A 57671-nucleotide genomic window follows, 5' to 3' on the forward strand; every position below is an offset into this window, starting at 1 on the left:
ACAAATTTTTCTGAGGTTGCTTCCTTAAATAAATTTGAATCTGCTATTTCTTTTAATAGTTCAGTTATTTTTCCATTATATAGTGCGTTTCGTATCTCTTGTTTATTTAGTTGTGTCCCCGCTCTATTTACTCTATCAAAAATATGAAATTTTACAGCTTCGTCTGTTGGTGGTATTATCACATAAGCCTGAATTTGATAATCCTCAATTCTCGACTGAAGTAAATTATCCAGTTGACTAAATGTAAAATTATTATATTTATGCAAAATTTTAAGTCCAGTTAGCGGAAACTCATCATTTAGGAATTTAATAAAAGATGTCAATCTTTGTCTTCCATCAACTACTAAAAGTTCTCCATTCGGATCTTCATTAAAATAAAAAACTGGTATAGGTAATCCCATTAATACACTCTCAATTAGTTCAGATCTCTGTTTATTGTTCCAAACATCAAGTCGTTGAAAATCACTTGCTAAATCAATCGATTTTTTTTTATATTTCCTATTCATTTCAAATACTGAATACTGATTATTATCTATTCTAATACTATTTTGAGATTGATATTCAATTTTTTCTTGACTGGTATTATCATTATTTATAGCTAAATCATCTGCTATATCAATAAAATAGTCATTATCTCCAACATCATGCCTATTCTGCAGAGATAACCTAGGTATTTCAAAAATTTTCTCAAAATTCTCGTTACCAACTATCTCAATAATACGATCTTTACAGTCATCAAAAATATTATTAATCGCACCGAAAATTGAAATACATGCTTCTTTAGAAACTTTACCTATCGCTTGATTTGGTGTTCCATTTAGTGAAGGACCAATATTTGGAGCGTTTTTTACATCTGGATAGCTATAAAAATCATTAGGTGTCATTTCTGCGGGTAATTTCCACTGTATTTCGACATCAATTTCATAATTTTTTGAACTAGCAGTTAAATAATCTATGTAAGACACTTTCCCAACCGCTACTAATCCGTTCTTCCACGGTTTTCTGTCCCCACCTAAAACTAAAAAAATAATGTCATTAACTTTTATTTCATTTTTGTACCAATTTAGATTTGTAATTCTAACCGAATTTATAAGTGTATCATTTTCATATTCTAAAATAGCTTGAGCAGTCGAATCTTTTTTTGTTTTTATGCTGTAAATTCCATATTCAAACTCACCATTACGTATCATGTTATCAATCATTCTTTAACTTCTTTCTATAGATCAATTATTAATTATTATATCAAAAAAAAATAAATTTCCTGCTTTTATTTCTTAGATACTATTAGTTTACTTATTTTCTATCACTTTAATTTATTTACTTTTAAATTAGAGATTCGATAATTATTCATAAGTTAATACGAAACTTTAGGCGAAACCGAAAGTTTCGTAAATAAACTATTTAATTTTGAATATTCTCTTTTATAATCTGATTATATATTTAAAAAAAACTGATTTTTTATTTTTCTAAAAAAGTGAATCTTCCGCTACTTCAATAATTAAAGAATTTAAGCAAAATCGAAATTTGATACGTCTATATCTGTAAATGCCAATTTATAAATTCTATCAAAAACAAGTGTTAGAAAACAGTGCCCTAATTGAGTGAGCATAACAACATTTAAACCATAAAACAATTTATGGTTTAAATGAGTTTATCTACTCAAAAGAAATGTCTTATTAATTATTAGAGATCTAGAAAAAATTAATCGAAAGTAAAGTAGCGTAATCTTTATTCATAATTTTTTCTAGTGACTACACCATAAACAGCAAATCACGACTAAAAAAGATCTAAATTTAACTGAAATTGTTTTTTATATCAAAATTTGATGTTAAAAATATTTCAATGATCTGACACATATTTTCTTTTTAATATATTAAAAAGATGGAAATTAACTGGAATTACACTAGAAAAAAGTAACTAATAATTACCTCAATATTTAATAATTATATTATCCTATGAATAAAGATCTTCTGCAAGGGGAAATTCTCTAAAGTTTTTTGAATAACACCATTCATTCTTAAATATTATAAAAAATAAGATATTTGTTGAAAACGCTTTACTTTTTAGGGAAAAGTGCTATGATTTAATTAAACCGGTTTACTATTTTTAAAAGGAGTTTTTTATGAAGAAAAATCATCGTCTCTATGGTTATCTTTTGTTTTCTAGTCTGATCTTGGGATCGACTCTTTTGACACCTACTATTTCTGTTCAAGCTGACGAAATAAGTAATTCTTCCGATACTTTCATCTCCACATTAAACACTTCTATTAGCGAAGATACAAGTCATGGTATAGCTTCTCAGGAAAGAGAGGATATCGGTGTTACTATGCCTACAGCTGAAGGAATGGCATCAATGCAAGTAAACAACTTGGTAAACTCATCTCAACAGGAACAAAATCACCCTGAGGTAGAAAACGATTCAACACCCCCTCTCCTTAATACTAAATTCAATAGTAGTATGGCTCCTTTGGAATCTAACCAAATAGTTGCTGAGACTAACAGTGACCAAACCAATAAGGTATCAAATGGTGATTTTAGCCAAGTCAAACCCACATCTTCTACTACTAGTAAGTGGACTAATAAAGAAGAAGCCACTAGTTGGTCTGTTTATATTGATGATAAGCAGACAAAAGAGATCGCTCCTATCATCCAAGTGAACGCTAATAAACAGCTCGTTATAAGTAGCAATTCCGATTTTCGTGGAGCTGTGACGCAAAAAGTCAAAATCGATCCTAGCAAACAATACAGAATCGACTTTGATATTGAAACTAGTCATCGAACTGGGCAGACATTTCTACGTATTCTTGAAAAGAGTCCTGATTCAAAACAACCTAATCGTATTTGGTTGTCAGCAATGACCAATGAAACGACTCCTTACCATCACTTAACAAAAGTCTACAATCCTTATTATGATGTTTCAGAAGTGACTTTAGAACTGTACTGTGAAAAAGGAAGTGGTAAAGCTATTTTCGATAACATATCTATGATTGAAGTTGGCCCAAAAGATGACGGTAAGACAAGTGCAGTCGCTACTGTTTTGCCGGAAAAACTCTCTCTTCCTCTTAACAAAAAAATCGTTTTGACAGATTCAACCTATAGTTATCGCATTCATAATACAGATCTCGCTGAGGTGGTAAATGGTATTATTATTCCTAAAGCCACCGGCCAGACACTTGTGACTGTATCCTTAGATAGTCAAATAGTTAAAGAAATTCCTTTAACTGTGCAACTTTCGCAAATAGATAAATATGATATCCTTACACAAAAATGGAATGATATCACTTTTGGAAGTAAGGAATATAATGCTGATGATTCTCATATGTTAGCTTTGTTTACAGAGCTAGAAGGGAAGGTATCCTCTCATTTGTCTACTTATCACTCAGAATTAAATAGGCATGTTCTTTGGGATGATCTTAACAACTATAGGGACTCCGCTCAATTGACGGCTACTTATAGACGTTTTGAAGATATGGCTAAGCAATTTATAACTCCAGGCTCAGCTTATTATCAAAAGCCAGAAGTGATAAGAATCATTAAAGATGGCTTATCTTGGTTAAATCAAAACTTTTATAATGCTAATAAGGATATTGAAGGCGGTGCCAATTGGTGGGATTATGAAATAGGTGTCCCTAGAGCTATTATAACTGTTTTGTCATTGACGAGTGACTATTTTTCTAAGGAAGAAATTATGCAATACACAGCTCCAATAGAGCATTTTGTTCCTAACGAAAATTATTTCCGCATGACGCTAACCAATCCTTTTCCTGCATTAGGGGGGAATTTGGTTGATATGGGACGCGTTAAACTCATGTCAGGCATCTTGAGAAAAGACGAGACTTTAATTTCAAAGGCTAGTTTATCTCTAAACAATTTATTTAAAACGGTAACTTCAGGAAACGGTTTCTATGCAGATGGTTCTTATATTGACCATACAAATGTTGCCTATACTGGAGCTTATGGTAATGTTCTGATTGATGGTATCTCACAGTTACTTCCTGTTATTCAAAAGACTGATCATAAAATTCCTGATGATAATATTAAATTAATCTATCAATGGATTGATAATTCTTTCCTTCCGTTAATCGTCCATGGTGAATTGATGGATATGAGTCGTGGTAGATCTATCAGTCGGGAAAGTGGGTCCTCACATGCCGCAACCATTGAACTTCTGAGAGGATTTTTACGCCTTGCTAACATGTCAGATAATACTCAAAATCATGTCCTAAAATCAAAAGTTAAAGGTATTCTTCAATCTGATAAGGTATTTGACCCCTATAAAAACTTACTTTCCTACTCAGACATTTCAGCCTTCAAGCAACTTCTAGCTGATGGTTCCATTCCTCCCTATCGTTTTGAAACAAGGCTGAACACCTATAATAGTATGGACAAACTAGCCTATTACAATGCTGATAAAGATTTTGGCTTCGCTTTGTCTCTTCATTCCGATAGAACTCAAAACTTTGAGGCAATGAATAATGAAAATACCAGGGGTTGGTATACAGGCGACGGTATGTTTTATTACTATAACGACGACCAAGCTCATTATAGTGACAATTATTGGCCTACTGTAAACCCATACTATATGCCAGGAACAACTGAAAGTGATACGCCTCGAGACGATGTCACCGTTAAACTGACTGATTCCTACAATAAACAAAAATTGGATTCTAAAGTGTTAACTGGACAGGTAACAAATGCTTCACCTTTTGTCGGGTCCGTCAAATTAACTGAAGAATACGGCTTAGCGGCAATGCAATTTAGTAACTGGAACCGCACCATATCTGCCAATAAAGGTTGGGTTATCTTGAATGATAAAATTGTCTTTTTAGGCTCTCATATCACTAATAAAGACAATAGTAGTAATGTTTTTACAACTATTGATCAAAGAAAAGTGACCCCTGATTCTCCTTATAGAATATATGTCAATGGTATTCTAACTGATTTAACAGATTCTCTAGAACATTCATTTGCTAACGTTCATTCTATTCTTCTAGAAAATGATAATCCCGATTTAAATATTGGATACCTCTTTATGAAACCAACCGAACTCTTACTTAAAGATTCATTTCAAACTGGTAGTTGGTATGCCATTAATCAAAATAAAACCACAAGTACAGAGATTAAAAGCAACCGCTTTATCACTATCAAACAATTCCATAATTCTGCAAGCAACTCCTATGCTTATATGATGCTTCCAAAAGCTAATTTAGATATTATCAATGATCTCATCCATAATAGTCAAGTTAGCGTCATCGAAAACACAGATAAGCTCCAAGTAGTTTATGAAAAAAATACAAAGACTTGGGCAATTATTAAGTATTCCAATGATCCCTATACTCTAAATGGCCAATTAGAGCTTTCTGAATCTGGACTTTATATGATTCAAAACAATGGAATTCATTATCAGATTGTAAGCTATAATCCCTTAACTCAAGAAAAAGAAACACAAACTTTGAAAGTTAAACCAAATGATTTCAAAGCTATTTCCATTAAGCCAATACAAGAGATAGACGATCTACTTTTAATTGACTCCCATAAACAAAACCAGTTACAAAACGAAATTATACATGAAAATCATGATATTAGAGCTTTCATTGACAAACCACTTACACTTGATACTGACTTGAGTATGTCAAAACACAAAATACCGATAATCCGTTATCAGTTTAAATGGGGCCAAGAAGTTTATAAGGAACTCCCTTATTTACTCCCAAATCACTATCAAAAAGAAGAAAAAAATGAATGATGTCATCTCCTCATTCATCAAAAAAGAACATTGATTTTTGCAATGTTCTTTTTCTATAAGGTTGATTCTTTCCATTCAATGTCACAATCAAAGGTTTTTTGCTTTTCATCGTGAGTAGCTCCCTCAATTTCATTAATTAAAATTTCTGCTGCTTCTCTTCCTTCTTCATAGGCTGGTTGGACAATTGTTGTTACAGTCGGAGACGAAAAATTTGTCCATTCCAAATTATCAAAACCTACTAGACCTATCTGTGGCATCTCAAAAGCCAACTTTTTCATGACACTAAAAACCATATGAAGCGCCCAGCAATTGGGTACAAAAACAAGAGTCTTACGACTTCTGTTCACTGCACTTTCTAAGAAAGACTCAATTTTTTCATGATCAGAATCCTTTTGGTCAATGATTAATTTTTGATAGTCTAGCTGATTATCTGATAAAGCATCAATAAAGCCAGATGCTCTTTCAATCCTTGTACTCAAAAGACTTGGATCAGCAGTAATCATTACAAAATCAGAATAACCTCTATCAATTGCCCCTTGAATCATATCATAAACAGCATCATAATTGTTAGTTTTCACCCAATTTGTTCTGTGCTCATATAATTGGCTATCAAAAAACACCATATGTTTTTCTTTTTCTTTAATAATACGTGAATACTTTCTAAAATTTGAAGTTGGTTGAATAATAAAGCCATCCACACCCAAGTTCAACATATTTTCAATGTAATGGTCTTCATTTTGCGACTCATAGTTACTGTTACCAATGATGACTTGATAACCTTTTTCTTTGGTTACTGTTTCAATGCCTTTGACAATCTGGTTAGCAAAGGTATTGGTTATATCTCCAATTAAGACACCAATTAAATTTGTTTTTTTTGAGTTCATACTACGTGCCAATGTACTGGGTTTATAACCCGTTTCATCGATGACAGCTGCAATTCGATTACGAGTTTCTTCAGACATTTTTTCATATTTATGGTTTAAATAGAAAGAAACTGTCGTTTTGGAAGTCTGAGATAGTTGAGCGATATCAGATATCGTAACTTTTTTTGACAAAATTTTCCCTCCCTTGTTGCATTTTTAGTTAATCGGTTTATCTAAATAAAGTATACCATAGAATGCTTAAAATGTTCGCAAATAGAAACGATTCTCATTAATTTTTTAAACGATGATACCTCTTTTTCTTATAGTCATAAACAACGACTCTTCCTTTAAATTTAATACCATTGCAATCATAAAGTTTATTTCCATGGATAAGTTGCTTCCCTAAAATGGTAACTAGGTAATGATTACCGTTCCCAGATATTTCATATCCAAACGATTCTTCAATTTTCAAACCTGAACCGGATTGAATAACATCATGTTCAATGACTTGACAGCTACTATTTATGAATAATGTACTATCCGAAATCGAATCCTTAAATGCTATTCTCTTAACTAACTTTGTCGATTCCTCAATGGCATTATATCTTTTAGAAATAGTAGTGCTTTCGGATAGTAATTTTTGACGGCTTATAACCTTTAATTGGTTTAATTTACCTTCTTTAAGTGTGACCTTATCATCTAAGATAAATTGAATCTGTAGTGTATTTTCTCCTTGACACATCATAAAATCAAATAATAGGGTATTGCCATCTGGAAGTAGTAAAATTTGACGCGTATGTTGGCTATTTGTATCAAAAACCTGACCTTCCAATAAAAGAAACTCCTCTGATTGGCAAACTGGAAACATGTGTGCTTCCGGATAATCAACATATGACCAGGAATCTTTTATATGCTTTTCTTTGACATCACTAATAAAACAAGTAGAATGACTTCTTTGACTCTTTAAGAAATAACGTATTTTATTTTCGGTGTAAGTATATCGTCCTGGATCAATAATGATTGGTTGACCTTTATCATAAAGTACGAAACTATTTTGATCGCTGTGACTATGGGAACTTCCAAAAGGTCCACATTTAAAGAATAGGTATCTATTTTTATCTTCATGACAAACGTGTCCACTATTACAATACATATTCGTAAATGCTTTAGTGTTAACAGGTATTATCTGTGTAAACTTTTCAATCCCTCTTTTTCCAAAAAGTAAAATTGAGTCAATATCGACTTTAGAAAAAGCTTTGTTTTTAAATTTTTTTGAATCAAAGAATATGGCTGATGTTGTTAAAATATCCCTTGTTTCTGTAAAATCACTATCCCCTAGTGCAATTTGATAACCATCTGATCCAGTTACGGAGTAAATATAATCAGCCATTTTTAACAGTTTCTCATTCAAAAGAAGGTTGTAACTAGGAACAAATAGACATAACTCTAAGAGATTTTTATAAACTTCAACATGGTACATAACAGATTGTTCATATTGTGTTCCGTCTTCAAGAATTTGTAACTCCACTTGATTAATTATTTCTTTTCTAGCAAAAGTAACTAATTGATCACTGACTGTCTTGCATCCATAAGTATGATGCCATAGCAAAATAGCTACAGTCTGAGGGATGCCCCAATTACTTAAACTATATTTCTCAATATAGTTATCATATAAATAGTCAAGTTGATTCTTGACAGCAATTAATATCTCTGTTTTATCATCTTCTTTTAAATATCCCAATTGATCTAGATGATTGATAATCCTATACCAAGTGATACACCTGATACCTGTATCTAAGGAACGAGAATTTATGCTATCACTTATCATTGGCATATTTTTTGAAATCCAGTCTTTTATAAAAAATATGATTTTATCAAAATATTTTGAATCCTGCTCCATGAAACCTGCCAAAAATAAATGATTTAAGAATGAGTGTCTATTAAGCATAAATACCCATTCTTGATCATCAAAAGGAATATAGTCCCAAATCATTTCCTCTAAATGAACTGGTGTATAACAAGGTTCCATATCCCAGTTATCTTTGAAGACGAAAGTATTATTTAACACATCATCTGCAATTTGCTTTCTTTTTTGATACTCACAATTTTGATGTTTAATAATATAATTTCTGCAATAGTTATAATCAAATTCTTGAAAGACATCATTAAATGGTTTTTTAAGATTAAAGTTTTTCATGCTACTTCCTTATCAATTCAAAAAAGGATTAGAAGTCTCTCTAATCCTTTGAGGCTTTTAAGCAAGAATTCCTAACCAACTACCGATAATTCCGATAATGACTGTAAGGATTACAAGTTTGTATGTTGTCCATTTTTTATGTTTTATTAAATAATACATTAGGAATGTGTAAAGTACTGGTAACATAGCTGGTGCAATTTTATCCAGCATACCTTGGACGGTAACAATTTTTTGACTAGCACTTGTAACTTTATCAGGAGCAAAAGTATATGGAATTGTCAATTTCACTTGAGTTGCAGCCAAACTAGAAATAACCGTTACCCCTACAATATTTGCAGCCCGTGAAATGACTTCCATTTGTTCACTGAGTTTTTCAATAAATCCTGTACCAAGTTTGTATCCATAATGTCCTGTAATGAGTTTAATAGTTGTTAAAATGACATTCATACAGACAAAGAATAAGATTGGTCCTAATACTAAACCATCAGTTGCTAATGAAGCAGCAATGGTTGAGAATAAAGGTGCTAAACAGAATTGTGATAAGGAATCACCAATACCAGCTAATGGCCCCATTAGTGCCATCTTAATCCCACGTACTTCTTCTTCAGGACGATCATTATCAATCATAGCTAGATGGAGACTCGTAACAAAAGGTAGAAAATGTGGATTTGTATTGTAGAATTCAATATTTTCTTCAACTGCCTCAGCTAAAGCTTTTTTATCATCTCCATAATGCTTTTTAAGTGCTGGGAAAATAACATTAGCATATCCTAAACCTTGATAATTGCTGTAGTTAAAACCATTTTGTAGAAAAAAGGCACGTAATGCAGTTTTAGTATAATCGCTTTTAACAAGTTTATTAGATCCAGTCATCGTGTTCGTCTCCTTCGGCTTTTGTTTCTGCAACTGCTGTTGCTGGTCTTCTGAAGATATCAATCAAAGCAAATATTGTTGCAATTAATGCTACCCCAATTGTCGGAACACCAACAACGCTATTTGCAGCAACTGATGTCAATAAGCCATCGCCATTTGCTGTAGGGGTTAACATTGGTAAACCAAAGTATACTGCTAAGACATATCCGAGAATGACGTAAGGAATAAGTTCCTTTTTAGCCATTACAGATAGAATCATTGCAAACCCGATTGCAGGAAGCATTTTACCAGCTAATGTCAAACCATTAAGTAATACAGGCGGAATTAGTGCAAACAAATTAGTTAAAGTCTGCATTGAAAGTGCTCCAATTAAACCTAGTGCAAAACCTACTGCTGCAAAGGCCCATATTGTCCCATTTGCTGCAACTTTGAACTTTTTAAAATTACCTTCACGTAAAGCTTTTTTAGCTGTTTCGGGTGCACCCGCAAATGCTGTATAAATAGCTGTTTGTAAAAATTGAATACCAACAGCAATTGGAGTTGACAATGCAAGTGCTGCTTCTGGAGTAATTTTATCTTTCGTAGCAACTGTTGTAATAGCCATCAAAGTTCCAAAAATACCAGGTCCGATTGGATTAGGTGGAACTGTTCCTCCGGCTCCTACACCAAATCCCATATAGGCTAATTCTGAAATAGCTCCTACTGCAAGCGCTGTCTGAATATCTCCCAAAATAATTCCAACACCTAGTGACAAAACAATACAACGATTGGTGTATAGACCTAGTAGCATACCACTGAAACAGAATGCTGTCCACAATCCAATTAAGATAGCTTGGATGATAGTAATATCCATAATAATCTCCTTTGACTTTAATTAATTTTTAAATGTAATCTAAAATATTGACTTCGACAGCACCGTCATTCCCTGTTGGGGTTGTCTTAGTATTGAAAGAAACGCTATATTTCTCATGCATCTGACGAATATGGTCTCTATCCTTTTCATCAAGAAAAATGGATCGAGTAACCTGTTTTTTGCCTTCCGCATTATGAATATTCCCAATATTAATGTCTTTAATTGGAACCCCACCTGCAATCAAACGATGAGCATCTTCTAAGTTTTTCACAATAATAAAAATCGTTTGTGCTGGATTAGCTTTATGAATGACATCAATGACTTTTTGAATTGGGAAAAAACGTAAAGCAATTGAGCTAGGAACTACTGTTTTCATTAAGGTTTGTTGTATGTTATCCTCTGCTACAGCATCATTGGCAACGATAACAGTATTACAGCTTAAAAACTTGACCCACAGTTGACCTTGTCCATGAATAAGACGTTCATCCACACGAGTCATCACAATATTTGGTCCAGTTGTCATTTCTGACCTCCTCATTTTTTATGTATTAACTAAATTTGACAGTTTTAAATCACCAATACAATTCCCAGTCTTTGTAAAAACGTATCAATGCTTCAAGATAATAGTAATCACCCCAAATGTTGCCTTCATCGACACCTTTGCCAGAATGCCAAGAATATACCCCATGTAATAAAAGTGGGCGACCTTCCTGATAGTCTTCATTGGCATAGTTATCAATTAAACTTCGCAACATAGTATGCATGGCATACTTATATGTTACCTTATCCGAATCTACCTCTGGTAAATACTTAAGCATCTCGTGAATACCACAAACAGCTACTGCTGTAGCAGATGAGTCACGCGACTGTCCTGAACCATCATTAAAGATTAAATCCCAATAAGAGACATTATCTTCAGGTAAACGATTTAAGAAATAATTAGTCATTCCTTTGAACAAATCAATTTGGTCATTATCTTTCATCTTGCGATAGCTGAGCGGGATACCATAAATCCCCCAGGCTTGACCACGTGCCCAAGCTGAATCATCACTATAACCTTGACGCGTTATCCCTTTTAGGGGCTGACCAGTTTCAGGATCAAAATAATAGGTATGATATGCTGAAGCATCTTTACGAATAACCGTGTTTGCTGAAGCATAAAAATGATTCTCTGCAATCTCTTTATATTTCTTGTTTCCAGTTTGTTCAAAAGCAAAAAATAATAATTGAATATTTAAAAGGCAATCAATAATAAGTCGGTAATGGTCTTTATGGCCAAGTTCTCCCCAAGCTTGTATAAAACCACCTTTTTCCTGATAACGTTCAATCAATTTGTCAGCTGCCTTCAATGCAGCCTCAAGAGCATCTTTGTCTCCATTGATACGATATTCAGCCATACACGAAGGAGTATATAAGAAACCTAAATCATGATGATCTAATTCAATTTTATGATTGATACGGTCTAAAAAAGATAAAACATTCTGATGCGCTAATTCTTTTAGAGATGGATCACCATTGTATTCATATGCTAACCAAAGACAACCTGTCCAAAAGGCATTTGTCCACTCAGTATTATCCATCACATTATACTGATTATTAAAGGTTGCTGGTGTTGGATACTTTTCACCAAAATAATCCATATTGATATATATCTGTTTTAAGGCCTTATCAATTGCAGACTTAACTTCATCTTTTGTTAATAACGGTCTTTCTTGGAAACGATTTGGATTCTCAATCGTCTCAAGAGCTACTTTTCTAATTTTTCCTACCATTAAATTCCTCCTTCAAAAAGATTCTCATCTTCAGAACATTCGATACATGAAGAGAAATCTACAATTCCTTTTTGTGCTGAAGTGATAACTTTTTCAGTTAAGTCTTCCAGATTATCTACAATCTCCCTTGAAAAAACAGCTTCCATCAACATAGCTAAGTTTAGTCCAGATAAAACGTTAATCTTTTTATCATCATGATTGACTGAAACTGTAGATGCGATGTTAAAAGGTGTTCCGCCAAGTAAATCAGTTAAAATTAAAGCTTGTTCCACTCCTTGTAAAGAAGCTTCTAAGGAACTTCTGACATTATCTGCTGACATTCCTGCAAGAAAATCTATAACAGCGATATTTTCTTGTTTACCCGCAATCAATTCTAATGAACTTAAAATGCCGTTTGGAAAATGACCGTGAGCTACAATGATAATTTTTATCATAAAACCTCCTGTTTAAGTTTACCGGTTTACTTTATAAACTGATTATAGCGTTTTCATTTCCCCCTGTCAACATGATTTTTAGATATTTCTTTCTCAGTTTTGAAAAAAATTTTTTGCTATTTTTCCACGCTATTATAGTAGGAAAAGGCTGTTTAATGACTTTTTATATAGTAGCATGAATTTTCTTTTTGCTTTCTTGAACCGTTGACAAAACCGGTTTACTATGTTATTGTTTTTGTAAACAGGTTTACTACCTAAAAAATAATTAAGGAGGACATTATGATGACTCAACAATTTTTACAAGATAACTTTTCTCTTGAAGGTAAGATCGCGCTTATCACTGGAGCTTCATATGGCATAGGATTCTCAATTGCTACTGCTTTAGCCAAAGCTGGCGCTAAGATTGTGTTCAATGACATCAATCAAGACCTAGTTGATAAAGGTTTGGAAGCATACAAAGAGCTTGGAATAAATGCTCACGGGTACATCTGTGATGTTACTGACGAGGATGGCATTCAAGCTATGATTAAACAAATCTCTGATGAAGTTGGTGTTATTGATATCCTTGTTAACAATGCAGGAATTATTAAACGCCAACCAATGCTTGAAATGAGTGCTAAAGATTTTCGACAGGTTATCGATATTGACCTTAACGGACCATTTATTGTTTCAAAAGCTGTACTTCCAGGCATGATTGAAAAAGGCCATGGTAAAATCATCAATATTTGTTCTATGATGAGTGAACTTGGTCGTGAAACCGTTTCTGCTTATGCTGCTGCTAAAGGTGGTCTTAAAATGCTAACTAAAAATATCGCCTCAGAATACGGTTCAGCTAATATTCAATGTAATGGTATTGGTCCTGGTTACATAGCCACCCCACAAACAGCCCCACTTCGAGAAAAACAGGCAGATGGCTCCCGTCATCCGTTCGACCAATTCATTATTTCTAAAACACCAGCTGCTCGTTGGGGAGAAGCTGAAGATTTAGGAGCACCAGCAGTTTTTCTTGCCAGTGACGCTTCGAACTTTATAAACGGACATATCCTTTATGTAGATGGCGGCATTCTTGCCTATATCGGAAAACAACCCCAATAAATCAAATAAGGAGTTATATCAAAAATGAAAATTGCTTTAATTAACGAGAATAGCCAAGCCACTAAAAATAATATAATCTTTAATGAGTTAAAAGCTGTTACAGATAAAAAAGGCTTTGAAGCCTTTAATTACGGTATGTATGGTAATGAAGGGGAAAGCCAATTAACTTACGTTCAAAATGGTCTCCTTACTGCTATTTTATTAAATAGTGGTGCAGCTGACTTTGTCATTACAGGTTGTGGTACAGGAATGGGAGCAATGCTTGCATGTAATAGTTTCCCAGGAGTCACCTGTGGTTTTGCCGCTGATCCAGTGGATGCTTATCTCTTCTCTCAAGTTAATGGTGGTAACGCCCTCTCACTACCATTCGCTAAAGGATTTGGATGGGGTGCTGAACTTAATCTCCGTTATATGTTCGAACGTCTTTTCGAAGATGAAGTTGGGGGAGGTTATCCCAAAGAAAGAGCAATACCTGAACAACGCAATGCTCGTATCTTAAACGAGGTCAAAGCCATTACCTACAAAAACTTGCTAACTATTCTAAAAGAAATCGATCAAGAATTTTTAAAAGAAACCATTTCAGGAGAACATTTCCAGGAACTCTTCTTTGCTAACTGTCAGAATAAAGAAATTGCAGATTATCTTAAAACTCTCTTAAATGTTTAATAAAATTATAGAAAGGATTAGCTTCTCATGTCGAAAATCCTATTTTTTGGCGAGCCTTTGATTCGTATAAGTCCTCAAAATATTGAAAACTTTTCAAATGGTGTGCAATCGCACTTATTTTATGGAGGTTCAGAAGTAAATATCGCTCGTGCCTTATCTGGCTTTGGTCAGAAAACGAAGCTAATTTCTGCTATTCCTGAAAATCCAATTGGCGATAGCTTTTTAAGATTCTTGCAGTCTCAAGATATTGATACTAATTGCATCCAAAGAACTGGTAACCGTATGGGGCTCTATTTCCTTGAAAATAGTTTCGGATGTCGACAAGGTCAGGTTATTTATGACAGAAAAGAAAGTAGTTTGCATGACTATCAAATAGAAGCTGATCAAATTGATCACATATTTTCTGATGTAGACCACTTTCACTTCAGTGGTATTACACTATCTCTAGCTAAAACTATCTGCGATACGACTAAGGTGCTACTTGATGAAGCTAAAAAAAGAGGTCTATCAATCTCCTTTGACCTCAATTTTAGAAGCTTTTTAATTGCTCCAGAAGAAGCTAAGACACTTTTTTCGGAGTTTGCACCTTACGCAGATTATTGTTTTGGTATCGAACCTTTAATGATTAATGACCATGATATTGAATTTTTCAATCGCAATGAGGCGACAAATGAAGAGATTAAAAAAAGGATGAATGATTTGATGGATAGATATGATTTCAAAGCTATTTTTCATACTAATCGTTGTTCAGATCATTTTGGTCAAAATGTATATCAAGCCTATTTACTTAATAAAGACAAGCAGTTCTACATGTCAAAAGAGTTAAAAACACCTGTTCTTCAACGTGTCGGAAGCGGTGATGCTTTTGTTGCTGGTGCATTATATCAAATCTTCAATAATGCTAACTACCAAAACATTGTAGATTTTGCTGTAGCCAGCGGCACATATAAATGTGTCGTTGAAGGTGACAATATGTTTGAGTCAGTAGGGACCATAACATCTGTCTTAAATCAATTTGAAGATATTAAGCGTTAGATTGGAGTAATCAATGACAAAATCAGAAATAATCAGTCAACTCCTCACTCAAAAACTGGTTGTAGTTATTCGAGGGAATACTGAAGAGGAAGCTTACAAAGCATCAAAAGCCTGTATTGCCGGTGGGATCACTGCAATCGAAATCGCCTATTCCAATAACAAAGCAAGTCAGGTCATTGAACACCTTACTAATGACTACATAAATTCAAAAAATGTCATTGTAGGGGCCGGTACAGTCTTAGATGCTGTGACAGCTCGAATGGCAATTTTAGCCGGGGCAAAATTTATCGTTTCACCTGCTTTCAGTGCCGAAACTGCAAAAATTTGCAACCTCTATGCAATCCCCTATCTGCCTGGTTGTATGACACTAACAGAAATAACAACTGCTCTTGAATACGGTTGTGAGTTAGTAAAACTGTTCCCAGGAGGAACTATTGGACAGGACTTTATCTCATCAATAAAGGCACCACTCCCACAAGTTCAAGTTATGGTTACTGGTGGTGTTAATAGCGAAAATGCAAAAGAATGGTTCCAAGCAGGTGCATCAGCAATTGGCATAGGTGGAGAATTTAATAAACTGGCAAGTAAAGGAGAATTTGAAAAAATAAGTACTTTAGCAAATGAATACTACACTAAATTAGATTAAATATCTATACCTTCCTATTAATACATAGGAAGGTATTTTTCTATTTCATAAATTTTTATTTTTCCCAATTTACAATAAAATGATTCTCTGCATTGTTATCAATAAATATATTTTTGAGAATTTCTATTATTTCTTCTTCAGATTTACCATTCGGGTCACTAGAGAAGTTTTCAAAATCGAATGCTGAATGTGAATTAACATTAAATAATTTTTCAGCTTCTAAATTGTTTTTGTAAAACTCTTCACTTGATAAATTATTAAAATTAATAAAATTTTCTAATATGCGTCTGATAGGATTTAACATATAGTCTGGCTTATGACGACTATACAACCACTTTAATTCTTTCCATAATAAACTATAAGATGTATGTAAGTCGTCCTCCGAAGAACTAATAAATTTATACTGTGTTTTTTGTCCAGCTTTATACAGGTGAATGGTACTTTTAGAATAATTTGCTCTTTTACTTCCGTTCCACCATTTGTATCTACAGTTTAAATAAAAATGAATATTATGAGTCAAAATAAATATTTGATCTTCGCTACCTAGATTCTTCAATAAATGTTGCAATTTCATTATAATAAGATATTGTGTATTATCATCATTAGAGTTCATAGGGTCATCAAATACTATAATTCGATTTTTTCCTGAATTTTTTTTGGTGTTGGCTAAATCTGTAATGAACCATAAAAAGCCAACAATATTTTTTTCACCTGTACTTAATGTTGACACAGAACGTCTATTACCATTCAAATCATTTATTGCGTATTGTCCCTTTTGATTACTTTTTACTAAATTTAAACTAAAACTTTGATTTCCTATACTTTTTAAGCATTTATTTATACTTTCAGCTGCTATAGTTTCATCAACACTTAGATTTATTAGTTTTGTTCGTTCAAAATACATTTTTTTAAGTATATTATTTTTTTCTTCAAATTCTTTTAAAACTTCATTGTACTTTTCTTTTAATTTTGAACCTTCTTTAATTATCTCTTCATATGATTCATTTTCTAGTACTTCAGCAACATAATGGTATTTTAACTTCAACCTCGCTAAATCTTTCTCTTTTATAAGATTACTAGATATTTTATTATTTAAATCACAAATAGTTTTATATTCATCAATAAATTTGTCCATGTTAATAGAGGGATTAACATAAATTCTCTCTTTTACATTAAAAATATCAATTTTTCTTTCATAAAGCTTTTCAGATAGAAAATCTAAAATTTGATTGGTTGAATTTATATATTCTAATAAAGTAATATTTAATGCTTTTATTTTCTCTTTTATCTGAGGATAGAACAACTGTTCATCAATCTCCTTAAAAGAATTAACTTTGTTTTTATATTCTCCAATAATATCTAAAGCAATTACAATACGTTTTTCAAACTTTTTAATATTTTCATCAAAAAATTCTTCTAAGTGATTAAGTCTTTCCTCTGATAATATATTCCCGCAAAATGCACATTTTTGTTCATTTTTATGAAAATGAATACCTTCTCTTACCCAATTTTGAACATCCAAAGACATAAACTCTATTAAAGTAACCTTCGCTATTTCATATTCTAAAATGGAATTAGTTGCTTCAATAAATTTGTTGATATTCTCAAATCTGTAATCAACCATCGAAGTACTTGGTAATTTTTTTTGATAGAAAGTCGTAAGTAAATTTTGAATAGAACTTTCTTCAAGTCTCATTCTTTGAGGAATATCTAATTGTAATTTTCTTGAATCATAATTTGGTCCAAACAGATATGTATATTCGTTCTTAAGTTTAGAAGCACCTCTAGTACATAATTTTCTATATATGTCTTTGCTTTTATTGTATTTATTTTTAATATCTATAAATGAACTATATAGATTTGGAAAATCTCTCTCTCTAATTTCATTTTCCAACATTTTTATTTGTGTAGTAATCTCTTCAATCTCAGGTTGTAAATCAGCATTTTTAGTACCTAAAGAAATAGCATCTAATTCGGAATTAACTGCAATTGAATCTAAACCCTGAAATATACGAATATCATATGATTTTGAATATTGCTCTTCAATTAGTTTTGTTATTGTTGACTTTCCTGTGCCATTCTTACCAAAAATGAAATTTTTTTGTTTTAGATTGACTAATTTTGTATTTTCAAACCTGTCGTTTGGTAAATCAATTTCAGTGATCATATAATAATTCCTCTTATTATAAATTATAAAAATGAAAGCGTTTATTTAAATTTTATTATTACTAATAAAAAATTGCAATACAATAAAGGTATATTTGTAAAGTATTTCTATAATAAATAATTTGAATTAAACACTAAATGCCCTGTCACTAGACTAAATAACTAGTAACAGGACTCCTTTTTTTATTATCACATCGATAAATAGATTTCAAAACGATAACCGTTCTATCATTCCATCCGCAGTTGAGACTAGCAATAGCTCTGCAGACAGTAGTGAAGGTACAGCAAGTATGGCTGATGATTAACAATAGGTTTTTACGTTAAATCAGTTAAAATCTTTTCAGTACGACAAAGAACCCCGTCACTTAGACTTATGGTCTAGCGGCGGGGCTCTGAGGAAGTAGTGAATGATTTTAACTATTTTACAAGTTTCTTCATCTCTCCGATACGCTCTTGAGTCGCATCATATTTGGCTTGATAATCAGCTTGTTTGTCGCGTTCTTTTTGGACAACTTCTGGTTTGGCGTTGGCGATGAAGCGTTCGTTGCCAAGTTTTTTGCCGACCATGTCTAGTTCTTTTTGCCATTTAGCAAGCTCTTTGTCTAGACGCGCTAATTCTTCTTCCACGTTGAGAAGATCTGCTAGTGGAAGGTAGATTTCGGCACCCGTGATGATGCTTGTCATGGCTAATTCTGGAGCTTCCAAGTCAGCTGAAATCTCTAATTTTTCTGGATTTGTGAAGCGGTTGATATAGTTAACATTGTCTTTGAAGAAGGCTTCAAGTGCATTATCGGAAGTTTTAACCAAGATGGTAATGGCCTTGCTTGGTGCGACGTTCACTTCAGCACGCGCATTACGAACCGCACGAATCAAGTCTTTCAAGCTCTCAACACCTTTATGCGCAGCTGCATTTTCAAAAGCAGGGTTAACTGTTGGGTAGGCTGCAACCACGATTGAGCCATCCGCATATTGTGCAAAGATTTCTTCTGTCACAAATGGCATGATTGGGTGGAGAAGACGCAAGATTTTATCCAAAGTGTAAAGAAGAACGGAGCGAGTCATGACTTTTTCGTCTTCATTGTCGGAATAAAGCACTTCTTTAGTTAGCTCGACATACCAGTTAGCGAACTCTTCCCAAATGAAGTTGTATAAGATGTGGCCGGCAACACCAAACTCGAACTTGTCAAAGTTCTCCGTAACTTTGACGATAGTCTCATTAAGGTTGTGAAGAATCCATCTATCGGTCACATTTCCAGCTTCTGAGGCAGCCACTTTAGCCACATTGCTTTCTGCTTCTGCTAGTGTCAAGCCTTCATTGTTCATGAGGATGTAGCGGGAAATGTTCCAAATCTTGTTAATGAAGTTCCAAGCAGCATCCATTTTTTCGTAAGAGAAACGAACGTCTTGTCCTGGGGCAGAGCCGTTTGAAAGGAACCAACGAAGGGCATCAGCCCCGTATTTTTCAACCACGTCCATTGGATCAATCCCATTGCCCAATGATTTAGACATTTTACGGCCTTCTTCGTCACGGATAAGCCCGTGGATAAGGACATTTTGGAATGGGCGTTCATTGGTAAATTCCAATGATTGGAAGATCATACGAGATACCCAGAAGAAAATGATGTCATATCCTGTAACCAATGTTGATGTTGGGAAATAACGTTTGAAGTCTTCGGCATTTTCATCTGGCCAACCCATGGTTGAAAATGGCCATAGAGCAGATGAGAACCAGGTGTCAAGGACATCTTCGTCCTGTTTCCAGCCGTCACCTTCTGGCGCTTCTTCACCAACATAGATATCGCCTTCCGCATTATACCAAGCAGGGATTTGGTGACCCCACCATAATTGACGCGAGATAACCCAGTCATGAACATTTTCCATCCAAGACATGAAGGTATCATTGAAACGTGGTGGGTAGAATTCGACCTTATTATCTGTATCTTGATTAGCCATGGCATTTTTAGCCAATTGGTCCATTTTAACAAACCATTGTGTTGATAAACGTGGCTCAACAACAGCACCCGAACGTTCCGAATGACCAACAGAGTGAACGCGTTCTTCGATGCTTACGAGTGCACCTAGCTCTTTTAACTTTTCAACAGTTGCTTTACGGGCTTCAAAACGATCCATACCGGCAAACTCACCAGCCAATTCATTCATGGTACCGTCGTCATTCATGACATTGACTTGTGGCAAGTTATGACGTTGTCCAACTAAAAAGTCGTTAGGGTCATGAGCAGGTGTGATTTTAACGACCCCAGTTCCAAACTCAGGATCTGCATGCTCATCGGCCACGATTGGAATAAGCTTATTCACGATGGGTAAAACAACATGTTTACCGATTAAGTCCTTGTAACGAGGATCTTCTGGGTTGACGGCAACTGCCACATCACCAAACATGGTTTCAGGACGAGTTGTGGCAACTTCTAAAGCGCGTGAGCCGTCTTCCAACATATAATTCATATGATAGAAGGCACCTTGCACGTCTTTATGGATAACTTCAATGTCGGACAATGCTGTGCGGGCAGCCGGATCCCAGTTGATAATGAACTCACCGCGGTAAATCCAGCCTTTTTTGTAAAGCTCTACGAAGACTTTTTTGACTGCTTGAGAAAGGCCCTCGTCAAGGGTGAATCGTTCCCGCGAATAATCAACTGAGATACCCATTTTGCCCCATTGCTCTTTAATAGTAGCGGCATATTCGTCTTTCCATTCCCAGACTTTTTCTAGAAATTTTTCACGCCCTAAATCGTACCGAGAGATCCCTTGGCCACGAAGACGCTCCTCAACTTTAGCTTGTGTGGCAATACCGGCGTGGTCCATTCCAGGTAACCAAAGCGTATCAAAGCCTTGCATGCGTTTTTGGCGGATAATGATATCTTGGAGGGTAGTATCCCAAGCATGACCAAGGTGGAGTTTACCAGTTACGTTTGGTGGTGGAATAACGATAGAGTATGGTTTGGCTTTTTTGTCACCTGAAGGTTTGAAAACGTCTTGGTCTAACCATTTTTGGTAGCGACCCGCTTCAACTTCGGTTGGGTTGTATTTTGGTGATAGTTCTTTAGACATAATTGTCCTTTCTTAATGCTTAATATCATTTTTTTGATTCTAACTAGGATAAATCATTTATAAAATAGAAAATCACTTCTCTTTTTCTATTTTCTCCATAATTCCCACAATGTCGTTGGCCACCTCTTGGGCACTTTTATGACTATTATTGATTTTATAGTAATGGGTAAGATTTTCTGGTGCAACTTCACTGTTAAAAGTGGCAAAATCCATCGTGGTGAGAATGTCTTTTTCTGACCAGTCAATGTCTCTTTTGAAAGGCTTGTGCTTGAGGCGATTTTCAGTTTGATTTCGGGCAAGGCGTTCTTCTAAGGATGTTTCTAATTCGACAAAGAGAACGTCTTGCTTATGAGCTGCAAAAATGCTTTGAAGGGTGGCAAGTAAGGCCAAATCTTTGGAATCTCCAAAATCAATAACCACTGTAAAAATCATAGCTTGTCCCGTTTTAGCAAAGGTCTCAAAAAAGTCAAAACGAATCTTTGTAATCAAGTCCATAGCATCTTTGGACCAGGGCATAAATTTGAGGACAAAATCAATGCTTTCATGATTGTGAAAAAGCGTCATTTCTGTCATTTTTTCCACTTCCTGACCAATAGTCATTTTGCCCGAAGCTTGCGCACCAATGATAACAAGGTTCATTCAAGTACCTCGTCCGGTGCCTGTCCATCGTGAGATGGCCATTGGCATTCTAACACTTGAAGGTCTGTGAAGCGAGCGGTGAAGGATGAATCCTCAGGGCTACAAGCATAAATGCCACATTGAATTGGGCCTGTGGCTTTAGCCATATGGCAAATCCGCATTTGTTTGAAAGTCTGACCATCTTGAGAACATTCCAGGCGAAAATCATTGCCACGACGGCTGAGTCGGTACCACATCTCCTTAATAGAAGCATCTATTTCAGTGGTTGCCCAATCTGAGTACCCTTGGTTTGTGACAACTGATCCTAAATGTTGGAAGTCCTCATTTTCATATTCAATAGAAGCTTTTAACCAGTTTTCAGAGTCTAAGTACATGACCAGTCCACATTGGTCAAAGCGGTGCTTACTATTGAAAGTGGTTTTGACCACGAAAGAAAAATAATCGTCATCAATGGTCATTTGCAAAAGAGGCGCATTATCATTTTGAAAATGGTAATAAGTCCGCTGCCACAAATCGGTGTGGGGTTGTGTTTCAATGACAATTTCCTGATTTGAAATACTAAATGACTTTGGCTCTCTAGTCCAAACCATTTCTTTACTATCATAAACTTTCATAGAGCTACCTTCTAACTTTCTGGATCAACTTTTTTAAGGACTTTTGCTGGAACGCCACCAACCACGGTATAAGCAGGAACGTCTTTAGTGACGACGGCTCCTGCTGCAACTACTGCCCAGTCACCGATGGTGACACCTGACAAAATAGTGGCATTTGAACCTATCCAGACATGTTTGCCAATGACAATGGAATCATATGAATTCTTGCGGTCCTGACTTGGTTCTAGAGCATGATTGACGGTTGCCAGTACCACATTGTGGCCAATTAGACTACCTTGGCCAATATGAATGCCTCCTTGATCTTGGAAATGACAGCCCGAGTTGAGAAAGACATTTTCTTCAAAGGTCGTGTTCTTGCCAAAATCAGTATAGAAAGGGGGAAAGACACGCAGACTATCCGGCACTTTCTGTCCAGTAATTTTGGACATCAAATCTCTGATTTCTTCAGGTTTATGATAATGGCTGTTCATTTCCATAGTTAAAGCGATAGCTTCCTCAAATAATGCAGCATCTTTAAAACTGGTATAACGACGTTCAATCATAGTTTTCCTCCAAAATAAAAATCCCTATCTAGCCATAGCTAGACAGGGACGAATATGCTTATCCGCGGTACCACCCAAATTCACATATCCATTGATATGTGCATCTTTTTCAATTCAATTGTAAACCTCAGCAACACCTTTTGACATCTGTGCGGGTTTCTCAGTACTGCCGCTTCCTGTAACAGACAAACTCATTAGGACTCTGATTACTGTTATTCTAACAGATTAGCGCCTTTTAGGCAATCTTCCTTCGCTTATTTTTTAAATGTAACGCCGTTTTCAACTAATTTATCAATGGTTCCTTGACCAATACCGTTGATATCAAGAACTTCTTGTTCTGTCCATTGTTTGAAGTCAGCTTTTGATTTGATGCCTTCATGGTAGAGCATTTCAACCAAGTCAGAACGGATTTCTTTCACTTCTTTAAGGTTTGAAAAGTCTTCAAGGCTCAACTTGCCATCGATACCAACATTTTCGCTTAAGGTTTCAACTGTTGCTGGACCTACACCTTTGACTTCAAGCAAGTCATCTTCTGACATGTCTTTTAACTCGTCAGTAGATGTGACACCCTTGTTATAAATGTTTTCGACAGCGTCTGAGCGAACACCTTCTAATTCTGGTGTGTCAGCAAATTCTGCTAAACTTGGTTTCTCAGTAATGGTTACTGTTTCAGCATCAGTAGGGATTGCTGTAATATCGGTATTAGCATCAAGAGAAATTACTTTTGGATGTTCTTGACCAATAATCCCTTGACGTTTTAACTCTTGCTTCAGTTCTTTTTTACGATTTTTGACTTTAGCCATAATTCTTTCCTACTTTCTATTTTAATAGTTTCGTTTTCCAAATAAATCATCCGGCATGTCGTGGAAGGATTTACCATTGTGATAATTGTCAAATTTGCCTAAAAGAAATTGATAGGCGTCTAATTTACTTTCATAACGAATGAAAGCATCTTTAGCACGCTCGTCTCCATCTTCCTGAGCAATTTGTTGACTTGTCGTCATTGCAACTTGATTAACTTGAATCTGAGTTTGCACCCATTCTTCAAAGTCTTTTATAAATTCTTTTTCGAAAGACATAAAACCTTCCTTCCTCAATTGATAGACAAATTATACCATAAGTAGTCAGAGAGTGCTATTATCAGTCATTAGAAAGGCTTACATGGATGCTTGCTTCTTTTTCAGTATCTATAAGAAACCCACTCGTATCAATATATGTGTGGTCACTTTGTAAAAATAAAATTTTTTCACATTTTTAGAGATTTCCATCGAAAAAGATAGGAAGCTATGTTATAATAAAACTATCATTTAGATAGGAAGCTATGCAATTATCATGTTTAAAGATCATATTGGAATTTTAATCAAAAAAACCAGTCAAGCTTTTGATAAGACTGCTAGTCAGGTCTTAGCTCCAAAAGGCTTGACACCTAGTCAATTTAAAATTTTAAAATATGTAACTTTAAGACCTGAAGCCAGTGTGCGTCAGATTGATATCGAAAACTACTTTTGCATGTCAAACCCAACTGTCACTGGCATTCTTCAAAATCTTGAAAAAAATCAATGGATTTATCGACAAAGTCACTCTGAGGATAAACGGTCAAAAGTGATTATGTTAACCGACAAGGCTAAAAATGCTAGTCTTTTTATTTTGGAAACAAGTGATCAGATTGAAGAAAGCTTCACTGCTGTTCTAACAGATTCAGAAAAAGAGACTTTGCGCCACTTATTAAACAAATTACAGGAAAATCATCAGGAATAGAATAGCGAGGTATCCATGCAAGCAAACGATTTTCAACTAAAACCCATTCCCCAACTCCTTTTTAAAATGGCTATGCCGGCTATCACAGCCAATTTAGTCAACTCCCTCTATAATATTGTCGACCAAATTTTTATTGGGCACAGCGTTGGCTATTTAGGTAATGCGGCAACCAGTGTTGCTTTTCCCTTAACCATTCTCTGCCTAGCCTTTGGCTTAACCTTTGGTCTTGGTGGAGCTGCTAACTTCAACCTCTCTTTAGGTCGCGGACAAATGGACAAAGCTAGTAAAGTAGTCGGCAATGCCGTATCTCTTTCTATCCTCTCGGGTGTTATTATTGTTGCTTTGATTATCATCTTTTTGAAACCACTGTTGATTATTTTTGGGGCCACAGATGCGACCATGGCTTATGCCCAAGACTATACTTCCATTACAGCCTTTGGTATCCCTTTCTTGCTTTTCACCTTTAGTGTCAATCCACTGATTCGTGCTGACGGCAGTCCCAACCATTCTATGATGGCCATCATCTTTGGGGCTGTCCTCAATACCATTTTAGTGCCTATATTTATCTTTGTTTTTGGCTGGGGAATTAAAGGTGCAGCCTTTGCAACCTTAATCAGTCAGATCCTCTCAGCTCTTTATATGGCCCTCTATTTCCGTCATTTTAAATCAGTTAAATTGGTCGCCAATGACTTTAAAATTAGGGCTGATATCTTCAAGGCTATTGTTTCTGTTGGTTCTTCTTCATTTATCTTCCAGTCTTCTATGTTACTGATTCAAATTGTCAGCAATAACATGTTGCGTCGCTTTGGCGCCGAGTCCATTTATGGTAGCGATATCGCAATCGCTGTGGCTGGTATTGTCATGAAGATTAATAGCTTATTTATTGCCATCATTATCGGACTGGTCCAAGGGGCTCAGCCGATTATCGGATACAACTACGGGGCTAAAAATCTTGAACGCGTCAAAGAAACAACTGTCTTGCTCCTCAAAACAGCAACCATTATTTCTGTGATTGCCTTCTTCAGTTTTGAAGTCTTCACTCGACCATTCTTAGAACTCTTTGGAACAGGATCTAAACTCTATTATCAGTTTGGCATCATGTATTTACGTGTATTCCTCTTCTTTGTTTTTGTCAATGGTATCCAAATTGCATCAACGACCTTCTTCCAAGCCATTGGTAAAGCCAGAATTGGTGCCTTTCTATCCTTGATGAAACAGGTCATCGTTCTTCTACCATTACTATTCATTCTGCCACATTTTATGGGAGTTGAGGGAGTCATGTATGCTGCTCCAATTTCTGACTTTTTTGCCTTTGTTTCAGCCTTTTATTTCTTAAGACGGGAATTCAAGCGCATGCCTCATGACTTAAGAGCTGATGAAATCTAACCGTAAAACCAAATCAACGAACAAAAAATCCAAGCTCTTTAAAAAGAGCTTGGATTTTTTAGTGAATGTCTTTTTAAGATTTAAAAGTTTTACTTTTTAACTAAGTCTAAGCCTTCACCAACATTCAAGGCATGAACACGATCTGGGTTAAGAACATCTTGGCGCAATTGTTCTGGATTTCCATTGAAGGTATTCCAGTCTGGAGCGTCAATAGATCCCCAATGGATACAAAGTAAATCTGCCTTTGGATAGGCTTCTGCTTCTTTTAAGGCTCCCTCATAAGTGATATGCCAGTTATTATCACTAAAATCAAAGAGAATCATATCTGCTTGTGGCATTTCTAAGTGTTCTGGCATCAATTTTGTATCAGATGGTAGCCAAATGGTCCCATCTGCTGTTTCAATCCAGAAGCCCACATATTCTTCTTCTTTCCACTCACGATAATTGTACTTGGACATGCTATTTTGCCAGTTGTGTCGTGTTGGCGTTGTGGTAATCTTGATATCATTCACCATGAAACTTGCGCCGACTGCATGTTCTTCTGCCGCGAAGCCTTTTTCGCTCATGACGTCTGCCACGTATGTTGGGGCATGGTAACTTTTTATGACCGCTTTGCAATTTTCCAAAGTTTCAAAACTTAAATGATCGTTATCAATATGAGAAATTAAGAGGCCATCAACTGTGGGAATGGTTTTAGAGTCAATAGGCATATCAATTAATAAGGGCATGTCAAAACTATCAAGAATGGGGTCAATGAGCAAAATGGTTCCACGGCTATTAATCATGATTGAGGCATTGCCTAACCAATAAACTTTTGTACCCTCTATTTTGTCGAAGGCTGAAATGGGGAGCTTAATCGTTTTTTCAGGCATTGCTTGTCCTGCTGGACTAAATGTTACTGACATAGAATTCTCCTTTTAGGCTTTGCCTTTTTTGTTAGCATAGATAACAGCTAAGCTACCGATGGCAATTAGGGCTAAGAATAGAAATAAACTTGGATAATAAGATTTTGTGAAATCATAGATGAAGCCAATGGCTGAGAAGGCAATAGCCGCACCTAAGTTTGAAGCGAAGCCAATCAATGGGTAAGCTTTCCCATAATCATTCACACCATAGATATGACGCGTCAGTAATGGGGTTGCTACAGCTAAAATACCGAAACTTGCTCCTAATAGGAAGGCTCCTGGCATTAAGAGACTTGGTGTTTTCCCAATAATAAGGAGCAAAATACCGAGTGTGAGTGCAAAAATAAGGACAAAGTTAGCCTTAATTGCGCCAATTTTATCCGAAAGGAAGCCGACCACCAATTTTGAAAGAATATTTCCAAGCATAGCCATTGACAATAAACTTGCTCCGACAGTGACATCTAAGTTAAGGGTTTCTGCAAAGCCTGGGAAATGTTGAGCCATACTGGTAATGAAACTCAAGCTAACACCAAAAACAATCATGGCAATTAAGGTACTATTGACTTTAAAGTGGCTAGTTGGCTCTAAGTCAGTTAACGCATCTTGAACTTCTTCTTTTTCCTTAAATCCATAGGCAGTTAAGCCCTCTTGTCTTGGATCTAGTTTGAAGGGAAATAGTAGAGCTGGCAGGCAGAAAGCCAAGAAAATGAGTCCTTGAACCAAGAAGGCAAATTGCCAACCTTGACTTTGAATCACTTTGGCAAGAACAGGTGAAATCAGTGCACCGATGATGCCACTAAAGCTCAAGGTAATACTAGTAGCCAGACCATTTTTTTCATTAAACCAATAATTAATGATATAGGTCAAGGTCATGATAGAAAACATTCCCGTACTGAATCCACGTAAAAGACTGAGCAGATAAAATTGCCATAAATGACTTGCCATGCCCATTAAGGCCGTTGAAGCAAAGCCAACTGCTATTGAAACCCACATGAGTAATTTGAAAGGTACTTTTTCCAATAACTTGATAACAAAGAGTCCTGCAATGGCTGTAACAATAGAAAATATGGTCATATGAAAGGCAAAAGAGCCACGATAAATTCCTAGTGCTTCAGAAACAACGCCATAAAAGACGCCAGATGTGTTAATAGAAACGCCAATTGTTGCGGCTGATAAACCACATAATGTTATTAAGACTTTCCAGGCTTTATGTCCAGATGTCATATATTTTCCTCCTGATTGACCAACATCTATTAGAATAGGATGGCTTTTTCTTTTACTTTACCATAATTAAAATACCTAAACAATTTGATTTTCCTTGATTTGTAATCAAATTTCACAAATTAATGATTTTCCTCAAAAGTGTGAAATGAAATTTCAAAAAAAATCATTTTTGTGGAGAACTTTTTGAAGAAATAGTCTTGCACCAAAGGTCAAATTATAGTAATATAGATAGAGTAGCCGCTATAGTTAAATGGTATAATAAAGCAATGGTAATGCTTCGTTCCGAGTTCGATTCTCGGTGGTGGCAAATAAATCAAATAGAAATCCTTGTTAGACGAGGATTTCTATTTTTATTTTTAGTCAAGAATTTAAGGTTTAATTATGATTCCTACACAATTTATCATAAAGCATGAATTTCTCTATCTTTTAGCTAACAAGCATACTTGAAACCACTCTCTAATCAGTTCTCTAAATATTTTTGGGGGATGAGACGAGCATGTGTTTTTTGTTCAAAACTATAAGAAAGGTCCGCTAAGAATTGCTCTTGATTGTTTAAGGTCACAAAGCTTGCACCGATTGGCTCTCCTTTTTTAGATTTACCTATCGGAACTGTCATTTCAGGATAACCTGCAACTGCTGGCAAGAGAACGCCGGAATTATCATAAAAAACGATAGCGTCTAGTTCTTTATTGATAAATTGGTTTTTTAATCGTCTTTGCGCAATAGCCACCATCTTTTTGACTTTTTGTTTTTCTTGTTTTCTTTCTTCATTGGCTTCTTCAAGAAGAGCTTGACCATATTTTGCTCTTCTCCCTAAATCTTTTTGATTGAAAGCGATTAAGTCTGATAAACTTTTTACGGGAGCATCATATTTCTGAAGATAGTTAGATAATTGGCCTTTAAATTCTTGATTAATCATAAAGTCATTATCGATATCTTTTTCAGAGATAGAAATATTTACAGGAATTGCTCCGTTTTTGACTAATAGGGTCTTAAGTTTGTTTTCTTTATCTCCCACAATTCCAATTCTTTTCCCCTTAATAAAGTCTTTAGAATTGTTCAATGTTATGGTCTTGCTTTTATCAGTGATACTTGCATTATATAACGAAATAGCATCTGCAACATTTTTAGCCATCGTTCCAACCGTATCCAATGTAGGCGATAAGGGAATAACACCTTCAGTAGAAATGGCCTCTCTTTGAGGCTTAAATCCGACAATAGAGTGGATGGTTGAAGGAGCAATAATAGAGCCTGTTGTCTCTGTTCCAATAGCTACTGTGCTGAAATTTGCTGCTACCGCTACTCCACTTCCGGAGCTTGAACCTAGTGGGGATAGTTTCATAGGATTAAAAGGATTGTGTGTTTGTCCAGCTTTAGAGCTATATCCACTTGGCATCTTAAAATCCATAAAATTGGCTAGTTCTGATAGATTTGACTTTCCTAATATGATAGCATCGCTTTTAATCAGTTCGTTAACCACAGTTGCATTATCTTTTGGTCTAAAATCCTTGAGAGCAAAAGTACCCCCACTGGTCGGCATATCTTTAGTATTGATATTATCTTTTATTAATACTGGAATACCAGTTAGGCCACGCCCTTTTTCTGAATGGTGATCGCAAGCACGTGCCTTTGCCATGACATTGGGATTGATTTCCACAGTAGCATTTAGGCCATTGGGTCCCAAATCAATAGTTCGAATGCGATCTAGATAAAAGGCAGTCAATTCTTCATAACTTAATTTTCCAGTCCTTATCGCCATTTGTAAGTCATCTATTGATTTCTCCATAATTAATGCACTTTTGGCCCTGACACTGGTTAGGTCAATGCCTAGCAACTGCTTGTCAATTTGCTGAATTCTTTTTTCTTTGTCATAGGCAATTCTTTCTTCCTTTTCCGGTAAAAAGTTGTGACAGATCCAAAATACTCCTATTCCAATAATCATTAACATCACTAGTAGAATAATCATCAGTTTCTTTAACATTTCTATCTTCCTTCTTATTTAGCCTTTTATCATTTTGTTTTTATAAGAACCTTATTTATAACTAATCACTTTATAAGTATAACATTTGATTATAGAAATTTCTATTGTATTATTAAAACGAAACAGTTTTTCTATTCTAAAAGTTAGATTTAGTAGTAAGATTTGAATGATTTTTCAGCTTAACCATTTCTTTATAAATCGTAAAAAAAGAGCTTATTCATTTTTGATTAAGCTCTTTTGCTATTTAATGGATACAAGTTCTTCCAAGTATCTTCTAAGCTCAGATATATCCATAGAATGGTAGTAGGTTGATTGTAAGAGATTTCCTAAGCAGATAGCTTTTTGAGCATTCTCTAACATGGTTATGTCGTTATGGTCATTTCCAAATGCTATATAAGATTCTTCTCCAATTAAGGCTTTAACGGCATTGTACTTATCAATGCCCTTTGCAGTAATCACAAGTTCTTCTACCAAATCATGATACAAAACAGTAGCTTCTGTCAATTCTTGGAAGAGCTTAGCCAAATCAGGGTTAACTCCAAAAAGAATGATTTTAGTCACCTGTTTTTGTGATAGTGGTACCTGACTTGCTATGGAATCAGGGTCAAGTTTTTCAAGAATATGATTGTCTTTATCTCTGATTCTAGCAGAGTAGTCCCAATCATAATCAACAATATAATCTAAATCATAAGTGTCAATCAGTTGAAGGATTTTCTCACTTGTCTTTTGTGTTAAGTAATCCTTTAAGTGAATAAGTTGATTCTGACGGTACATGCTTCCATTAGCCCCTATGAGGTCCGACTTTTCAAAGTCGCCAAGAAGGGGCATCATGTCTCTAATAGGACGAGCGGAAGCAAAAATTAGATGATACTTTTCTTGTAATTGTCTTAATAGTTCTAATAAACTAGCTTCTATAGCTTTGCCATCAAAAACAATAGTGCCATCTAAATCAAAAACCAAATGTTTGATTGTTTCTTTTGTCATTTTATAAAGTCACCTCATGGATAACATAGCCAAGGGATTCAATAAAAGTTAAAATGTCTTGAGTCTTGATAAAGACAGTCTTTGTGTTGTCGTTTGGGTGAAAGGTTTGAATAGGCTCTTTTAAGATGTCTTTGTCAAAGTAAACTTGGATATCCTTGCCTTCATTGTTTAAGAGGCCAAATGGAGAAACCATACCTGGACTGACCTTCATTTTTTCTTCTAAACTTTGAGCGGAAGCCATTCGGATACGGTTAGCATTAACGAGTTCTTTGAAGAGTTCCATGTCCAGAGGTTTTTGGTCATCCATGATGAGTAAATAATAAGCCGTTTTTTTCTTATTTGTTAAGAACATTGTTTTAGTTCGCACGCCTTCATAGCCCTCGATATAACGATCAGCTTCTTCAGTGGTAAAGGCTGGTGGGTGTTCAACAATATCATAACCAATGTCAAGGTTTTTTAAGTGCTTATCAATTCTTGAATCTACTGTCATTTGGCTATTCTCCTGTATATGCTTTACCTTATTATAAATCATTAAAGAATTTTTATCAAAATTCTCTCTTTTTCTCATTTTTATTTGACAAAAGTCCTTCATATTTTTTATACTAATTTTGTAAAGCAACCTTTACAAATAGAAAGAGGAGACATTTGCCATGTTACATGTTAATCAGCTGCAAAAGAGTTATGGATCTAAAGAAGTCCTCAAAGGCCTTACCTTTTCGATTCCATCTGGAAGTATTTGTGGTTTTGTAGGGAAAAATGGTGCAGGTAAAACCACTTTTTTTCATTCCTTATTGCACTTTGTTTCATACAAGGGAGATATTTCTTTGGATGATGAAGCTATTACTACTAAAACATACCCTCGAATAGGTTATCTTCCAGAAGAAAGAAGCCTCATCCCTAAGTTAACTGTTTTTGATCAAGTTCGCTATTTGGCCAGTTTAAAAGGGATGTCTCCTAAAGAAGTCAGCCGTGAACTTCCTATTTGGATGGAAAAGTTAGACGTAAAAGGTAAGATTACGGATAAGATTAAAAGCCTTTCAAAAGGAAATCAACAAAAAATTCAATTGATTATTACCTTAATTCATCGACCTGATTTAATCATTTTAGATGAACCTTTTTCTGGCCTAGATCCAGTCAATACTGCTATTCTTAAAAAAGTTATCCTGGAAGAAAAAGATCGAGGAGCTACCATTATTTTCTCAGATCATGTCATGACAAATGTCGAAGAATTATGTGATCAGTTAATTATGATTCAAGATGGAAAAATTGAATTGAATGGTAGTATTCAAGATATTCGCCAATCATTTGGAAAAACAAGACTTTATTTATCCCCTGAAATTGACAGGTCACTACTTGATGAAATCCCAGGCATTCATTCTATTGAGAAATCCAATCAAGGCCTATGGCGATTGATTCTGGAAAATGAAGAGGTTGGGCAAACTGTTTTTAATACCATTGTTAATGGTCGCTATATTTCAACCTTTGATCAACAGGCACCTACCATAGATGAAATCTTTAAAATGAAGTCAGGAGTTGTATCATGAAAGAAATCCTCATTGTATGTAAAGAAACCTTTTTAAGACAGGTCAAGTCATGGTCATTTGTTTTGATGGTATTATCACCCTTTCTCTTTTTAGCCTTTTCTGCAGGGATTGGCTACGTTAGTGGTTCTTCTGCTGAAAAATCAAATAAGATTGCCATTATTCTTCCCCAAGACAATATGAAAGCTGCCTTTAAACAGCTGGATCATGTTACCTTTGATTATAAGGATGTCCAAAAAGCTAAAAAAGATTTGAAATCAGATAAAATCCTTGCTTATATCACTCTTTCTGAAAATAACCAGGTGATCACAGCTAAGTATTTTAGCAAGGAGGAACCATCTCAAAGTCAGAAAGCCTTATTAACCCAATCATTAAATGGTCTGCAACAAACCTTAAATGTGGCTAAAGCTCAAATCAGTCCGCAACAATTAGAAACGCTATCAACTCAAGCAAAGCTTGATGTGCAAACGACCAGTCATACCAACTATGATAAAATTAGTAAATACATTTCCTTTTATGGTGTGACCTTTATCATGTATATGATTCTAATCATCTATACATCTCAAACGGCTCAAGAAATTGCTAGTGAAAAAGGGACAAAAATTATGGAAGTAATCTTTTCAAGTGTCCCAGCGAATCATTACTTTTATGGTCGTATTTTAGGTATTTTTGCCGTCATTTTAACCCACATGACCATTTATGTGGCGGGTGGCTATCTCTGTTTCAAACTAGCAAATAAACTTGAAATGACTAAGGAATGGATTCAAAATATGAAACCATTATTGGATAGTCTTATCAAACATTTGGATTGGAGCATTCTATTCTTTGCTATCTTTGGCATTTTACTATATGTGGTCCTAGCTGCACTTTGTGGTTCACTTGTGGTTAGACCAGAACAAGCCAATCAAGCAGCTCAACTTCCTATTTTCTTAGTCATTGCGGCATTTATGGGAGCCTTTGTTTTAGGTCAAGGCAATTCTGATCCCCTCCTTCTTAAGATTGGATCCTACCTTCCATTCTTTTCAACCTTCTTCATGCCGATTCGTCTGATTAATGGCTTCGCCCATTTGAATCAGAGTCTGATATCGTTGTTAATTCTAGCTCTTACAACCCTTTTCATCACCATGTATATTGGTAAATCTTATTCAGGTCTTATCCTACAAACTGATGATATCGGTTGGTTCAAGAGTCTGAAACGCGGTTTAAATCATAAATAAGAGAGAGGAACTTATCCTCTCTCTTATTTTTTCAACTGACGCTTGACTGCAACAAAAATAATAGGTAATACTGATACAAAAATGATTGCTAACATAATCAGTTCAAAATGTTTTTGAACAAATGGTATACTTCCAAAGAAATAGCCAGCTAGTAAACCGATGATGACCCAAGAGAGTCCGCCAATACAGTTATAAAGCAAAAATTTCTTCTTGTCCATGCGACCAATACCTGAAATAAAAGGAATAAAGGTGCGAACAATTGGGACAAAACGTCCAAGGGAAATAGCAATGTTCCCATATTTGGCAAAAAAGTGTTCTGTTTCGGCAATATGGTCATCCTTGATAAACTTTCCAAAAAAGGGAACACGCCTTAACGCTAATCCATAGTTTTTACCCAAGGTATAGTTTACATAATCCCCTAAAATCGCAGCAATAGCTAAAATGATGATAAAAATAATGGGATTATAACCACTCTTAGCAATGGATGCACCTGTCATAAACAAAAGAGAATCCCCAGGTAAGAATGGGAAGAAAACTAAGCCCGTTTCCACAAAAATAATGACAAAAATAATGGCAAAAGCGTATAGACCATAATTGGTCAAAATCATATTAATAAAATCTGTAAACATAGTGTTCCTTTAATTTTTCATTTTTCCTATGTAATAGCATAGCAAAAACAAGAGGCAATTACCAGAAATCTTTTTCCGAAAACTGGTCACTTAAGCTTTCCTTAAGCTTTGCTGACCAATTAGTTTTTTTGGTAAAACTCTTGCCTAAATCTTTCAGAATTAAGCTTGAAGGATAATAAATAACGTTATGAGGACAATACTCGAGATAATGGTCAAAGAATTAATGGTGGCAGGCGTTGCACTTTCGCTTCCTAATTCACGCGCAAATATTGGCGAAACAACTGCAATTGGGGCTAACAAACATATGGTCAACATGTCTTTAGCAATGCTCGTCAAAGGAAGGAGCATAACAAGAGCAATCATTATCCCTGAACCCAATAAACGAAGTCCCAAGAGTCTAACAATTTCAGCAACTTGTGTCCTGTTCATCCGAAGATCAACCATAATGCCTAGCACTAACATAGCCATAAAGGGATTGGCATCTGCAGCAATTTTAGCTATGGAAAGGACGGCATCAGGTAGTTGCAAGCGAAAAAAAGCTAAACAAAAACAGAAAAGATAAGTACAAAATGGGATAGAATGAAAAAGTTTAGAGATAAATTTCTTCAAGGTCATGCGACCATCTAGTCTTGCCAAACCACTCGCCATTGACACATTTCCACCAAAAACCATGATAGCATTTCCAATATCAAAGAGTATAACAGTAATCAAGTATGAAGCAGGGAAAAAACTTTGAACAAAGGGAAAAGCAAAATTACCAACATTAAAACCAGCTAGTTGGATTATTTCTTGAGACTGCTCAAGAGGGGTCTTGCCACGCCCCTTTAGATAACCAATCATAATCATCAAAAAGTTACCTAGGAGGGCAATCATCATAGGAATAATGAGCTGGCTAGAAATCGTAATGGTTTTAGCTGAAATGAGCAATGCCGATGGCAGTGTCACATTCATGACAACTTTAGCCATGGCTCTGCCTTCCTTATCCGAGATCATGCCTCCTACCTTAAATAAATAGCCCAGTAGGACGACCAATACAAAAGCGCTAGCTTTGATGAGAATATCTAACATTTTAACTCCTTTATACTCTTTCTAGTATATCACATTCTCTGCTCAGCCATTTTCCCAAGCAAAAAGCCCAAATGATAAGACACTTGAGCTTATGCTAAATGAAAACTTCCTAAATGCTACTTGCTAAGCTTTCTGCTGCAAGTTTGCCAGAAGTTAAGGCCCAGGCATTATTAGCACCTGAAGGGGAATCTGTTCCCATAACACCACCGACAACTTCTCCTGCCGCATACAGGCCTTTAATAACCTGACCTTTTGTATTTTCAACTTCTAAATGGTCGTTAACAACTAAACCACCCATTGTCGTTGCAAAACGAGGTCTTTGTTCAATCATGTAGTAAGGGCCTTGACCAACTTTTTCTTGTAAGAATCGCAATTCACGGTGGAAATCTTGGTCGTTACCCATTTCAACAAAACTGTTGTAACGTGACACTGTATCACTTAATGCCGAAGGATCCATACCGGCTAATGCTGCTAGTTCTTCTAAGCTATCCGCATGGAAAAGATATGGTGTTTTTTGCCCATTTGCCGCTAACCAGCTTTCAACTTCAGCTTCTGAAATACCACCCTCAGCAATTTCTTTTCGGAAAATGTCAAAGTGTTTTTGGTCCAATAAGAGGTAAAGTAATTTAGATTTTTGTTCCATTAACACTTCCAAAATATCGTGGTTACTTGCTCGTTCATTGACCACGCGCTGCCCGTCTGTATTGACTAAGAGACCATTTTCTTTGAGAACGGCTAGGTTACCACCAATTGTTGATTTGGCATAACCTGGCGCTACTTCAACACCATTTGGATAAATTTTCCCAAATTCCATGAGACGGCTAGCAGCATCAATTTCTGGTACTTGCGCCATTAGGAGTCCTTCTCCCATTGAAGAACTTGTTCCGTAAAAGAGAACATCTTTTAGTTCATCCGTTAAGAGGGCTTTATTATTACCGTAACCACCAGTTGTTAAAATAACACCTTTAGTTTGGATACGATGGGTTTTACCTGTTTCTTCTACCGCTACGATACCTGTTACATTTCCTTGGCCGTCATGCAAGAGCTTCTCTGCTTTCGTTTGGAGAAGAAGGTTAACGCCTGATGCTGCCATTTTAGAACGAACGGTGTCAGCGAAGCCATGTCCCCCATGGGCATAAGCCAATTCACGATCTTTACGATACTCAGCAAGGACATGCAAGCCTTTGTCGTATTGAACTCCAATATAGTCATGTACCCAATCAGTTGCCTGACCAACATTTTCTGTTAACAAACTTAGTAATTCCGGAACGTTTTTATGATTTCCATTTGCCATAAAGTCTTCATACATGAGTTCAGGACTATCATCCTTCACGCCTTCTTCCATTTGTAAGCGTGAACCCATGACGACCTGATTCCCACCTGAAACGGAAATAGCACCACCGATAAAGCTTAGTTTTTCTAGCAAGGTAACTTTCAAGCCTAACTCGTCAGCACGAAGAGCTGCTGCAATTCCCGCTGCACCACCACCAACAACCACGAGGTCTGCTGATTCTTCTACAACTTCTGTAGAACGAACAACAGTTGGTTTTGGACGAGCTTTTAAGACATCGACAGCATCCTGGCCACTAGCTTGGAGGACAGCATCTGAAACCCCATCAATAACCCCTTGACTGGTAGAGGATGCCCCAGAAACAGCATCAACATTTAGGGTTTGGAAATCAATGATTTGTTTTGGCATTTTTTCAAAGACCAAGTCTGATAAACCAGCTGATTCCCCGGCACTATCGATTTCAATGGCAGTAATTGCACTTTCACTAAAGGTGACCTTCATAGGTAATTCACTGTTGTGACCATGTGCCATCACTCGGTACTCACCTGCTGTGTATTCCAAAGGTTTGGTCATTAATGCTTTCAAGCGCTCTGCTTTTTTGCTTTCTGCAACAGTATCTTTAACAAGGAAGAAGGTATCATCCATAAACTTCCACAAAGGAGTTGGGATGACTAATTTTTCACGGTCATTAATATCTGCAAATGTTGGAACTTCTTTACCCTCCATAATGGATTGCGCCCAATCATTTTGAACAAGAAATCCTTTGGCAACTGCAAGCATATCATAACCTGCTTCTAATGCCTGTTCAGCATCAGCTTTTTGCAATACACCACCAACTCCAATGACTGGAATTGTAGCTAAGGCTTCAGAACGTAGTTTATGATATTTAGCAATAGTTGGTTCTAAATCGTTGCTATCCACAATAGATGTTCTCAGGTAATCTCCCATTGAGAAATGAACATAATCTAAGCCTTCTTCAGCAAGTGTATTTAGAAGATACATACTGTCTTCAAAACGGATACCCGGTTCTTCCAACTCTTCAGGCGAAAAACGATAACCGATAACAAAATCTTGGGCACCTTCTTCCGCAACAACATGATGAGCTGCCTTTAAGACTTCGAGAGGAAATTTTGCCCGTTTCTCACGACTTCCCCCCCAAGCATCTTGACGTCTGTTTGAATGTGGAGAGAAAAATTGTTGTAAGAGGTAAGTATTTGCACCGTGTAGTTCAACACCATCAAAACCTGCTTTAATAGCACGACGAACAGCTTCTTTAAAAGCGTCAATCATTTCCAAAATGGCTTGGTGTGTCATTTCTGTTGGCACTGGTGCATTTGGACGAAGGGCTGCAACTGCTGAAGCTGAGATAGGTGTTGCACCACCATTCATCACTGGCCAGGCCATACGGCCTGCGTGATAAATTTGAATGTAGGCTTTTGATCCTTTATTTTTTATGGCCTTAGCCAAACGACTCAAGCCTTCAATTTTATCGTCATGATCAATTCCAAGTGCTCCAAAAAATCCTCGACCTTTATCCTCCACAAAAGCACTCTCAACAATAATGGCTGCCGCATTTCCAGAACGTTCTGCATAATAAGCCATTAATTCTTCTGTCATACTACCATCAAAATATGCAGATTGTGTGGTCATTGGCGCCATGAGGATCCGATTTTTCAGAGCTTGTCCAGATGGCAGAGTAATTGGCGTTAATAATGTTTTAGTCATTTGCTTTCCTTTTCTTATTCTAATGAAAATGTCTTCAATATCTCTTTTAATAGGGTAACAGGGACTTGTCCTGGAGCTGATGCCTCCTGAGCAGCTCCAAAAGTCGCTGCCGATCCAAAGGCTTCACCAGAGACGCGTGTTACCATTCCCAATGATCCCATAGACATGGTAATTAAAGGATTCTGTAATTTTTGTCTTGCTTCAACAGTAGCTGTCATTAGGGTAATCACATCCTGATTACTTTGTGGCATGACAGCTATCTTACAAATATCAGCACCCTTTTCTTCCATCATGGTTAATCTTTCCACAATAGTATCCTTACTTGGTGTCTTATCAAAGTCATGATTACACATAATGATTTTGATCTGGTGATCATGTGCTTTTGCCAATAAATCACTGACTTGTTTTTCTGGCATAAAGAGTTCGACATCTAGTAAATCAAGACTCCCCTTTTCAATCAAATGATTGTAGAGCTCAAAATACTTGTCATCTGATAAAGGATAAACGCCACCTTCTTTATGTGTTCTGAAAGTTACTAACAAAGGCTTGCCTAATGCACTTCTAACCTGGTGGGAAAGGTCACTTACTGCTTCAAAGTCTTCAACCTCTCCAAAATGATCAATGCGCCATTCCACAAAGTCACATGCTATTTGACTTATTTCTTCTGCTGCTTTTAATATATCTTCTTTGGTTTTTCCAACAATTGGGACAATGATTTTTGGTTGTCCTTGACCAATTGCTACCTGACCAACTTCTACTGTTTTTGTCATAGGAGAACACACCTTTCTTAAGCGTTTTCATTTTATTCAAAAGAATAAACACATCATGTTTTGACTAAGCTATCAGCCATAATGTGATACTTTTCACTAATAGTATAGCATGACAAAATTGCAAAATCTAATGCATCTTTTTTTGACAATTGATAGATAAAATCTATTAATTGTCCTATAGAAATAACAGGCGATCAAAAAAAGATAGGCTAAGCCTACCTTTCTATCTTCTTTATTTGTCTTGGTCATTAAAGAGCAAGTCTTTTATGTAATCTACGGGCATATCTTCGCCAGTAAATAATTTGAAAGCTTCAGCTCCTTGATATAACATCATTCCAAGACCATTAATGGCTTTTTTAGCCCCATGCTCTTTAGCAAATTTCAATAGTTTTGTTTCTGCTGGGCTGTAGACAACATCAAAGACCACTAGGTCCGGACGAATCACTTCAGGATCAGTAATTAAGCTCATATCTTCTAGTGGTTTCATTCCAACACCAGTTGCGTCAATATAAATACTTGATTCCGCGATAGATTTCTTGAATGCTTCTTGATCAGCTAAATCTGTAAGGCTTGCTTTAGTTTGAGTTCTACTATTAATTTTTTCAACCGTTTTTTCTGCATTAGCAAAAGCAGCATCCTTTTGGTTAAAAATACGGACTTCTTTGGCACCATCTAAACCTAATTGAACAGCTATGGCTGTTCCAGCACCACCAGCACCCGATAAGGTAATGATTTGATCTTTAATGTCAACACCTTCTTCAGCTAAGGCACGAACAGCTCCTGTTCCATCTGTCACATGTCCAACTAAATGCCCTTTTCCATCTTTATTCACAACAGTATTAACAGCGCCGACCAACTCAGCTGCAGGTGAAATTTCATCAAGGTAAGGGATAATGGCTTGCTTATTTGGCATTGACACATTTGAACCACGAATACCTAAGGCACGAATTCCTTGTACAGCATCAGCCAATTCTTCATTTCCAACTTCAAAAGCCAGATAGGCATAATCTAAACCAAGTTTTGCAAAGGCTTCGTTATGCATTTTTGGAGATAAACTGTGACGAATTGGTGTTGCAATGAGAGAGATGAGTAATGTATGACCTGATAAACGTTCTGACATAATGAATTCCTTTCATTTAACGAATACTAATGATAGTAGTTTCTGATAAAAATACTTTTTTGTAGCGATAAGCCACAATACTTAAGACTAGAGTTCCTAACATGGCAAGACTTGTGATTAAATAGAAGACCCACTCAATGTTATTTTCTGCTAAAATACCAGTAATATAAGGAGATCCCATAACCGAAACGGATGTCGCCAATGAATAATAACTGGTCACCAAACCTCTTCTTTGTGGGAAAAAGTCTAATAAGGTTGCCAAGCCAAGTTGCCAAATACCACCTGCAGCAAAAAATCCAATACAGAAAGTTGCAAGAACAAGGGTATAAAGATTTGGAAACATTAAGAGGATGAAAATGGCAAGTGCCGAAATACTGGTACAAAAAATCATAAAGGAAACAACATTTACCCCTTTTTTTACAATTACAGAGGTGATAAAAACTGAGATAAATGAGAAAACACTGTATAAACTCACAAACATGAGACTATCCGTTCGAGCTATACCAACCACTTCCTCAGCAAAAGTCGGAATCCAAATAATAAAAATATTGAATAAAGATACCGATACGAGTGAAAAAATGAGGAGACAGACTCCCTCAATGGCGAAGTTTGATTGGTTCCATAGAGGTTTTGATTCTGCCAAAAGCTCTGCTTCAGTGGGAGTTTCAACTGGTCGATCTTTCTTTATTGTTGGAAATGGTAACTTCAATAAGAAGAAAACATTAAGCACTAAAAAGAAAGCCGAAGCAATGAAAGTCCAACCAAAATAGAAGTGATTTGCTAGTAAAAAGCTAGTGATAATAGGAAGAAGAAATTGTCCAACTGAGATAAAGGCTTTATTGAGAACACTTAATGCACTATTGCTGTTATGTTCTTCAAAGGCTTCTACCACGACAGGATAAGTTGCCGTATCTAAAAAGGAATTCCCGATACCTGCAAATATAGCAAAAGCAAAAGCTACCATATAATTGGTTGAAAGGATCAATCCTATATAGAAAATAACATAAGAGATAACTCCCAAAATAACAGCCTTGCGTCTTCCTAAAGCATCTGAAATGAGTCCAGCTATGTTAACACTCAAAACCCTTCCAAAACCAATAGCACTGATAACAAGTGTTATCTGACTTAAAGAGGCGTGCCACCGCCCCTCCAGAACAGACATGTTTTGCGAGATAATGATGGCAGCTATTCCCTGAAAAATATAGTTGATATAGAGTGCACCTATGGTCGGTACATACTTATTTTTCATTAGATGATTCTCCTTGTAGCTCAATTATTTCTTGCACCCATAAGTCATCAAAGAAACTGCTATCGACGACTTTAGAAAATTAGCCTTTTTTTGAGTTGGAGAAGACTGAAACACCAAAGATGTGTCCATAACGTTTGCCTGCAAACATCATCAGTGCTGCTGAAGCAAAGCCACAGATTGAAACAAATAACATGATCATATCTGCACGGTTGGCAGCAATTAATTTAGATGCTAGCATTGGAACGATATAAGAACCAAGTGCCATAACAAAGTAATAAATACTTGTATTGCGTCCTTTATTTTTGTCAAAGAATTGATTAAGTACGGCATTACCCATTTGCAACAAACCACCGGCAGCAAAGAATCCAATGATAATACCTGCAAAAGTTAGAGTTGCTGCTGTTGGTACAAAGTAAACCAACAAACCAGCTAAACCAGCAAAAATAGGACTAATAACCAGTAAGGCAATATCACGGATACCACGCGCCATCAAGACTGAGAAAACAATTGTTGCAACTAAACCACCTAATTGGTAGTAAGAAGTTACCGCAGCTGCACCTGTTTCAGACATATGAATCACATTTTGAGCATATAGTTTTGAAGCTTGTTGGAACAAGTAGAAGGTTGAATAAATGGTAAAGGCAAAAGCAGATAAGACAACGCCATCAACGGCAAAGTTAGCTGCGTTTTGATGTTTAGTTGTATCAGAACTTACAGAAGTTACTTGATTTGTACTTTGTTTTGCTTCTAAAATTTTAATCGCTTCTCTTGCAGAAACTTTTTGTTCTTTACGAATGTCATTATCTGGGAATCGTGCCACTAAAACACCAGCTAAAACTAAAATACTAAGTACAAAAGGAAGGATAATCCCAATTTCTGCAGACATTTTATGACTCACTAAGAAAGCCACAAATAATGGGTAAAGCATTGATGACACAGAAATAAATGCCTTACTGAAAATAGAAGCTGTTGATTTATTTTCAGGATACATTTCAAAGAGTGCTGGGTTAATGGCACCATCATATAGAGAGGTCATCGCACCACCAATGAAAGCAAGAATATTAGCCATCATAATATTGGTTGCTACTAAGAATGATCCAAACATGATCACATAACCCATTAAACCTAAAACAATCAGTGGTTTACGTCCTACTTTATCCGATAAGGCACCAGAGAAGGTCAAGAAGGAAATCTTACCTAAACCAGTCCATGCAATGACCGCAAAAACAGCAGCTGCTTCTACACCCCATTTATTAGCAAAGAAGTCAGCATTTTGAGAAATAATAATAGCTTGAATACCATGACAGAAGTATGTCATCCAAAGTAAAATAGCCGTGAAATTGTATTTGTTATTCTTAAACATAAGATCCCCTTTTCCAAATGACAAGTTTTTTGTCAGTGGCTTTTCTTATTTATTTCCTTTAATTCTTTCAAGATAAGCTTGATGTTCTTTTTCAGCATAGTTACGGCGACCACCTGGTTTTGGCGTTTGATCCCCCATCATGATACCAAAACCACCTTCAACACGTAGTTCGTGTCCGTTAGTATAATCAGAACGGTCACTAGCTAAGTAAAGGACAGCATTGGCAATATCCATTGTGTTACCGATGCGTTTATTGGCAGTTAGCGCTTTACGTCCATTTTCAACTTCAGGGTCTGCATAGAACGGTTCTGAAAGTGGTGTCTTCACAAAACATGGTTGAATACAGTTGCTACGTAAACCAAATTGCCCCCATTCAGCTGCCATTTGACGAGACATCATATTGACACCAGCTTTTGTTGAACTATAGGCTGCAGAGTAAGTTTCTGGGAAGACAGATGCAATTGTTGAAATATGCACCATATTACCATGACCTTGTTTAATCATTTGACGACCAAATCGTTGAGAAACAAGGAAATATCCTGTTAAATTAATATCTACGGTTTGTCGCCATTCATCCAAGGGTAAATCTTCTAAAGGACAGGCACGAAGCATCGCTGCAGTATTGACCAAAATGTCAACCTGACCAAATGTTTCTACAGATTTGGCAACTGCATTGTCAACTGCTTCTTCTGAAGTGGAGTTGGTAACAATTGCTAAGGTTTCAACACCATAAGTATCTGAAATTTCCTTAGCATAAGCCTTAAGCTCATCTTCCTTAATATCAAGTAGAACGATTTTAACGCCTTGCTTTGCAAATTCTTGAACGATTGTTTTCCCCATACCACCGACAGCTCCAGTGACTGCAGCAACTTTACCTTCTAAACCTAACCATTGTTCCGTCATGTTATTACCTATCTTTCTATTATAACGTATTTTGATGAATTTCCGATATTTTGTTACAAAATGTACAAACTTTTATTCTGGCAATTGATCTGGCCATGCCTCTTCAAGCACTTTTACCGTATGCTTAAAGGTATGTTCACTCGCATAATCAAGGCCTTGAGCTAAAATAGCATCTGAAATAACCTCTACACCAATAACCTTAGGAGAAATGCCCGCATCTTTGATCATCTTCACAAAACCAGCAGTATCCTTAGCCCCTGTTCCTGGAGCCAGACGGTCGTGCATGGATTCGTCTCGAAGAATAGCTGACGCGTAAGGACGTTCATAAGCATCATTGATTTGAATAGAGATTACTTTAGCGGCTTGCTGAGCTGTTAGCTTTCTATAAGGTTGATCCGCCCGAACCCAGTGCCATGTGTCAAGAATTAACATAGCATTCTCACAGCCAGAGGCTTCCACAACAGCGTAAGCTTTATCAAAATCAGGTAAACCACTGTATGGCATTGGTTCAACACCAATGATAAGATCACCAGCACGACCACAAAGTTCTTTCAATTTTTGTGCAGTATACTCAATGGAGTAATTCTCCATTAAACCACAATTAATATGACCGACATTGAAAAGACGACACATATGGAAACACATTTGTTCCTTATATTTCTGCTCATAAGAACGCTTCTCTTCAGCCCACTGAACAATATACTCTACTTCGGTAACAGCTATGTCATATTTAGCTAAAATATCCAAAATATCTTGGTCTGTTAAGCCCTCATTCAAGGCATCTACATAGGTTTCAGCTCGTAGTCCAATGCCCTCATAACCGGCCGCTTTTGCAGCTTTTACCCGATCTTCAAATAAACACGTTTCTCCGAGAGTCCAGGAACTTATCGTAATTGGTGATTGTTTTGACATCTTCAGTCCTCCTGAAAGTTTGTTAATTATTTAACATTCATTTTACACCTTCATTATAAGTTAAACATTTCACAAAATCCAATTGATTTTTGTAAGGCTTTCCATAGATAAAATTTATGGTTTATGATATGATTAAATAACTAAGCTATGGAGATAGATGATGAATTTACAACATTTAAGGTATTTTATTACACTTGCCAATTTAGAGCATTACACAAAAGCAGCTGAGCAATTACACATTACCCAACCTACTCTAAGCCATGCAATCTCTATGATTGAAGCTGAACTAGGTATGCCTCTTTTTGAAAAAAAAGGTCGAAATATTAGTCTGACAAGCAATGGTCGACAGTTTGCAAAGGACATTCAAAAAGCTATAAAAATAATTGATAACAGCGTGTCTTCTTTGCAAGCTATCAATCAAAATTCCTACGACATCAACATTGCTTTGCTTCGAATTTTAAGTCATCGCATCATTCCAAATCTGACTAGACAATTTTTAACTGAAAATCCACAATCACCTGCAAATTTCGTCTTTTATAATGATAGTGGTATGTCGGAAGACCTTTTAAAAGGGATGATCGACGGAAAGTATGATCTGGCTTTTTGTTCCAAATTGGAAAACTTTCCACAAGTTACCTACATTCCTATAGCTGTTCAAGATATGGTGCTTGTTGTTCCCAAAGGACACCCTTTGAAAGCTTTAAAAGAGGTCACCTTGGAAGATACTCTTCCCTATTCTCAAATTTGGTTCTCTAAAAAGAGTGGTGTACGCCCTATCATAGAAAGCTTTTATGAAAACTTTAAAGATCAAGTTAATGTGACCTTTGAAGTGGAAGAAGACGAAACCATTGCTGGATTAGTATCGCAAAACTTCGGTATTGCTATCCTCCCTAAAATGGATTTTTTAAAAACCATTGATGTTGATATCATTGACATTGATCAATTAAAAAATGCGCGCTACTATTATATGGCCTATCTTAATACCATTACACAACCACCTGCTATAAAGGCATTTATTGATTATGTCACCAAACATTATCATATTGAACAAATGAGCCAATCCTAAGGATTGGCTCATTTTTAATGCTGTCAAGCGACAAAAGCTGTCAGAAAATGGAATGATGACACCAACTGTTCATCGTAAAGCTTGATAAATGGTTTTGGCTAAAATCTGATAACCCAATTGTCCGAAATGAAGGCCATCATCTTTAATTCCTTTTAAAATATCCTCCAAGGAATGTTCTGGTGTCACGGCATCTCGAAAAGCTTGATTGAGATTTAGTGAACGACACCCCTTTTCCTCACATACTCTTTTGATGATACTACCATACTGGTCGATTCGTTCATTTGTCCGTTTTACTTGTTTTGCTTCATCAACTGGTGGCGGTAAGAGAAAATGTATCCTTTGATGAGAATAACGTGTTTCAAAAATATCAATTAAGGTTTTTAAATTCTTTTCAAATTCCTTTGGACTAATATCTCGGTCACTAGCTAAATCATTAGTCCCAACAAGTACAAAAAGGTAATCCGAATCTTTATCTAAAATAATATCTTTATAGCGAACTAATAAATCTCTAGTGGTATTACCAGAAATAGCCGAATTTTGCACGCGAAGAAGAGGATCCTTCTGATGTAAAATGAGATTAACCATTGGTTGTTTGGCCGTCTCATGTCTGGCCATTAAACTATCACCTGTGACATGTATTTTCATCTGATTCCTCCTTTTGATGCAAATCTAAGATGTCATGAATGGATTTTGGTAGTGTCACTTGTCTTGTGTGTTCCCCAATCATTTTTTCCATCCATATCATATCAAACCAATGTTGGAACTTATATCCTGAATGATGAAATGTTCCTACCTTCTTAAAACCTAATTTTTCATGAAAGTGTTGACTGGCTTGGGTAAGATAGGGCGTTTCAATGCTGGAACTTGCAAGACAAGCATTAAGATTTAAAAATCCCATTTGTCTGAGATATGATTCTAGGCTTTGGTAAAGCTGTTGACCTATTCCTCGCCCTCTGCAAGATTCTTCTAAATAAATACTGACTTCGCAGGACCATGCATAGGCAGTTCTTGGATGAAAAGGTGCCACATAGGCATAGCCCAAAATCACACCCGATTCTTCGGCCACCAGAAAAGGATAGCGGGATTGGATGTCTTTCATTCGATTTTTGAAGTTCTCAAAACTGGGAATGTCATAATCGAAAGTAATTGCCGTTTTTTCGACATAGGGTTTATAGATGTTTAGCACTGCATTTGCATCACTTTCCTTTGCTATTCGAATCGTAACTACCATATTTATCCTCTCTTGTCATTTTAGTATAAAAGAAAAAAAAGTCCATGTCAAAAATTCACAAATATCTTATTTACGTCAAAAAGAAGCTAGTATTGAAAATACTAACTTCTTGTCATCTTGTTACTTTTTAAACTACTAGTCTTCCTCACGGCGTTTAAGCGCAGCAAATAATCCCCCACTTGCAACCAATAATCCAGTTACCCAGAAGAGTTTGCTGTCATCTTTGTGACTGCCATCAGCTAATGCTGGCAAGCTATTTTGACTAGCTGTCCCATCAACTTCCTTATTAGCCACTTGTTGATAAACTGCCACTGTTTGACCATTATGGTTAAACCTTACAACTTGTGTTTCAGAGTCAGTTGGAATAGTACATTGACCTTCAATGAAGCTGGTTAAGTTTGTTCCAAAAATAGCATTACTTACCCAACGGTAGAAATTAATGGTATGAGTCTTATTCACTGGATTTCCAGCGAAGATAAACATTGGTTGTCCTTGATAAAGACCACTAATAGCAACAGTTTTATTAGCTAGCCCTTCATGATTTGGCCACCATCCAGAAACATAGAAATCACTTGCAGAAATATTGGCTAGTGTCATAAATCCTGTTGGGACTCCTTCAATCCAAGAACCTGAGTTAGAATAGTATAAAGAATTTGCTGCATAGCCACTTGTGTAAGGACTATTGGCATCTAGAGAGATTTTCATAAGTCCTTCATAGCTTGATCCATCGCTTTCGCTAGTCATGGCAGCATCAAAACCTGTCAAGATACCCAAACTTTCTAACTTAGCCATTGCAGAGCCACCTAAAATGATAACAGGTTTTTTACCTAAAATACTTGCGTCAAATTGATCATTGTCTAACACGATAACATCAGCCTGATCTACTGAAGAAACCACATCAAATCCCATTTGATTTAGTGCAAGACTGACTTCTGATGGTGAATTAAATCCTAAATAGAGGTTTGGGTTTCCAGGTGCATATACTTTGATAGCTTTCAAAGTGTCACCAACTGGTTTCATACAGGTTGCTTGAGCAAATAATGGGTATGTACCAATGACACTTTCATAAGTGGCTTTATCCATAACATATCCATCATTGGTCAAATAAACATTTTTTCCTGCACGGATAGCAGCATTGACAGCTTGGACTGCTGCAAGTGAATTATTTGAAACAATATAGTATTCTTTATCACTAGGCGCGGTTCTTGGGGCACTTGTTAAAGTAACTGCTCCAAGATTTCCAGCAAATAAACTATCAGCGTAAATGGCATCTGCTTTAAAGCCACGCATTGCAGGGAAATTCATCACTAATTCTGCATACATAGCTGGCCATTCAGATTCATTTGCTCCTTTGTACAGAACATGGTTAGCAAATCCTCTTTTAGCTTGTGCCATGTCAATGACTAAATCACCTTTATGATAACCAGCAACATCCGCTGTTAATTCATTTAAAATGACACCATTTCTTCTGAAATAATCAATCATCTTGAAAGCTTGGTCAGTATCACTTTCAGTTGATAATGTCATTGGAATCACATAATAATCTGGGAAGAAGGTATCGTGACCATCTTTAATTCTTCCTTTCACGGAGCCGTCTACTGTAAGCAATGCTTCTTCAGCGGCAGCCACTTCTGCTTTGTGGATACCACGAGAAAAGAAGGTTAACTTATTTTTCATTAGCTGGTCACTATTTGCCAAGTCATAATTAATACCTGCTAAGACTGCGAAGTAGCCCGCATTATAGGATTCTTGGTTGGTTTCTGGAATTTCAATGGTATGTCCTAAGATACCTTGATACAATCCATAAACAGCTGTGTATCCTGAGAAGGAGTCATCCCATCCTGAACCATAATCAAATTTTGGTATGATGTAGCTGTCGTAAACAGAGTTTGTGATGCCGGCATTTCCCATTTCTCGTGCACCTTCAACGAGACTTGCATCAAATAAATCATACTCAAAGTTAGGATCATGTGGTGGTGTACATGGTTCAATCAAGAATTCTTTAACAAAGCCATGCACGTCAAAAATTGAAATAGGATTCCACTTATTAATTTGTTCAACAATGGCACGGGTTTCTGGATTGGTTTGATAGCCAGTATCTCGGTTTGGATCTAATCCATTATTAAGAGCGCGTGTATTGGCAATGTCCCCATCAGGATTTTCTGTGAAGTTGAAAAGTAGGATGACTTTGTCTAAGAGAGCTTTGATATCAATTTGTACTGTTGTTGGATTATTAGAGGCATCAACAGTTTGATAATTAATGACTGACTCTGTTGCAAAGGTTTTGAAAAGACCGCGAACAACATCAATTCCAGGTTGTTCATCAGCATGGGTATTATTGATTAAGATAGGGAGTTTATAATCAAATTTTCCTTGTGCCAAGAGATTCAATGCTTGGTCAGGATCCATCAACATCATTGGGGTTGTTTGATTTAAATAGGTATCTAAGCTAGCTTGATCTTTAGCTACAATTCCCATTTTAATAGCATTTCCTAAAGCACTTTGACCGATTGTTTCTATTGTTACCAAACGGTCTGTTGCATGATTAGCTTCAATAGCATTTAATTCATTTAGCAGTTCCTCATGTGTCATGTAATCAGCATAAGGTCGTAGAATCAATTCTTTGGTGACAATGGTAAGACCATCTTCACTGATCCCTTTAAGTGTATAGGAACCCATATAATCACGGTAAGTACGTCTGATATTGTTTGGCCAACGTAGACTTAAATCTGTTCCAAAAAGTGGCGGAATTTCAATTTGAACACTACTATTATTTGGACTAGTTGATGTAACTGTATAACTTGGAGATCCAGTAAAATCACCGGTTTGCATATTATAGGTTTGATCAGGATAATTTTCAATCGTCCAGGTCATTGGAGTTGCTGGATTTACTGTTGTATTTATGGTCACTTGATTGACCTTATCCATGTAAATTTCTTGGCTTGCTAGGGTTTCCGTTTGACTTGTTGGGCTAGCAATTGCTGCTTTATTTAAGGTTACGGGAATAGGTTCTGTAGTCGTGTCAGATGAAGTTGTTGAAGTGTTGGTATCTGTTGGACTAGTTGTATTAGATGGATTGCTTGTATCTGTAATTGGAGCTGAATTGAGATTACTATCTGTAGTCGTTACCGGGCTTGCAATGGAATCTGCAGCAACCGCAGTAGCAGAAACATCCGTATTTGTCAGCGGTGAAACTGTTGTGACGTTTGGTGCAGTTAAAGACGTGTTTGTAGCAGTTACCACTTCTTCTGCACTAACCTGTTGTGCAAAAACGAATGCGGCTAATATGAAGCATGAAGCTGATAGTCCTTTAATCACTTTATCAGCATAGGTAGAATGACTAGAACGATTTTTAGTCATGTTTTCTCCTCCTTTTTATGAGAGTTTACCACTCTCTCTTTGATGGTTACATTTTCATTCTAGCATAGTCATTTTAGTGTTGCAAGCGCTTTCAGTTTGTTGATTCGTTGTTTTTTTCGAAAATCTTTAATGATTAGTTCGTTTTATGCTCATTTTTTTCTCTAAATATGGCTTTTCTTTTTAAAAATTTGTAAATATGCTATCTTTTTTGTATCTTTATTCCAAAATAAAAAATAGCACAAAAGTGCTATTTTACAATAAAATGATAAATTCATCTCATAGAGCCTTCATTTTTTATTAAAGAAGACTGATCATGTCACTAAGCGTTTTTAACATCTGATGTGCGACCTCAATCGATTATTTGCGGTGGAGTTTCACTACTGCCTCTGTTCGTGCCGTATGCGGGAGTGTCATTGTCCTGTGGACAATGACAGCAGGAGCTCTGCTTTTTTTTAAGAGCGACCTCAATCGATTATTTGCGGCGGAGTTTCACTACTGCCTCTGTTCGTGCCGTATGCGGGAGTGTCATTGTCCTGTGGACAATGACAGCAGGAGCTCTGCTTTTTTAAGAGCGACCTCAATCGATTATTTGCGGCGGAGTTTCACTACTGCCTCTGTTCGTGCCGTATGCGGAAACATATCTACCGATTGAATATAGTCAACTGTATATACTTTAGAGAGTTCTACAAGATCTCTAGCCAAAGTAGAGGTATTGCAGGACACATAAACCACTTTTTCCGGTTGATAGGTCATTATCGTCTCAATCAGTTTTTTATCTAATCCCGTACGCGGTGGGTCAACAATGATAGCATCTGCTCTGTAGCCATCTTGATACCATTTGGGAATAATGTCTTCGGCTTTTCCACATTCGTAGTAAGTGTTCTCAAATCCCATATCCTGAGCATTCTTTTTGGCATCTTCAATGGCTTCAGGAATAATGTCCATTCCTCTTATGCTTTTTACTTTTTTAGCAAAGGCAAAACCAATTGTTCCCACACCACAATAGGCATCAATGATATGATCTGATTCCGATACTTCCAGCGCTTCAACAACTTGAGCATACAAAACTGACGTTTGCTTTGGGTTTAATTGGTAAAAAGCCCTCGGCGATAAGGCAAAATGATAATCTAAGACTTCTTCTTCTATCGTATCCTGTCCCCAGATGATTTCTGTTTTGTCTCCATAAAGCTCACTGCTTTTTGACCTGTTGATATTTAAGGCGACTGTTTTTATTTCTGGATAGGTTTTTGTCATGTCTAAGATGATAGGTGCCAGATGGACTTCTTTACTCGTGATAAAAATGATTTGAAGGGTTTGACTTGCAATGGCTTTACGTATCATGATTGTTCGTAAGCCTTCTATTTTTCGTTCATTATAAATTGGAATTTTATACTGATCTAAGAGTTGCGTAATATGGTTAACGATTTCTTGTGTTGATTGATCTTGAACTAAACAATTATCAATCGGTATGAGACGATGACTCCCTTCAGCATATAAACCTGCAACAACTTTTCCGGAAAACGATCTTGTCTGAAATTGTAATTTTGCACGATAATGCCAAGGGTTATCCATTCCTATGGTGTTTCTTATTTGATACTGTTCGTATCCTTTGGGTTTAAATTTTTTCAAAGCTTGTCTGATGACATCCTCTTTAAAGATAAGTTGTTGAGGATAAGCGAGGTGCATAATTTGACAGCCACCACAACTGTCAAAAATGGGGCATTGTGGGACAACCCTATTTTTTGAGGCCTTGTTAATTTTTAATAGCTTTGCCTCAGCAAAATTGCGTTTTACAGACGTAATTTGACAAAAAATTTCCTCGCCTTTTAGTGCTCCAGGAACAAAAATTAAGGTTTTCTGATAAAAACCAATTCCCTCACCGTTAATCCCCATCCGTTTTATTTTTAAAGGAATCTTTTGTTTTTCTTTTAAAATAACCATGTTTTTCCTATTCTATTCATTCTTTTTATGATGGCTTATAACTTCTATTCTATCATTTATTTGATATAATGATTACTATGAAAATACAAAAAATTGAAAAGAAAAAAAGACTCTATTTACTTGAATGTGACAATGGTGACTCACTTTATGTGACTGAAGACACTATTGTACACTTTATGTTAAGTAAGGGAATGGAAATTAGTCCGGAACAGCTGGAATCCATCAAACAATTTGCGCAATTTTCATACGGAAAAAACCTAGCCCTCTATTACATCTCTTTTCAAGTAAGAACCCAAAAACAGGTTTATGATTATTTGAAAAAACATGACCTTGAAAATACAATTATTCAGAAAATTATAGAAGAACTGATAAAAGAAAACTGGATTAACGATCAGAAATATGTGGAAAGCTTTTTACGCCAGAACATGACTAATGGTGACAAGGGACCTCAACTGATCAAACAAAAATTGATGCAAAAAGGCATCTCTGATAAAATCATTGAAAAGGCCATTTCTGAAGTTGACTTCTATCCAATTGCTGAAAAAGTAGCTTTAAAAATGATTAGTCGTTATCAAGATAAGCTTCCTCGGAAAGCTCTGCAAGATAAGTTAACTCAGTTACTTATCAACAAAGGTCTCTCCTATGATCTGGTTAAGGCTGTTAACGGTATCCTCAGCATCGAGACGGATCAGGAAAACACTCTTTCCTTGTTAGAAAAAGAAGCGGATAAGCAGCTCCGCAAATTATCCAAAAGATATGAAGGCTATGCCTTAAGGCAAAAACTATTTCAGGCACTCTATCGAAAGGGTTATGACAGCGATGACATACAATCTCTCCTTTCAGAAATCTTATAAGTCACTCTTAAGGAGTGATTTTATTTTACATTTATGTTAAAATATTCATGATAAGTTTAATTGTAGAAAGTTGGTAGGTCATGAAATTACCTAAAGAAGGCGACTTTATTACAATTCAAAGTTATAAGCATGATGGTAGTTTACACCGTACTTGGCGTGATACTATGGTACTAAAAACAACTGAAAATGCACTGATTGGCGTTAATGATCATACACTTGTAACTGAAAATGATGGTAGACGTTGGGTCACTCGAGAACCTGCAATTGTCTATTTTCATAAAAAATATTGGTTCAATATCATTGCAATGATAAGAGACAATGGCGTTTCCTACTATTGCAACTTAGCTAGTCCATACGTCCTTGATGGGGAAGCTTTAAAATATATCGATTACGATTTAGATGTTAAAGTTTTTTCTGATGGAGAAAAAAGACTACTTGATGTTGATGAATATGAGGTTCATAAAGTGAAAATGGCCTATCCATCAGACATTGATTACATTTTAAAAGAAAATGTAAAAGTTTTAGTTGATTGGATCAAACATAAAAAAGGCCCTTTTTCAGAAGCCTATATTAAAATCTGGTACAAACGTTATCTTGAACTGAAGAATCGTTAATAGAGTCTGGCACTCCTTTGGGAGTGTTTTACTTATTATTGGAAAGGATGAGATCCTTATGGCATTTCAAAATACAAAGGGACGATATGCAAGTTTCGGAGTAGCAACAAGTATTTCTCCAGAAATTATTGATAGCTTCTGGAGAATTATTGATGATTACTTAAAAGGTGTTTTCCCATTAGATAATGTATTAATTTTTAGAATTCTAAAAAATAAGGAAAATAAAGTTTCCATTGAATATTCAAACCGACAAAAATCATTACGAATTGTATTTGACTTTTTATTTCAATATGATCCATTCCTACCTAAAACAGTCTATATTTTGGATAATAAAGGGATTGAGACAATACTTTTGAGTCATGAAATTTCATTATAAGAAAAGCAAGAAAATCAGCATTGATTTTCTTGCTTTTTGAATAAAAAAAGTTCTTCACTTAAAATGAAGAACAAAACATATAGTCCGTACGGGATTCGAACCCGTGTTACCGCCGTGAAAAGGCGGTGTCTTAACCCCTTGACCAACGGACCATAATATTAGTTTTAATGGGCACGAGTGGACTCGAACCACCGACCTCACGCTTATCAGGCGTGCGCTCTAACCACCTGAGCTACGCGCCCAAGCATATTCGCTTGGAATGAAAGATTATGCTTAATAATTTAAAAAGCAATGCCGGCTACATGACTTGAACACGCGACCCTCTGATTACAAATCAGATGCTCTACCAACTGAGCTAAGCCGGCTGATTTTTTATGCGGGTTAAGGGACTTGAACCCCCACGCCGTTAAGCGCCAGATCCTAAATCTGGTGCGTCTGCCAATTCCGCCAAACCCGCCTCTATGACCCGTACTGGGCTCGAACCAGTGACCCATTGATTAAAAGTCAATTGCTCTACCAACTGAGCTAACGAGTCTTGTCATTTTACGTGAGATATAAGCTTTCCTTACATCCGCTATTTTTTTAAAAGTCCACTGAACTTTCAAAACGGTCCCGACGGGAATCGAACCCGCGATCTTCGCCGTGACAGGGCGACGTGATAACCGCTACACTACGGGACCTGTATCTTTTTAATACTATGGGAGTTAACGGGATCGAACCGCTGACCCTCTGCTTGTAAGGCAGATGCTCTCCCAGCTGAGCTAAACTCCCATTGAGTGTTCCTAAGCTAAGCAACTTCCGTATCTAACAGGGGGCAACCCCCAACTACTTCAGGCGTTCTAGGGCTTAACTACTGTGTTCGGCATGGGTACAGGTGTATCTCCTAGGCTATCGTCACTTAACTTTTCGGTTGGTCTCTAATTGTATTCGAACTAAAATCTTAGTGAAAAAGATAAACTTCCTTGTGTCTTGCGACACAGCGTCTGTTTCCTATTTTCTTACAGATTTCTTTACGTTCTCATTACTTAAGCTAACCCACTCAAAATTGAATATCTATATCTTATCAAGAAGTTGACCTCATTGTCAATAAACTTTTTATCTTTTTCGGATAAGTCCTCGAGCTATTAGTATTAGTCCGCTACATGTATCACTACACTTCCACTTCTAACCTATCTACCTGATCATCTCTCAGGGCTCTTACTGATATAAAATCATGGGAAATCTCATCTTGAGGGGGGCTTCGCACTTAGATGCTTTCAGCGCTTATCCCTTCCCTACATAGCTACCCAGCGATGCCTTTGGCAAGACAACTGGTACACCAGCGGTAAGTCCACTCTGGTCCTCTCGTACTAGGAGCAGATCCTCTCAAATTTCCTACGCCCGCGACGGATAGGGACCGAACTGTCTCACGACGTTCTGAACCCAGCTCGCGTGCCGCTTTAATGGGCGAACAGCCCAACCCTTGGGACCGACTACAGCCCCAGGATGCGACGAGCCGACATCGAGGTGCCAAACCTCCCCGTCGATGTGAACTCTTGGGGGAGATAAGCCTGTTATCCCCAGGGTAGCTTTTATCCGTTGAGCGATGGCCCTTCCATGCGGAACCACCGGATCACTAAGCCCGACTTTCGTCCCTGCTCGAGTTGTTGCTCTCGCAGTCAAGCTCCCTTATACCTTTACACTCTGCGAATGATTTCCAACCATTCTGAGGGAACCTTTGGGCGCCTCCGTTACCTTTTAGGAGGCGACCGCCCCAGTCAAACTGCCCGTCAGACACTGTCTCCGATAGGGATTACCTATCTGGGTTAGAGTAGCCATAACACAAGGGTAGTATCCCAACAACGCCTCAAACGAAACTGGCGTCCCGTTCTCGATGGCTCCTACCTATCCTGTACATGTGGTACAGATACTCAATATCAAACTGCAGTAAAGCTCCATGGGGTCTTTCCGTCCTGTCGCGGGTAACCTGCATCTTCACAGGTACTAAAATTTCACCGAGTCTCTCGTTGAGACAGTGCCCAAATCATTACGCCTTTCGTGCGGGTCGGAACTTACCCGACAAGGAATTTCGCTACCTTAGGACCGTTATAGTTACGGCCGCCGTTTACTGGGGCTTCAATTCATACCTTCGCTTACGCTAAGCACTCCTCTTAACCTTCCAGCACCGGGCAGGCGTCACCCCCTATACATCATCTTACGATTTAGCAGAGAGCTGTGTTTTTGATAAACAGTTGCTTGGGCCTATTCACTGCGGCTGTCATCGCTGACAGCACCCCTTCTCCCGAAGTTACGGGGTCATTTTGCCGAGTTCCTTAACGAGAGTTCTCTCGATCACCTGAGGCTACTCGCCTCGACTACCTGTGTCGGTTTGCGGTACGGGTAGTATGTATTTAAACGCTAGAAGCTTTTCTTGGCAGTGTGACATCACTAACTTCGCTACTTATTTTCGCTCCCCATCACAGCTCAATGTTATAGAGATAAGCATTTTACTCATCTCACACCTCACTGCTTAGACGTGCACTTCCAGTCGCACGCTTTAGTTAGCCTTCTGCGTCCCTCCATCACTATACATACTAGTACAGGAATATCAACCTGTTGGCCATCGGATACACCCTTCGGTCTCTCCTTAGGTCCCGACTAACCCAGGGCGGACGAGCCTTCCCCTGGAAACCTTAGTCTTACGGTGGACAGGATTCTCACCTGTCTTGCGCTACTCATACCGGCATTCTCACTTCTATGCGTTCCAGCACTCCTCACGGTATACCTTCTTCACACATAGAACGCTCTCCTACCATCCCCTAAGGGATCCACAGCTTCGGTAAATTGTTTTAGCCCCGGTACATTTTCGGCGCAGGGTCACTCGACTAGTGAGCTATTACGCACTCTTTGAATGAATAGCTGCTTCTAAGCTAACATCCTAGTTGTCTGTGCAACCCCACATCCTTTTCCACTTAACAATTATTTTGGGACCTTAGCTGGTGGTCTGGGCTGTT

General features: G+C 36.7%; 46 protein-coding genes, 8 tRNA genes and 2 rRNA genes (2 of these 56 cut by a window edge). 14 read left to right on the top strand and 42 right to left on the bottom strand.

Annotation, left to right across the window (positions count from 1 at the left end; all coding sequences use genetic code 11):
• A protein-coding gene (locus DQM95_RS07315; protein ID WP_111685991.1) for a DUF262 domain-containing protein crosses the window boundary here: on the bottom strand, positions 1–1202 show its 5' portion. Its footprint begins 466 nt before the window's first position; 1202 of the gene's 1668 nt are visible here — the first part of the coding sequence; the start codon lies at positions 1200–1202; its stop codon lies off the left edge, out of view.
• Positions 1203–2122: 920 nt separating this feature from the next.
• Here DQM95_RS07315 and DQM95_RS07320 point away from each other — a divergent pair.
• Complete coding sequence (locus DQM95_RS07320) at positions 2123–5746, top strand: polysaccharide lyase 8 family protein (protein ID WP_111685992.1); 3624 nt, start codon at positions 2123–2125, stop codon at positions 5744–5746.
• 53 nt (positions 5747–5799) lie between these two features.
• Here DQM95_RS07320 and DQM95_RS07325 read toward each other — a convergent pair whose 3' ends face one another.
• The 7 genes from DQM95_RS07325 to DQM95_RS07355 form a co-directional block, all read right to left on the bottom strand.
• Positions 5800–6801, bottom strand: a complete 1002-nt coding sequence (locus DQM95_RS07325; protein ID WP_037593360.1) for a LacI family DNA-binding transcriptional regulator — start codon at positions 6799–6801, stop codon at positions 5800–5802.
• A gap of 97 nt (positions 6802–6898) precedes the next feature.
• The gene (locus DQM95_RS07330; RefSeq protein ID WP_037593359.1) at positions 6899–8806 is read right to left on the bottom strand and encodes a heparinase II/III domain-containing protein; all 1908 of its coding nucleotides are present in this window, start codon (positions 8804–8806) and stop codon (positions 6899–6901) included.
• Between the two features lie 57 nt (positions 8807–8863).
• Positions 8864–9679, bottom strand: a complete 816-nt coding sequence (locus tag DQM95_RS07335) for a PTS system mannose/fructose/sorbose family transporter subunit IID (protein WP_037593358.1) — start codon at positions 9677–9679, stop codon at positions 8864–8866.
• Positions 9666–10532: a PTS mannose/fructose/sorbose/N-acetylgalactosamine transporter subunit IIC gene (locus tag DQM95_RS07340; protein ID WP_037593357.1), complete on the bottom strand. Its 867-nt coding sequence runs from the start codon at positions 10530–10532 to the stop codon at positions 9666–9668. The genes DQM95_RS07335 and DQM95_RS07340 overlap by 14 nt, the downstream gene beginning before the upstream one ends.
• 28 nt (positions 10533–10560) lie before the next feature.
• Complete coding sequence (locus DQM95_RS07345) at positions 10561–11055, bottom strand: PTS sugar transporter subunit IIB (protein WP_037593356.1); 495 nt, start codon at positions 11053–11055, stop codon at positions 10561–10563.
• Between the two features lie 49 nt (positions 11056–11104).
• Entirely contained in the window at positions 11105–12304 is a 1200-nt protein-coding gene (locus DQM95_RS07350) for a glycoside hydrolase family 88 protein (protein ID WP_037593355.1), read from the bottom strand.
• The gene (locus tag DQM95_RS07355; RefSeq protein WP_037593354.1) at positions 12304–12738 is read right to left on the bottom strand and encodes a PTS sugar transporter subunit IIA; all 435 of its coding nucleotides are present in this window, start codon (positions 12736–12738) and stop codon (positions 12304–12306) included. Before DQM95_RS07355 ends, DQM95_RS07350 begins: the two co-directional genes overlap by 1 nt.
• Positions 12739–13020: 282 nt before the next feature.
• On the opposite strand from DQM95_RS07355, the gene DQM95_RS07360 reads away from it, so the two are divergent.
• From DQM95_RS07360 to DQM95_RS07375, 4 genes are read left to right on the top strand one after another with little or no spacing between them, the layout of a single operon-like run.
• On the top strand, positions 13021–13833 hold the full coding sequence (locus DQM95_RS07360; protein ID WP_037593409.1) for a gluconate 5-dehydrogenase: 813 nt from the start codon (positions 13021–13023) through the stop codon (positions 13831–13833).
• 24 nt (positions 13834–13857) lie between these two features.
• Positions 13858–14499 carry an RpiB/LacA/LacB family sugar-phosphate isomerase gene (locus DQM95_RS07365; RefSeq protein ID WP_037593352.1) on the top strand — a complete coding sequence of 214 codons (642 nt, stop codon included), beginning with the start codon at positions 13858–13860 and terminating at the stop codon, positions 14497–14499.
• Between the two features lie 27 nt (positions 14500–14526).
• Positions 14527–15534: a sugar kinase gene (locus tag DQM95_RS07370; protein WP_037593350.1), complete on the top strand. Its 1008-nt coding sequence runs from the start codon at positions 14527–14529 to the stop codon at positions 15532–15534.
• Positions 15535–15547: 13 nt separating this feature from the next.
• Positions 15548–16180 (top strand): bifunctional 2-keto-4-hydroxyglutarate aldolase/2-keto-3-deoxy-6-phosphogluconate aldolase, encoded by a 633-nt coding sequence (locus tag DQM95_RS07375; protein WP_037593348.1) that lies wholly within the window; start codon positions 15548–15550, stop codon positions 16178–16180.
• Between the two features lie 55 nt (positions 16181–16235).
• Here DQM95_RS07375 and DQM95_RS07380 read toward each other — a convergent pair whose 3' ends face one another.
• The 7 genes from DQM95_RS07380 to DQM95_RS07410 all read right to left on the bottom strand — a co-directional run bounded on the left by DQM95_RS07380 (position 16236) and on the right by DQM95_RS07410 (position 24289).
• A complete protein-coding gene (locus DQM95_RS07380) occupies positions 16236–18347 on the bottom strand; it encodes an AAA family ATPase (protein WP_037593345.1) in 2112 nt (703 codons plus the stop codon).
• A gap of 416 nt (positions 18348–18763) precedes the next feature.
• A complete protein-coding gene (locus DQM95_RS07385; protein ID WP_037593342.1) occupies positions 18764–21415 on the bottom strand; it encodes a valine--tRNA ligase in 2652 nt (883 codons plus the stop codon).
• Between the two features lie 72 nt (positions 21416–21487).
• The gene (locus tag DQM95_RS07390) at positions 21488–22054 is read right to left on the bottom strand and encodes a shikimate kinase (RefSeq protein WP_037593340.1); all 567 of its coding nucleotides are present in this window, start codon (positions 22052–22054) and stop codon (positions 21488–21490) included.
• Positions 22051–22668: a DUF1349 domain-containing protein gene (locus DQM95_RS07395; protein ID WP_037593338.1), complete on the bottom strand. Its 618-nt coding sequence runs from the start codon at positions 22666–22668 to the stop codon at positions 22051–22053. The genes DQM95_RS07390 and DQM95_RS07395 overlap by 4 nt, the downstream gene beginning before the upstream one ends.
• Positions 22669–22679: 11 nt before the next feature.
• Complete coding sequence (locus DQM95_RS07400) at positions 22680–23210, bottom strand: DapH/DapD/GlmU-related protein (RefSeq protein ID WP_037593337.1); 531 nt, start codon at positions 23208–23210, stop codon at positions 22680–22682.
• 254 nt (positions 23211–23464) lie between these two features.
• Positions 23465–24013, bottom strand: a complete 549-nt coding sequence (locus DQM95_RS07405; RefSeq protein WP_037593335.1) for a helix-hairpin-helix domain-containing protein — start codon at positions 24011–24013, stop codon at positions 23465–23467.
• Between the two features lie 21 nt (positions 24014–24034).
• Positions 24035–24289 carry a DUF1912 family protein gene (locus tag DQM95_RS07410; RefSeq protein ID WP_037593334.1) on the bottom strand — a complete coding sequence of 85 codons (255 nt, stop codon included), beginning with the start codon at positions 24287–24289 and terminating at the stop codon, positions 24035–24037.
• A gap of 253 nt (positions 24290–24542) precedes the next feature.
• Here DQM95_RS07410 and DQM95_RS07415 point away from each other — a divergent pair, with 253 nt between their 5' ends.
• Positions 24543–24968, top strand: coding sequence for a MarR family winged helix-turn-helix transcriptional regulator (locus tag DQM95_RS07415; RefSeq protein ID WP_015911669.1), 426 nt, complete (start codon positions 24543–24545; stop codon positions 24966–24968).
• Between the two features lie 15 nt (positions 24969–24983).
• Positions 24984–26354: an MATE family efflux transporter gene (locus DQM95_RS07420; RefSeq protein WP_046389558.1), complete on the top strand. Its 1371-nt coding sequence runs from the start codon at positions 24984–24986 to the stop codon at positions 26352–26354.
• Positions 26355–26443: 89 nt separating this feature from the next.
• Here the strand turns inward: DQM95_RS07420 and DQM95_RS07425 are convergent, their stop codons facing one another.
• On the bottom strand, positions 26444–27259 hold the full coding sequence (locus DQM95_RS07425; RefSeq protein WP_037593332.1) for an MBL fold metallo-hydrolase: 816 nt from the start codon (positions 27257–27259) through the stop codon (positions 26444–26446).
• Between the two features lie 12 nt (positions 27260–27271).
• On the bottom strand, positions 27272–28483 hold the full coding sequence (locus DQM95_RS07430) for an MFS transporter (protein ID WP_046390661.1): 1212 nt from the start codon (positions 28481–28483) through the stop codon (positions 27272–27274).
• A 236-nt stretch (positions 28484–28719) separates the two neighbouring features.
• Between DQM95_RS07430 and DQM95_RS07435 the strand changes: the two genes are divergently transcribed.
• Positions 28720–28790, top strand: a tRNA-Thr gene (locus DQM95_RS07435).
• Positions 28791–28943: 153 nt separating this feature from the next.
• On the opposite strand, the gene DQM95_RS07440 is transcribed toward DQM95_RS07435, so the two are convergent.
• The 3 genes from DQM95_RS07440 to DQM95_RS07450 form a co-directional block, all read right to left on the bottom strand.
• Positions 28944–30464 carry an amidase family protein gene (locus DQM95_RS07440; RefSeq protein WP_037593330.1) on the bottom strand — a complete coding sequence of 507 codons (1521 nt, stop codon included), beginning with the start codon at positions 30462–30464 and terminating at the stop codon, positions 28944–28946.
• 240 nt (positions 30465–30704) lie between these two features.
• The gene (locus DQM95_RS07445; protein WP_037593329.1) at positions 30705–31448 is read right to left on the bottom strand and encodes an HAD-IIB family hydrolase; all 744 of its coding nucleotides are present in this window, start codon (positions 31446–31448) and stop codon (positions 30705–30707) included.
• A gap of 1 nt (position 31449) precedes the next feature.
• Positions 31450–31938, bottom strand: a complete 489-nt coding sequence (locus DQM95_RS07450; RefSeq protein ID WP_037593328.1) for a prolyl-tRNA synthetase associated domain-containing protein — start codon at positions 31936–31938, stop codon at positions 31450–31452.
• 160 nt (positions 31939–32098) lie between these two features.
• On the opposite strand from DQM95_RS07450, the gene DQM95_RS07455 reads away from it, so the two are divergent.
• Both DQM95_RS07455 and DQM95_RS07460 read left to right on the top strand, forming a co-directional pair.
• A complete protein-coding gene (locus DQM95_RS07455) occupies positions 32099–32992 on the top strand; it encodes an ABC transporter ATP-binding protein (RefSeq protein WP_037593327.1) in 894 nt (297 codons plus the stop codon).
• The gene (locus tag DQM95_RS07460) at positions 32989–34206 is read left to right on the top strand and encodes an ABC transporter permease (RefSeq protein ID WP_037593324.1); all 1218 of its coding nucleotides are present in this window, start codon (positions 32989–32991) and stop codon (positions 34204–34206) included. The genes DQM95_RS07455 and DQM95_RS07460 overlap by 4 nt, the downstream gene beginning before the upstream one ends.
• Positions 34207–34229: 23 nt before the next feature.
• On the opposite strand, the gene DQM95_RS07465 is transcribed toward DQM95_RS07460, so the two are convergent.
• From DQM95_RS07465 to DQM95_RS07505, 9 genes are all read right to left on the bottom strand, one after another.
• Positions 34230–34835: a VTT domain-containing protein gene (locus DQM95_RS07465; RefSeq protein WP_037593322.1), complete on the bottom strand. Its 606-nt coding sequence runs from the start codon at positions 34833–34835 to the stop codon at positions 34230–34232.
• 159 nt (positions 34836–34994) lie between these two features.
• Positions 34995–35903 carry an AEC family transporter gene (locus tag DQM95_RS07470; RefSeq protein WP_046388290.1) on the bottom strand — a complete coding sequence of 303 codons (909 nt, stop codon included), beginning with the start codon at positions 35901–35903 and terminating at the stop codon, positions 34995–34997.
• A gap of 109 nt (positions 35904–36012) precedes the next feature.
• A complete protein-coding gene (locus DQM95_RS07475; protein WP_111685993.1) occupies positions 36013–38919 on the bottom strand; it encodes an NADH-dependent flavin oxidoreductase in 2907 nt (968 codons plus the stop codon).
• 14 nt (positions 38920–38933) lie between these two features.
• Positions 38934–39689 (bottom strand): type I 3-dehydroquinate dehydratase, encoded by a 756-nt coding sequence (aroD, locus tag DQM95_RS07480; protein WP_015911681.1) that lies wholly within the window; start codon positions 39687–39689, stop codon positions 38934–38936.
• A gap of 232 nt (positions 39690–39921) precedes the next feature.
• A complete protein-coding gene (locus DQM95_RS07485) occupies positions 39922–40809 on the bottom strand; it encodes a shikimate dehydrogenase (RefSeq protein ID WP_015911682.1) in 888 nt (295 codons plus the stop codon).
• Between the two features lie 16 nt (positions 40810–40825).
• A complete protein-coding gene (locus DQM95_RS07490) occupies positions 40826–42058 on the bottom strand; it encodes an MFS transporter (protein ID WP_037593318.1) in 1233 nt (410 codons plus the stop codon).
• Positions 42059–42137: 79 nt separating this feature from the next.
• Positions 42138–43421, bottom strand: a complete 1284-nt coding sequence (locus DQM95_RS07495) for an MFS transporter (RefSeq protein WP_037593315.1) — start codon at positions 43419–43421, stop codon at positions 42138–42140.
• 45 nt (positions 43422–43466) lie between these two features.
• Complete coding sequence (locus DQM95_RS07500; protein ID WP_015911685.1) at positions 43467–44324, bottom strand: SDR family NAD(P)-dependent oxidoreductase; 858 nt, start codon at positions 44322–44324, stop codon at positions 43467–43469.
• 72 nt (positions 44325–44396) lie between these two features.
• Complete coding sequence (locus DQM95_RS07505) at positions 44397–45236, bottom strand: sugar phosphate isomerase/epimerase family protein (RefSeq protein ID WP_015911686.1); 840 nt, start codon at positions 45234–45236, stop codon at positions 44397–44399.
• Positions 45237–45396: 160 nt separating this feature from the next.
• Between DQM95_RS07505 and DQM95_RS07510 the strand changes: the two genes are divergently transcribed.
• The gene (locus DQM95_RS07510) at positions 45397–46302 is read left to right on the top strand and encodes a LysR family transcriptional regulator (RefSeq protein WP_037593313.1); all 906 of its coding nucleotides are present in this window, start codon (positions 45397–45399) and stop codon (positions 46300–46302) included.
• A 69-nt stretch (positions 46303–46371) separates the two neighbouring features.
• Here DQM95_RS07510 and DQM95_RS07515 read toward each other — a convergent pair whose 3' ends face one another.
• The 4 genes from DQM95_RS07515 to rlmD form a co-directional block, all read right to left on the bottom strand.
• Complete coding sequence (locus tag DQM95_RS07515; protein ID WP_037593310.1) at positions 46372–46947, bottom strand: SGNH/GDSL hydrolase family protein; 576 nt, start codon at positions 46945–46947, stop codon at positions 46372–46374.
• A complete protein-coding gene (locus tag DQM95_RS07520; protein WP_037593308.1) occupies positions 46925–47533 on the bottom strand; it encodes a GNAT family N-acetyltransferase in 609 nt (202 codons plus the stop codon). Before DQM95_RS07520 ends, DQM95_RS07515 begins: the two co-directional genes overlap by 23 nt.
• A 135-nt stretch (positions 47534–47668) precedes the next feature.
• Positions 47669–50893, bottom strand: a complete 3225-nt coding sequence (locus DQM95_RS07525) for a M14 family metallopeptidase (RefSeq protein WP_037593305.1) — start codon at positions 50891–50893, stop codon at positions 47669–47671.
• A gap of 585 nt (positions 50894–51478) precedes the next feature.
• Positions 51479–52834 carry a 23S rRNA (uracil(1939)-C(5))-methyltransferase RlmD gene (rlmD, locus tag DQM95_RS07530; protein WP_037593303.1) on the bottom strand — a complete coding sequence of 452 codons (1356 nt, stop codon included), beginning with the start codon at positions 52832–52834 and terminating at the stop codon, positions 51479–51481.
• Positions 52835–52911: 77 nt separating this feature from the next.
• Between rlmD and recX the strand changes: the two genes are divergently transcribed.
• The 3 genes from recX to DQM95_RS07545 all read left to right on the top strand — a co-directional run bounded on the left by recX (position 52912) and on the right by DQM95_RS07545 (position 54678).
• Complete coding sequence (gene recX, locus DQM95_RS07535) at positions 52912–53688, top strand: recombination regulator RecX (RefSeq protein WP_037593302.1); 777 nt, start codon at positions 52912–52914, stop codon at positions 53686–53688.
• Positions 53689–53768: 80 nt separating this feature from the next.
• Positions 53769–54302, top strand: coding sequence for a nucleoside tri-diphosphate phosphatase (ntdP, locus tag DQM95_RS07540; RefSeq protein WP_015911693.1), 534 nt, complete (start codon positions 53769–53771; stop codon positions 54300–54302).
• A gap of 58 nt (positions 54303–54360) precedes the next feature.
• Positions 54361–54678, top strand: coding sequence for a DUF960 domain-containing protein (locus DQM95_RS07545; protein ID WP_037593299.1), 318 nt, complete (start codon positions 54361–54363; stop codon positions 54676–54678).
• Between the two features lie 80 nt (positions 54679–54758).
• Here the strand turns inward: DQM95_RS07545 and DQM95_RS07550 are convergent.
• From DQM95_RS07550 to DQM95_RS07590, 9 genes are all read right to left on the bottom strand, one after another.
• A tRNA-Glu gene (locus DQM95_RS07550) sits at positions 54759–54830 on the bottom strand.
• Positions 54831–54846: 16 nt separating this feature from the next.
• Positions 54847–54920 (bottom strand) — tRNA-Ile (locus DQM95_RS07555).
• A 50-nt stretch (positions 54921–54970) separates the two neighbouring features.
• Positions 54971–55043: transfer RNA gene (locus DQM95_RS07560), tRNA-Thr, on the bottom strand.
• A 10-nt stretch (positions 55044–55053) separates the two neighbouring features.
• Positions 55054–55135: transfer RNA gene (locus DQM95_RS07565), tRNA-Leu, on the bottom strand.
• Between the two features lie 5 nt (positions 55136–55140).
• Positions 55141–55213, bottom strand: a tRNA-Lys gene (locus DQM95_RS07570).
• Positions 55214–55285: 72 nt separating this feature from the next.
• Positions 55286–55358, bottom strand: a tRNA-Asp gene (locus DQM95_RS07575).
• 18 nt (positions 55359–55376) lie between these two features.
• Positions 55377–55449: transfer RNA gene (locus tag DQM95_RS07580), tRNA-Val, on the bottom strand.
• Positions 55450–55464: 15 nt separating this feature from the next.
• A 5S ribosomal RNA gene (rrf, locus tag DQM95_RS07585) occupies positions 55465–55580 on the bottom strand.
• Between the two features lie 202 nt (positions 55581–55782).
• Positions 55783–57671, bottom strand: a 23S ribosomal RNA gene (locus tag DQM95_RS07590); it runs 1012 nt beyond the window's last position.

It is taken from the genome of Streptococcus uberis (assembly GCF_900475595.1).
Classification (GTDB): domain Bacteria; phylum Bacillota; class Bacilli; order Lactobacillales; family Streptococcaceae; genus Streptococcus; species Streptococcus uberis.

What these genes read in the sequence shown, in the direction of transcription:
- DQM95_RS07360 (WP_037593409.1), top strand. Translation starts at nt 13,021, where the DNA reads ATGACTCAACAATTTTTACAAGATAACTTTTCTCTTGAAGGTAAGATC.
- DQM95_RS07505 (WP_015911686.1), bottom strand. Translation starts at nt 45,236, where the DNA reads ATGTCAAAACAATCACCAATTACGATAAGTTCCTGGACTCTCGGAGAA.
- DQM95_RS07345 (WP_037593356.1), bottom strand. Translation starts at nt 11,055, where the DNA reads ATGACAACTGGACCAAATATTGTGATGACTCGTGTGGATGAACGTCTT.
- DQM95_RS07430 (WP_046390661.1), bottom strand. Translation starts at nt 28,483, where the DNA reads ATGACATCTGGACATAAAGCCTGGAAAGTCTTAATAACATTATGTGGT.
- DQM95_RS07440 (WP_037593330.1), bottom strand. Translation starts at nt 30,464, where the DNA reads ATGTTAAAGAAACTGATGATTATTCTACTAGTGATGTTAATGATTATT.
- DQM95_RS07365 (WP_037593352.1), top strand. Translation starts at nt 13,858, where the DNA reads ATGAAAATTGCTTTAATTAACGAGAATAGCCAAGCCACTAAAAATAAT.
- DQM95_RS07495 (WP_037593315.1), bottom strand. Translation starts at nt 43,421, where the DNA reads ATGTTTAAGAATAACAAATACAATTTCACGGCTATTTTACTTTGGATG.
- DQM95_RS07410 (WP_037593334.1), bottom strand. Translation starts at nt 24,289, where the DNA reads ATGTCTTTCGAAAAAGAATTTATAAAAGACTTTGAAGAATGGGTGCAA.
- DQM95_RS07400 (WP_037593337.1), bottom strand. Translation starts at nt 23,210, where the DNA reads ATGATTGAACGTCGTTATACCAGTTTTAAAGATGCTGCATTATTTGAG.
- DQM95_RS07525 (WP_037593305.1), bottom strand. Translation starts at nt 50,893, where the DNA reads ATGACTAAAAATCGTTCTAGTCATTCTACCTATGCTGATAAAGTGATT.
- DQM95_RS07420 (WP_046389558.1), top strand. Translation starts at nt 24,984, where the DNA reads ATGCAAGCAAACGATTTTCAACTAAAACCCATTCCCCAACTCCTTTTT.
- ntdP (WP_015911693.1), top strand. Translation starts at nt 53,769, where the DNA reads ATGAAATTACCTAAAGAAGGCGACTTTATTACAATTCAAAGTTATAAG.
- DQM95_RS07405 (WP_037593335.1), bottom strand. Translation starts at nt 24,013, where the DNA reads ATGGCTAAAGTCAAAAATCGTAAAAAAGAACTGAAGCAAGAGTTAAAA.
- DQM95_RS07450 (WP_037593328.1), bottom strand. Translation starts at nt 31,938, where the DNA reads ATGACAGTAGATTCAAGAATTGATAAGCACTTAAAAAACCTTGACATT.
- DQM95_RS07385 (WP_037593342.1), bottom strand. Translation starts at nt 21,415, where the DNA reads ATGTCTAAAGAACTATCACCAAAATACAACCCAACCGAAGTTGAAGCG.
- DQM95_RS07340 (WP_037593357.1), bottom strand. Translation starts at nt 10,532, where the DNA reads ATGGATATTACTATCATCCAAGCTATCTTAATTGGATTGTGGACAGCA.
- DQM95_RS07510 (WP_037593313.1), top strand. Translation starts at nt 45,397, where the DNA reads ATGAATTTACAACATTTAAGGTATTTTATTACACTTGCCAATTTAGAG.
- DQM95_RS07380 (WP_037593345.1), bottom strand. Translation starts at nt 18,347, where the DNA reads ATGATCACTGAAATTGATTTACCAAACGACAGGTTTGAAAATACAAAA.
- rlmD (WP_037593303.1), bottom strand. Translation starts at nt 52,834, where the DNA reads ATGGTTATTTTAAAAGAAAAACAAAAGATTCCTTTAAAAATAAAACGG.
- DQM95_RS07395 (WP_037593338.1), bottom strand. Translation starts at nt 22,668, where the DNA reads ATGAAAGTTTATGATAGTAAAGAAATGGTTTGGACTAGAGAGCCAAAG.
- DQM95_RS07370 (WP_037593350.1), top strand. Translation starts at nt 14,527, where the DNA reads ATGTCGAAAATCCTATTTTTTGGCGAGCCTTTGATTCGTATAAGTCCT.
- DQM95_RS07475 (WP_111685993.1), bottom strand. Translation starts at nt 38,919, where the DNA reads ATGACTAAAACATTATTAACGCCAATTACTCTGCCATCTGGACAAGCT.
- DQM95_RS07330 (WP_037593359.1), bottom strand. Translation starts at nt 8,806, where the DNA reads ATGAAAAACTTTAATCTTAAAAAACCATTTAATGATGTCTTTCAAGAA.
- DQM95_RS07335 (WP_037593358.1), bottom strand. Translation starts at nt 9,679, where the DNA reads ATGACTGGATCTAATAAACTTGTTAAAAGCGATTATACTAAAACTGCA.
- DQM95_RS07425 (WP_037593332.1), bottom strand. Translation starts at nt 27,259, where the DNA reads ATGTCAGTAACATTTAGTCCAGCAGGACAAGCAATGCCTGAAAAAACG.
- DQM95_RS07375 (WP_037593348.1), top strand. Translation starts at nt 15,548, where the DNA reads ATGACAAAATCAGAAATAATCAGTCAACTCCTCACTCAAAAACTGGTT.
- DQM95_RS07355 (WP_037593354.1), bottom strand. Translation starts at nt 12,738, where the DNA reads ATGATAAAAATTATCATTGTAGCTCACGGTCATTTTCCAAACGGCATT.
- DQM95_RS07390 (WP_037593340.1), bottom strand. Translation starts at nt 22,054, where the DNA reads ATGAACCTTGTTATCATTGGTGCGCAAGCTTCGGGCAAAATGACTATT.
- DQM95_RS07545 (WP_037593299.1), top strand. Translation starts at nt 54,361, where the DNA reads ATGGCATTTCAAAATACAAAGGGACGATATGCAAGTTTCGGAGTAGCA.
- DQM95_RS07490 (WP_037593318.1), bottom strand. Translation starts at nt 42,058, where the DNA reads ATGAAAAATAAGTATGTACCGACCATAGGTGCACTCTATATCAACTAT.
- DQM95_RS07460 (WP_037593324.1), top strand. Translation starts at nt 32,989, where the DNA reads ATGAAAGAAATCCTCATTGTATGTAAAGAAACCTTTTTAAGACAGGTC.
- DQM95_RS07455 (WP_037593327.1), top strand. Translation starts at nt 32,099, where the DNA reads ATGTTACATGTTAATCAGCTGCAAAAGAGTTATGGATCTAAAGAAGTC.
- DQM95_RS07500 (WP_015911685.1), bottom strand. Translation starts at nt 44,324, where the DNA reads ATGACGGAACAATGGTTAGGTTTAGAAGGTAAAGTTGCTGCAGTCACT.
- recX (WP_037593302.1), top strand. Translation starts at nt 52,912, where the DNA reads ATGAAAATACAAAAAATTGAAAAGAAAAAAAGACTCTATTTACTTGAA.
- DQM95_RS07415 (WP_015911669.1), top strand. Translation starts at nt 24,543, where the DNA reads ATGTTTAAAGATCATATTGGAATTTTAATCAAAAAAACCAGTCAAGCT.
- DQM95_RS07515 (WP_037593310.1), bottom strand. Translation starts at nt 46,947, where the DNA reads ATGAAAATACATGTCACAGGTGATAGTTTAATGGCCAGACATGAGACG.
- DQM95_RS07350 (WP_037593355.1), bottom strand. Translation starts at nt 12,304, where the DNA reads ATGGTAGGAAAAATTAGAAAAGTAGCTCTTGAGACGATTGAGAATCCA.
- DQM95_RS07485 (WP_015911682.1), bottom strand. Translation starts at nt 40,809, where the DNA reads ATGTCAGAACGTTTATCAGGTCATACATTACTCATCTCTCTCATTGCA.
- aroD (WP_015911681.1), bottom strand. Translation starts at nt 39,689, where the DNA reads ATGACAAAAACAGTAGAAGTTGGTCAGGTAGCAATTGGTCAAGGACAA.
- DQM95_RS07445 (WP_037593329.1), bottom strand. Translation starts at nt 31,448, where the DNA reads ATGACAAAAGAAACAATCAAACATTTGGTTTTTGATTTAGATGGCACT.
- DQM95_RS07320 (WP_111685992.1), top strand. Translation starts at nt 2,123, where the DNA reads ATGAAGAAAAATCATCGTCTCTATGGTTATCTTTTGTTTTCTAGTCTG.
- DQM95_RS07470 (WP_046388290.1), bottom strand. Translation starts at nt 35,903, where the DNA reads ATGTTAGATATTCTCATCAAAGCTAGCGCTTTTGTATTGGTCGTCCTA.
- DQM95_RS07465 (WP_037593322.1), bottom strand. Translation starts at nt 34,835, where the DNA reads ATGTTTACAGATTTTATTAATATGATTTTGACCAATTATGGTCTATAC.
- DQM95_RS07520 (WP_037593308.1), bottom strand. Translation starts at nt 47,533, where the DNA reads ATGGTAGTTACGATTCGAATAGCAAAGGAAAGTGATGCAAATGCAGTG.